Annotated in this window: 50 protein-coding genes and 2 pseudogenes (2 of these 52 only partly in view); 36 read left to right on the forward strand and 16 right to left on the reverse strand. The window is 61.8% G+C overall.

The window, feature by feature from the left end; translation table 11 throughout:
• Window positions 1–446, reverse strand: the 5' portion of a protein-coding gene (locus AC6I1W_RS05545) for an IS630 family transposase (protein ID WP_081314554.1). Its footprint begins 628 nt before the window's first position; only the first 446 of its 1074 coding nucleotides appear in the window; the start codon lies at window positions 444–446; its stop codon lies off the left edge, out of view.
• Between the two features lie 184 nt (window positions 447–630).
• Here AC6I1W_RS05545 and AC6I1W_RS05550 point away from each other — a divergent pair, with 184 nt between their 5' ends.
• Window positions 631–2559, forward strand: a complete 1929-nt coding sequence (locus AC6I1W_RS05550) for an OPT family oligopeptide transporter (protein ID WP_171048545.1) — start codon at window positions 631–633, stop codon at window positions 2557–2559.
• Between the two features lie 63 nt (window positions 2560–2622).
• On the opposite strand, the gene rarD is transcribed toward AC6I1W_RS05550, so the two are convergent.
• The 3 genes from rarD to msrA are packed head-to-tail and all read right to left on the reverse strand — an operon-like array spanning window position 2623 to window position 5100.
• The gene (gene rarD / locus AC6I1W_RS05555) at window positions 2623–3513 is read right to left on the reverse strand and encodes an EamA family transporter RarD (RefSeq protein ID WP_065673902.1); all 891 of its coding nucleotides are present in this window, start codon (window positions 3511–3513) and stop codon (window positions 2623–2625) included.
• A 56-nt stretch (window positions 3514–3569) separates the two neighbouring features.
• Entirely contained in the window at window positions 3570–4433 is an 864-nt protein-coding gene (locus AC6I1W_RS05560; RefSeq protein WP_493536916.1) for an aldo/keto reductase, read from the reverse strand.
• 34 nt (window positions 4434–4467) lie between these two features.
• Entirely contained in the window at window positions 4468–5100 is a 633-nt protein-coding gene (gene msrA / locus AC6I1W_RS05565; RefSeq protein WP_016667128.1) for a peptide-methionine (S)-S-oxide reductase MsrA, read from the reverse strand.
• Window positions 5101–5247: 147 nt separating this feature from the next.
• Here msrA and AC6I1W_RS05570 point away from each other — a divergent pair, with 147 nt between their 5' ends.
• Both AC6I1W_RS05570 and AC6I1W_RS05575 read left to right on the forward strand, forming a co-directional pair.
• The gene (locus tag AC6I1W_RS05570; RefSeq protein WP_016667129.1) at window positions 5248–6867 is read left to right on the forward strand and encodes a sodium-dependent transporter; all 1620 of its coding nucleotides are present in this window, start codon (window positions 5248–5250) and stop codon (window positions 6865–6867) included.
• Window positions 6864–6968 carry a methionine/alanine import family NSS transporter small subunit gene (locus AC6I1W_RS05575; protein WP_081302696.1) on the forward strand — a complete coding sequence of 35 codons (105 nt, stop codon included), beginning with the start codon at window positions 6864–6866 and terminating at the stop codon, window positions 6966–6968. Before AC6I1W_RS05570 ends, AC6I1W_RS05575 begins: the two co-directional genes overlap by 4 nt.
• Before the next feature lie 29 nt (window positions 6969–6997).
• Here the strand turns inward: AC6I1W_RS05575 and AC6I1W_RS05580 are convergent, their stop codons facing one another.
• Window positions 6998–7681, reverse strand: coding sequence for a uracil-DNA glycosylase (locus AC6I1W_RS05580; RefSeq protein ID WP_069101750.1), 684 nt, complete (start codon window positions 7679–7681; stop codon window positions 6998–7000).
• 101 nt (window positions 7682–7782) lie between these two features.
• On the opposite strand from AC6I1W_RS05580, the gene AC6I1W_RS05585 reads away from it, so the two are divergent.
• Together AC6I1W_RS05585 and AC6I1W_RS05590 are read left to right on the forward strand one after the other, a co-directional pair.
• Window positions 7783–9012, forward strand: coding sequence for an AI-2E family transporter (locus AC6I1W_RS05585; RefSeq protein ID WP_497743527.1), 1230 nt, complete (start codon window positions 7783–7785; stop codon window positions 9010–9012).
• A 27-nt stretch (window positions 9013–9039) separates the two neighbouring features.
• Window positions 9040–10026, forward strand: a complete 987-nt coding sequence (locus AC6I1W_RS05590; RefSeq protein WP_065673700.1) for a hypothetical protein — start codon at window positions 9040–9042, stop codon at window positions 10024–10026.
• A 69-nt stretch (window positions 10027–10095) separates the two neighbouring features.
• On the opposite strand, the gene greA is transcribed toward AC6I1W_RS05590, so the two are convergent.
• Both greA and AC6I1W_RS05600 read right to left on the reverse strand, forming a co-directional pair.
• The gene (greA, locus tag AC6I1W_RS05595) at window positions 10096–10602 is read right to left on the reverse strand and encodes a transcription elongation factor GreA (protein WP_004812019.1); all 507 of its coding nucleotides are present in this window, start codon (window positions 10600–10602) and stop codon (window positions 10096–10098) included.
• Window positions 10603–10622: 20 nt separating this feature from the next.
• Complete coding sequence (locus AC6I1W_RS05600) at window positions 10623–11060, reverse strand: DUF4307 domain-containing protein (RefSeq protein WP_065673701.1); 438 nt, start codon at window positions 11058–11060, stop codon at window positions 10623–10625.
• A 26-nt stretch (window positions 11061–11086) separates the two neighbouring features.
• Between AC6I1W_RS05600 and AC6I1W_RS05605 the strand changes: the two genes are divergently transcribed.
• The gene (locus tag AC6I1W_RS05605; RefSeq protein WP_016667140.1) at window positions 11087–11296 is read left to right on the forward strand and encodes a hypothetical protein; all 210 of its coding nucleotides are present in this window, start codon (window positions 11087–11089) and stop codon (window positions 11294–11296) included.
• Window positions 11297–11353: 57 nt separating this feature from the next.
• Window positions 11354–13369, forward strand: a complete 2016-nt coding sequence (locus AC6I1W_RS05610; RefSeq protein WP_065673702.1) for a thioredoxin domain-containing protein — start codon at window positions 11354–11356, stop codon at window positions 13367–13369.
• Between the two features lie 18 nt (window positions 13370–13387).
• Here AC6I1W_RS05610 and uppS read toward each other — a convergent pair whose 3' ends face one another.
• Window positions 13388–14209 carry a polyprenyl diphosphate synthase gene (gene uppS / locus AC6I1W_RS05615; RefSeq protein ID WP_016667142.1) on the reverse strand — a complete coding sequence of 274 codons (822 nt, stop codon included), beginning with the start codon at window positions 14207–14209 and terminating at the stop codon, window positions 13388–13390.
• A 149-nt stretch (window positions 14210–14358) separates the two neighbouring features.
• Between uppS and trhA the strand changes: the two genes are divergently transcribed.
• The 3 genes from trhA (at window position 14359) to AC6I1W_RS05630 (ending at window position 17117) form a co-directional block, all read left to right on the forward strand.
• Window positions 14359–15027 (forward strand): PAQR family membrane homeostasis protein TrhA, encoded by a 669-nt coding sequence (gene trhA / locus AC6I1W_RS05620; protein WP_063279717.1) that lies wholly within the window; start codon window positions 14359–14361, stop codon window positions 15025–15027.
• Window positions 15028–15143: 116 nt separating this feature from the next.
• Window positions 15144–16523, forward strand: a complete 1380-nt coding sequence (gene phoH2 / locus AC6I1W_RS05625; protein ID WP_021108787.1) for an RNA 5'-3' helicase PhoH2 — start codon at window positions 15144–15146, stop codon at window positions 16521–16523.
• Between the two features lie 78 nt (window positions 16524–16601).
• Window positions 16602–17117, forward strand: a complete 516-nt coding sequence (locus AC6I1W_RS05630; RefSeq protein ID WP_065673712.1) for a DUF4245 domain-containing protein — start codon at window positions 16602–16604, stop codon at window positions 17115–17117.
• 6 nt (window positions 17118–17123) lie between these two features.
• Here AC6I1W_RS05630 and AC6I1W_RS05635 read toward each other — a convergent pair whose 3' ends face one another.
• From AC6I1W_RS05635 to AC6I1W_RS05645, 3 genes are all read right to left on the reverse strand, one after another.
• Window positions 17124–17375 (reverse strand): exodeoxyribonuclease VII small subunit, encoded by a 252-nt coding sequence (locus AC6I1W_RS05635; RefSeq protein WP_117188473.1) that lies wholly within the window; start codon window positions 17373–17375, stop codon window positions 17124–17126.
• Window positions 17372–18619, reverse strand: coding sequence for an exodeoxyribonuclease VII large subunit (xseA, locus tag AC6I1W_RS05640; RefSeq protein ID WP_493536917.1), 1248 nt, complete (start codon window positions 18617–18619; stop codon window positions 17372–17374). Before xseA ends, AC6I1W_RS05635 begins: the two co-directional genes overlap by 4 nt.
• Window positions 18620–18855: 236 nt before the next feature.
• On the reverse strand, window positions 18856–21660 hold the full coding sequence (locus AC6I1W_RS05645) for a bifunctional YncE/alkaline phosphatase family protein (protein ID WP_117188471.1): 2805 nt from the start codon (window positions 21658–21660) through the stop codon (window positions 18856–18858).
• Between the two features lie 148 nt (window positions 21661–21808).
• Between AC6I1W_RS05645 and AC6I1W_RS05650 the strand changes: the two genes are divergently transcribed.
• On the forward strand, window positions 21809–22780 hold the full coding sequence (locus AC6I1W_RS05650; RefSeq protein WP_117188470.1) for a 4-hydroxy-3-methylbut-2-enyl diphosphate reductase: 972 nt from the start codon (window positions 21809–21811) through the stop codon (window positions 22778–22780).
• Here the strand turns inward: AC6I1W_RS05650 and AC6I1W_RS05655 are convergent.
• Window positions 22724–24010 carry a DNA recombination protein RmuC gene (locus tag AC6I1W_RS05655; protein ID WP_117188469.1) on the reverse strand — a complete coding sequence of 429 codons (1287 nt, stop codon included), beginning with the start codon at window positions 24008–24010 and terminating at the stop codon, window positions 22724–22726. The genes AC6I1W_RS05650 and AC6I1W_RS05655 overlap by 57 nt on opposite strands.
• Window positions 24011–24088: 78 nt before the next feature.
• Here AC6I1W_RS05655 and AC6I1W_RS05660 point away from each other — a divergent pair, with 78 nt between their 5' ends.
• The 12 genes and pseudogenes from AC6I1W_RS05660 (at window position 24089) to AC6I1W_RS05715 (ending at window position 34235) form a co-directional block, all read left to right on the forward strand.
• Window positions 24089–25369 (forward strand): M18 family aminopeptidase, encoded by a 1281-nt coding sequence (locus AC6I1W_RS05660; RefSeq protein WP_117188467.1) that lies wholly within the window; start codon window positions 24089–24091, stop codon window positions 25367–25369.
• A gap of 54 nt (window positions 25370–25423) precedes the next feature.
• Window positions 25424–26515: a redox-regulated ATPase YchF gene (gene ychF, locus AC6I1W_RS05665; RefSeq protein ID WP_270237441.1), complete on the forward strand. Its 1092-nt coding sequence runs from the start codon at window positions 25424–25426 to the stop codon at window positions 26513–26515.
• Window positions 26515–27594 (forward strand): DNA-methyltransferase, encoded by a 1080-nt coding sequence (locus AC6I1W_RS05670; RefSeq protein ID WP_333490153.1) that lies wholly within the window; start codon window positions 26515–26517, stop codon window positions 27592–27594. Before ychF ends, AC6I1W_RS05670 begins: the two co-directional genes overlap by 1 nt.
• Complete coding sequence (locus AC6I1W_RS05675; RefSeq protein WP_284950901.1) at window positions 27587–28462, forward strand: NotI family restriction endonuclease; 876 nt, start codon at window positions 27587–27589, stop codon at window positions 28460–28462. Before AC6I1W_RS05670 ends, AC6I1W_RS05675 begins: the two co-directional genes overlap by 8 nt.
• A 111-nt stretch (window positions 28463–28573) precedes the next feature.
• On the forward strand, window positions 28574–30118 hold the full coding sequence (locus tag AC6I1W_RS05680) for a recombinase family protein (protein ID WP_270237527.1): 1545 nt from the start codon (window positions 28574–28576) through the stop codon (window positions 30116–30118).
• 317 nt (window positions 30119–30435) lie between these two features.
• Window positions 30436–31663, forward strand: a pseudogene (locus tag AC6I1W_RS05685) (IS110 family RNA-guided transposase).
• A 116-nt stretch (window positions 31664–31779) separates the two neighbouring features.
• On the forward strand, window positions 31780–31914 hold the full coding sequence (locus AC6I1W_RS05690) for a type II toxin-antitoxin system RelE/ParE family toxin (RefSeq protein ID WP_270237511.1): 135 nt from the start codon (window positions 31780–31782) through the stop codon (window positions 31912–31914).
• Window positions 31915–32058: 144 nt separating this feature from the next.
• Window positions 32059–32256, forward strand: a complete 198-nt coding sequence (locus AC6I1W_RS05695) for a HigA family addiction module antitoxin (protein ID WP_431831003.1) — start codon at window positions 32059–32061, stop codon at window positions 32254–32256.
• A gap of 105 nt (window positions 32257–32361) precedes the next feature.
• Window positions 32362–32841, forward strand: coding sequence for a GNAT family N-acetyltransferase (locus tag AC6I1W_RS05700; protein ID WP_023035070.1), 480 nt, complete (start codon window positions 32362–32364; stop codon window positions 32839–32841).
• Window positions 32842–33279: 438 nt separating this feature from the next.
• Entirely contained in the window at window positions 33280–33408 is a 129-nt protein-coding gene (locus AC6I1W_RS05705) for a hypothetical protein (RefSeq protein ID WP_256998436.1), read from the forward strand.
• Window positions 33409–33660: 252 nt separating this feature from the next.
• Window positions 33661–33858 carry a CopG family transcriptional regulator gene (locus AC6I1W_RS05710; protein ID WP_270237516.1) on the forward strand — a complete coding sequence of 66 codons (198 nt, stop codon included), beginning with the start codon at window positions 33661–33663 and terminating at the stop codon, window positions 33856–33858.
• Window positions 33855–34235, forward strand: coding sequence for a type II toxin-antitoxin system death-on-curing family toxin (locus tag AC6I1W_RS05715; protein WP_270237513.1), 381 nt, complete (start codon window positions 33855–33857; stop codon window positions 34233–34235). The genes AC6I1W_RS05710 and AC6I1W_RS05715 overlap by 4 nt, the downstream gene beginning before the upstream one ends.
• Window positions 34236–34848: 613 nt before the next feature.
• Here AC6I1W_RS05715 and AC6I1W_RS05720 read toward each other — a convergent pair.
• Window positions 34849–35055, reverse strand: a complete 207-nt coding sequence (locus tag AC6I1W_RS05720; RefSeq protein ID WP_004811983.1) for a cold-shock protein — start codon at window positions 35053–35055, stop codon at window positions 34849–34851.
• Between the two features lie 229 nt (window positions 35056–35284).
• Between AC6I1W_RS05720 and AC6I1W_RS05725 the strand changes: the two genes are divergently transcribed.
• Together AC6I1W_RS05725 and AC6I1W_RS05730 are read left to right on the forward strand one after the other, a co-directional pair.
• A complete protein-coding gene (locus AC6I1W_RS05725; RefSeq protein WP_256998435.1) occupies window positions 35285–35854 on the forward strand; it encodes a class I SAM-dependent methyltransferase in 570 nt (189 codons plus the stop codon).
• A gap of 516 nt (window positions 35855–36370) precedes the next feature.
• Window positions 36371–36865 (forward strand): HNH endonuclease, encoded by a 495-nt coding sequence (locus AC6I1W_RS05730; protein WP_419762723.1) that lies wholly within the window; start codon window positions 36371–36373, stop codon window positions 36863–36865.
• Window positions 36866–37006: 141 nt separating this feature from the next.
• On the opposite strand, the gene AC6I1W_RS05735 is transcribed toward AC6I1W_RS05730, so the two are convergent.
• The 3 genes and pseudogenes from AC6I1W_RS05735 to AC6I1W_RS05745 form a co-directional block, all read right to left on the reverse strand.
• Window positions 37007–38026 carry a Fic family protein gene (locus AC6I1W_RS05735; protein WP_249361169.1) on the reverse strand — a complete coding sequence of 340 codons (1020 nt, stop codon included), beginning with the start codon at window positions 38024–38026 and terminating at the stop codon, window positions 37007–37009.
• 321 nt (window positions 38027–38347) lie between these two features.
• Complete coding sequence (locus AC6I1W_RS05740) at window positions 38348–38752, reverse strand: DoxX family protein (protein ID WP_004811980.1); 405 nt, start codon at window positions 38750–38752, stop codon at window positions 38348–38350.
• Between the two features lie 44 nt (window positions 38753–38796).
• Window positions 38797–40026, reverse strand: a pseudogene (locus tag AC6I1W_RS05745) (transposase).
• 650 nt (window positions 40027–40676) lie between these two features.
• Here AC6I1W_RS05745 and AC6I1W_RS05750 point away from each other — a divergent pair.
• The 11 genes in view from AC6I1W_RS05750 to AC6I1W_RS05800 are tightly spaced (at most 31 nt apart) and all read left to right on the forward strand, a layout consistent with a single transcriptional unit that may run on beyond the window.
• A complete protein-coding gene (locus tag AC6I1W_RS05750) occupies window positions 40677–41372 on the forward strand; it encodes an MBL fold metallo-hydrolase (RefSeq protein ID WP_270237509.1) in 696 nt (231 codons plus the stop codon).
• Window positions 41373–41377: 5 nt separating this feature from the next.
• Window positions 41378–42316 (forward strand): acyltransferase domain-containing protein, encoded by a 939-nt coding sequence (locus AC6I1W_RS05755; RefSeq protein WP_117188453.1) that lies wholly within the window; start codon window positions 41378–41380, stop codon window positions 42314–42316.
• Window positions 42309–43529, forward strand: coding sequence for a beta-ketoacyl synthase N-terminal-like domain-containing protein (locus tag AC6I1W_RS05760; protein WP_117188451.1), 1221 nt, complete (start codon window positions 42309–42311; stop codon window positions 43527–43529). Before AC6I1W_RS05755 ends, AC6I1W_RS05760 begins: the two co-directional genes overlap by 8 nt.
• A 3-nt stretch (window positions 43530–43532) precedes the next feature.
• Entirely contained in the window at window positions 43533–45740 is a 2208-nt protein-coding gene (gene fabD, locus AC6I1W_RS05765) for an ACP S-malonyltransferase (RefSeq protein ID WP_117188449.1), read from the forward strand.
• 1 nt (window position 45741) lies between these two features.
• Window positions 45742–46512 carry an enoyl-CoA hydratase/isomerase gene (locus AC6I1W_RS05770; protein WP_117188447.1) on the forward strand — a complete coding sequence of 257 codons (771 nt, stop codon included), beginning with the start codon at window positions 45742–45744 and terminating at the stop codon, window positions 46510–46512.
• Window positions 46505–47410 (forward strand): ABC transporter ATP-binding protein, encoded by a 906-nt coding sequence (locus AC6I1W_RS05775; protein WP_171048526.1) that lies wholly within the window; start codon window positions 46505–46507, stop codon window positions 47408–47410. The genes AC6I1W_RS05770 and AC6I1W_RS05775 overlap by 8 nt, the downstream gene beginning before the upstream one ends.
• Window positions 47407–48264 carry an ABC transporter permease gene (locus AC6I1W_RS05780; RefSeq protein ID WP_117188443.1) on the forward strand — a complete coding sequence of 286 codons (858 nt, stop codon included), beginning with the start codon at window positions 47407–47409 and terminating at the stop codon, window positions 48262–48264. Before AC6I1W_RS05775 ends, AC6I1W_RS05780 begins: the two co-directional genes overlap by 4 nt.
• Entirely contained in the window at window positions 48261–51137 is a 2877-nt protein-coding gene (locus AC6I1W_RS05785) for a beta-ketoacyl [acyl carrier protein] synthase domain-containing protein (RefSeq protein ID WP_270237506.1), read from the forward strand. The genes AC6I1W_RS05780 and AC6I1W_RS05785 overlap by 4 nt, the downstream gene beginning before the upstream one ends.
• Entirely contained in the window at window positions 51137–52000 is an 864-nt protein-coding gene (locus AC6I1W_RS05790) for an ABC transporter ATP-binding protein (RefSeq protein ID WP_117188439.1), read from the forward strand. The genes AC6I1W_RS05785 and AC6I1W_RS05790 overlap by 1 nt, the downstream gene beginning before the upstream one ends.
• Complete coding sequence (locus AC6I1W_RS05795; protein WP_117188437.1) at window positions 51997–52644, forward strand: ABC-2 transporter permease; 648 nt, start codon at window positions 51997–51999, stop codon at window positions 52642–52644. The genes AC6I1W_RS05790 and AC6I1W_RS05795 overlap by 4 nt, the downstream gene beginning before the upstream one ends.
• A gap of 31 nt (window positions 52645–52675) precedes the next feature.
• Window positions 52676–57399, forward strand: the 5' portion of a protein-coding gene (locus AC6I1W_RS05800; RefSeq protein WP_486703026.1) for a beta-ketoacyl synthase N-terminal-like domain-containing protein. The gene runs 3376 nt beyond the window's last position; the window shows 4724 of its 8100 coding nt (coding positions 1–4724); the start codon lies at window positions 52676–52678; the stop codon falls past the right edge of the window.

Raw genomic sequence — 57399 nt, forward strand, 5'->3', positions numbered from 1 at the left:
TCAGTGGAGAACTTGAACGTGCCGCTGCGCCACGGCTGGACCCCGTATTCGCGCCATGCACGGGCGATCGTCGCATTCCCCACCCCCAGATGAGCAGCGAGCAGCCGGCTCGACCAGTGCGTCACCCCGTACTTCTTCGGCGGGGGCTTCAATGTCGTGGCCACGATCTGGCGGTGGTCCAGCTGCCGGGGCCTGCCCGAGCGGGGCGCATCGGCCAACCCGGCCATGCCCCGCTCGCCATAACGACGCCGCCAGGCCAGCACCGTGTTCTTCGACACCTGTAGCTGCTCGGCGATCCGGTCGTTCGCAACGCCGTCCGCGGCAGCGAGCACGATCCTGGCCCGCAGCACCGCACCCGCCTCCGCCGTTCGCGACCGCGTCAACGACTCCAGACGCTCACGATCACCCACACGAAGACCCAACGCCGGGGCAGGAGAATTGGCCATGACCGATTCTCCCAAACCACAACCATTTCAAGAACTAACGACACGCCGCACTAGCCGTGTCCTGCATCCTTTGAGGTTCTGACGGTGGCATAGTGGGCGGGTCAACTTACGGAAGAAGTGGAGTATGTCTGACTTATCGAGCGCATCAGTGCCGGCCCAGCCGTCAGGGTCATCAGTACGTGAATTGACGCTCCGGGGCATCATCCTCGGCGGCCTCATGACGTTGGTTTTCACCGCGGCGAACGTATATCTCGGCCTCAAGGTCGGCCTGACCTTCGCCACGTCAATTCCGGCCGCTGTCATCTCGATGGCCGTGTTGCGCCACTTTAAGGGACACTCCGTCGCAGAGAACAACATCGTCCAGACGATTGCCTCTGCTGCTGGAACCCTTTCGGCAATCATCTTCGTGCTACCCGGCCTCATCATGGTCGGTTGGTGGACGGGATTCCCGTACTGGACCACCCTCGCGATCTGCTTGGTGGGCGGCATCCTCGGCGTCATGTATTCCATCCCGCTGCGACGAGCTCTTGTCACCGGATCCGATCTTCCTTACCCGGAGGGCGTCGCTGGTGCTGAGGTCCTCAAGGTTGGTGACTCCGCCGGAACAACCGACGCCAACAAGGTGGGCCTACGCGTCATCATCGTCGGCTCCTTGGTGTCGGCCGGGTATGCGCTGCTGTCCGACCTCAAGCTGGTGAAGTCAGCCCTCACCAAGCTGTTCAAGGTAGGCAACAGCAGTGGCTCGATGGTTGGCGTCAGCATGTCGATGGCCCTCATCGGCGTTGGTCATCTCGTCGGTATCGCCGTCGCCGCAGCCATGCTCGTCGGCATCATCATCTCCTACGGAGCGATACTGCCATGGAGAGTCTCCGGCAAGGTTGGCGGCAACCTCGACGTCATCCAGGAGGTCTTCACCAGTGACGTGCGCTTCGTCGGCGCCGGCGCGATTGGTGTGGCGGCCATCTGGACTCTCATCAAGGTCATCGGCCCCATCACCAAGGGCATCCGCGACTCCGTTCGCTCCTCCAAGACCCGTCACAAGGGCGGCGAGGTTCCGCTGACCGAGCGTGACCTGCCGGTGTCGGTCGTCCTGACCGTCGTACTGCTCTCCATGGTCCCGATCGGTTTCATGCTGTGGGGTTTTGCCCGCGACATGGTGGTCTCGAAGTCCATGACCGGCGTCATCATCGTCAGTCTGGTCTTCATCCTGCTCGTCGGCCTGGCCGTTGCGTCCGTCTGTGGCTACATGGCTGGCCTCATTGGTGCGTCGAACAGCCCGATCTCCGGTGTCGGCATCCTCGTCGTCCTGGTGGCCGCTCTGCTCATCAAGCTCACCTACGGTGCCGTTGGTGGCGACGAGACCGTCAAATTGGTGGCCTACACCCTGTTCACGGCGTCGATCGTCTTCGGTATCGCGACGATCTCGAATGACAACCTCCAGGACCTCAAGACCGGCCAGCTGGTCGGATCCACACCGTGGAAACAGCAGGTCGCCCTCATCATTGGCGTCGTCTTCGGATCGGCGATCATCCCGCCCGTCATGCAGCTCATGCAGACCGCCTTCGGATTCCAGGGTGCCCCGGGCGCCGGACCGAACGCTCTGCAGGCCCCGCAGGCCACTCTCATCTCGTTCTTGGCCACCGGCGTCTTCGGCGGCTCCCTGGACTGGGGCCTGATGGGAATTGGCGCACTGGTCGGCATTGGCGTCATCATCGTCGACGAGATTCTCACCCACACCTCCAAGAAGTTCTCACTTCCCCCGCTGGCTGTCGGCATGGGCATGTACCTGCCGATGACCCTGTCGCTGACCATCCCGATCGGGGCTGGCCTCGGTTGGCTGTTCGACAAATGGGCTGCCCGCACCGATGGCGACGTCGAGGGCAAGAAGCGGACCGGCATCCTGTTGGCCACCGGACTCATCGTCGGTGAATCCATTTTCGGCGTCATCTATGCGGCGCTCATCGCTGCCGCGGGCTCCGAGGACGCCATCGCCATTGCTCCGGAGTCGTGGGACAGTGGTGCTGGAATCGTCGGCATGATCATTTTCGTGGCTGCCATTGCGATTCTGTACCAGTGGACCAAGCGCGAGGCGCGTGAGCGTGTCGAGGCCTGATCCGGAAAGACGTCTGGGGTCACCGGGATTGTCCGGTGGCCCCTGTGCCTTTCCATGACGGCGTCATCGTGTGCGTCGCACCAACCGGATGAGTCCTTCTGCCGAGAACATCACGACGGCCACCCAGACCAGGGAGAACCCGACCCAGCGCTGCCAAGGCATCTGCTCACCGAAGAGGAACAGCCCGACCAAGAACTGCAGGAGCGGTGAGATGTACTGCAGGATTCCTAGCGTCGTCAGGCTGATGCGGGAGGCCGCGAAGGCGAACATCAACAGGGGAACAGCGGTCAGGATGCCGGCGCTCACCAACAGCAGGCTGTAGGAGCCGGTGAAGGTGGATTTCCCCTGGGCAACGCCCCACCCGATGTACACCAGGGCCAGAGGAGTGGTCGCCAGGGTTTCGACAATGAGCCCGACAGCGGGTTTCACCGCCACTCCGAGCACTTTCTTGACCAGGCCGTAGAGTCCGAAACTCATCGCCAGCCCCAGCGAGATGAGGGGTGTGGAGGAATGCCCCACCATGAGGACGACGACGGCGACGATGCCGATTCCGAAAGCCATCCATTGGGCCGGACTGAGTCGTTCCCGCAGGACCAGCACACCCAGCAAGGCCGAGACGAGGGGGTTGATAAAGTACCCCATCGCGGCGTCAAGGGTGTGACCGGCATTGACGGACCAGACGTAGAGGGTCCAGTTGATCAGGACCAGGTGGCCGGCCAGCACGAGACCCCACAGACTGCGGCGGTCGTGGGCTAGGGCGGCGAGCCGATGCCAACCCTTCCCTATCGTCAGCAGGATGGCGCAGAAGGCGAAGGACCACACCACGCGGTGGGCGATGATCTCGAAGGCTCCTGAACGCTCCAGCAACCGGAAGTAAAGGGGGAAGAATCCCCACATGAGGTAGAGGGCGATACCGGTCGTCAGTCCTCGTCTTGCCTCGATGTCGTTATGCACCCGGGGATCATGTCACGGTCACCGGGTGCATGCGCACATCTGCCGCAGGGCGGACGTCAGGGAAGTTGAGCCAGCTCCTCGTCGGTTAGGGAAAGATCGACGGCCTTGAAGGAGTCAAGGATCGTTTCCGAGCGGTGGGATCCCGGGATCGGGATGACGTGATTGCCCTGGGCCAGCTCCCACGCCAGAATGACTTGGGCCCGACTGACTCCACGGGCATCAGCGACGCGCTGGAAGGCGGCGAAGGCGTCCTCCTCGAGGGGACGACGGTAACCGCCAAGCGGGCTCCACGCGACGAATGCCAGGTCGAGCTCACCGCAGAGCTCCACCTCGGGCCGCGAGGACAGGAAGCCGGGGGAGAACTGGTTCTGCACGGCCACCAGACGATCGCCGAGAATGTTCTGGGCCATCCGGATCTGGTCGGGGTTGGCGTTCGAGATGCCAGCGGTTCGGGCTAAACCGTCGTCGAGGATGCCCGCCAGGGTCCTCACCATCTTCTCGTACTCGACCTTCGGGTCGGGACGGTGCAGGTAGAGCAGGTCGATCTGGTCCGTGTGCAGGGCGTCGGCCGAGAGCTTGGCGTCACGGCGTAGCCGCTTCGGGGATCCGTCGACGTCCCAGATGGCCTCACCGGCGTCATTGAAGCAGCGGAAGTGGCCAACCTTGGTGGCCACCGAGATCGTCGAGCGGTCACCATTCCAGGATTCCAGGGCATCAGCGACGAGCTTCTCGCCGTACTGCTCCTCGCCGCCGGACTCGTAGTAGGCCCATGCGGTGTCGATGTGGGTGCACCCGGCGTCCAGGACGTCATGGAGGACCTTGATCGCGGTCTCGCGGTCCGGGCGACCTTCGATCGACAACGGCATCGATCCGTAAGCGATGGCAGAGGTTCGGAAGGGTCCAATCTTGCGGTACTTCATGTGTTCAATCCTCCTCAGGGGGTGGTCATGTCCATCATGCCCGCGCGAGGCACACCCCGGTTGCGTGGACAGGGCAGTAGCCGAAGGGATTGTCCTCGAGGTACTGCTGATGCTCGGCCTCAGCCAGGAAGAACTCCACGCCGTTGGCCATCGAGATCGTCGTCGTGATCTCCCCGTACCCGGCATCGAGCAGGTTGGCCTGGAAGGACCCCCTGAGGGTGGTGGCCGTCATGAACTGCTCGGTGGTGGTGCACCAGATCGCCGAGCGGTACTGGGTACCGACGTCGTTGCCCTGACGCATCCCCTGGGTGGGGTCGTGGTTCTCCATGAAGAGGGTGAGGATCTCCTCGGTGGAGATTCTGGTCGGGTCGTAGGTGACCCGGACGGTTTCGGCGTGCCCAGTGCGTCCGGTACACACCTCCCGGTAGGTGGGGTTGGGAGTGAAACCGCCCATGTAACCAACGGCGGTTTGCAGCACCCCGTCATAGTTCCAGAACAGCTTCTCGGCTCCCCAGAAACACCCCATGGCCAGGTAAATCGTCTCGGAGCCGGGGAAGGAGCGGTCGAGCCGGTCCCCAGTTACGCGGTGGAAGAACGGCATTTCCAATACTGGGGTTCGGCCTCCGGGCAAGGCGTTGTCGGGTGAGACCATCTCGTTCTTGTTCATGCGTCCCTTTCCTCACGACGTCGACACGGGTGTAACGGACATCGGCTCGGATCAATTCCTGTTATCTCAATGTGTGGTCCATGATCTGGTCCCACCTCATCACCATGTGAGACTGGGGGTCAAAGTTCACCGGTGGAAAGGATCAAGATGTCTGACCCCGCGCAGCCTGGCGCGACCGTTGCAGGTGACGGAAACACCATTGGAAAGCCCCAGCGGCGTGAGAGTTTCACCGGTCGGGGAGCCTTCCTCATCGCTGCGATTGGTTCCGCCGTCGGGCTGGGAAATATCTGGAGGTTCCCCTACGTCGCCTACAGCAATGGTGGCGGAGCCTTCATCGTGCCCTACCTGATCGCCCTGCTCACCGCCGGTATCCCGCTGCTCTTCCTCGACTATGCCGTCGGACACAAGTTCCGTGGCTCGCCGCCCATGGCCTTGCGTCGTCTCAACAAGCACACGGAGGCTATCGGATGGTGGCAGACCCTCATCTGTTGGGTGATCGTCATCTACTACGCCGCCATCATCGCCTGGGCCATTCGCTATGTCGGATTCTCGGTGACGAAGGCTTGGGGGGACGACCCCGAGGGATTCCTCACAGGCAGCTTCCTGCACGTGGCCAGCAACGTTGACGTCGAATTCCACTTCGTGCCCGGAGTCTTCTGGCCGTTGCTGATCCTGTGGCTCGTCGTGTTGGCCATCATGGCCACCGGCGTCGAGAAGGGCATCACCCGCGCCTCGTGGGTCTTCATGCCGATGCTCGCGGTGATGTTCATCGCACTGGTCATCGTCGCCCTCACCCTGGACGGCGCATCGACTGGCCTTGACGCCCTGTTCACCCCGGCGTGGAATGCGTTGGGGAACTACCAGGTGTGGATGGCCGCCTACGGCCAGATCTTCTTCTCCCTGTCAGTGGGATTCGGCATCATGGTGACCTATGCCTCCTACCTCAAGCCGAAGTCTGACCTGACAGGTTCCGGCCTGGTCGTCGGGTTCGCCAACTCCTCATTCGAGATCCTGGCCGGCCTCGGCGTCTTCGCCGCCCTGGGCTTCATGGCAACTGCTTCCGGCAAGCCGGTGAGCGAGGTCGCTGGCTCGGGTATCGGCCTGGCCTTCATCGCCTTCCCGCAGATCATCAGCCAGGCGGGTGCTGTCGGACCGATCATGGGCGTGCTCTTCTTCGTCTCCCTGGTCTTCGCAGGAATCACGTCGATGATCAGCCTGCTGGAGGTCGTCATCGCAGCCTTCCGCGAGAAGACCGGCATGCACCGAGTTGCCGCAACCTGGGTCGTCGGTGGAGTGACGGCCGTGGCGTCGATCATCCTCTTCCCGACGACGACTGGCCTCAACCTGCTCGACGTTACCGACCACTTCATCAACAACATCGGCATCGTTGGCGTTGCCCTGCTGGCCTGCCTCGTCATCACCTGGGCACTGCGCAAGCTCCCGGTGCTGCGCGACCACCTCAACGAGTACTCCTCGTTCAAGGTCAACAAGGTGTGGATGGCCCTGGTCGGCGTCGTTGCCCCGCTGGTCCTGCTAGGCCTGTGGATCACCGAGATCGCCACCGTCTCCAGCAAGGGCTACGGCGGAATGCCCGGCAATTTCGTCGGAATCTTCGGATGGGGAATGTCGATCCTCGTCGTCGTGCTGGCAATCGTGCTGTCCCTCATCCCGTGGCCGAACCGCTCGGCCATTCACCACGAGCTCACTCACGAGGAAGAGCTCGCCCGGGCGAATGCCCAGGCATCCCAGGAAGGAGCGCTGTCATGAGTGGATCCGCCATCGTCATGATGATCATCGCCATGGTCACGGTGTGGGGCGGATTGGCCGCATCGGCCTTCTCCCTGTTCCGTCATCCCGAGCAGGACTGACATACAGCCGGCATGAGGGGCCGGCCCGATCAGTGGGAGGACAGGTCCCAGTCGATCGGGTCGGCCCCCTGCTCTACCAGCAAGTCGTTGGTGCGGCTGAAGGGTCGGGACCCGAAGAAGCCGTATCGGGCTGACATGGGTGAGGGGTGCGAGGACTTGACGATCGGAACCCCGCCCAGCATGGGCTCCAGGGATTGCGCGTCGCGGCCCCACAGAATGGCCACCAGCGGGCCGCCACGTGCCACGAGGGCTTCGATGGCGGTCTGGGTGACCTCCTCCCATCCCTTGCCGCGATGTGAGGCGGGTCGACCAGGCTGGACGGTGAGGCACCTGTTGAGGAGCAACACCCCCTGCTCGAACCAGCCGGTGAGATCGCCATGTTCACAAGGGGAAATTCCCAGGTCGGACTGCAATTCGGCGTAGATGTTCTGCAAGGACCGGGGCAACGGACGCACGTCGCGCTCCACCGAGAAACTCAGGCCCACGGGGTGGCCTGGGGTGGGGTAGGGGTCCTGACCGACGATGAGCACTCGAACATCCGCCATGGGACGGGAAAAAGCGCGCAGAATGCGATCCCCGTGAGGCAGGAACCCTCGTCCGGCAGCTGTCTCGGCTCGCAGGAAGTCCCCCATCTCATGGATGCGTGGCTCCACCTCCGCCAACGCCTCTGCCCAGTCGGGGGCGGTCAGTTCGGCAAGAGGACGAGCTACCACGGTGACCTCCAAATGGATACATACGGATGACGTGCTAGACGCTACCCTGTGAACACGCGTTCCGGGGCCTCGGCCCCGCCCCACAATTCCGGAAGGAAGCCATGAAGCTATTCGGCTCGGGCACGAAGACCACAGATTCGACACCGGTTCCCTCGCGTGCCGACGCCGACGGTGAGGCGATCGACACCGCTCCTGACCAGGTGGTCGCATCAACTCCCCAGCCCATCACGGCGACGGTCGCCCCCGCCGAAGACGTTCCCAGCGGTGTCCGTACTGCGGCTGGATGGTGCTGGCGGCTCATCGTCATCGCAGCCTTCATCTACGGGCTCTACCAGGTGCTTCACGCTGCGTCCGAGGTGTCAGTGCCCGTCGCGGTGGCCCTCATGCTGACGGCAGCCATGTGGCCGCTGGCTAACTGGTTGTCGCGCCATCACATCCACCGTGGCATCGCCTCGGGAATCTGCCTGCTGCTGCTCATCATCCTGGTCGGCGGCGTATTCACCCTCGTCGGCGCCCAGATCGCGATGCAGTGGCGGGAACTGGGCAAGGCGGTTGCCAGTTTCAAGCAGGCGCTGGCGTGGCTGGCCAACAGTCCTTTGCACACCGACAAGGCCCAACTCAATGACCTCATGCACAAGGCCGAGGCTGCCATGGCCGGATCCCAGGGACGCATTGCCTCGACCGCAGCTGCCGCTGGAACCCAGATCGGTCGTTTCGCAGCGGGGCTCGTCCTGGCCCTCTTCGCCACTTTCTTCTTCGTGTACGAGGGAGACAAGCTGGCTGAGAAGTCGGCGGTCCTCATCCCACGTGAGCATCGCGCCAAAATCCTTGACGCTGCCAAGCGCGGCTGGGTCGCCCTGGTGGCCTATGTGCGAGCCGCCGTCATCGTCGCCTTCGTGGACGGCCTGGGAGCCGGCATCGGCGCGGCCATCATTGGCTCATCCATGTCGGTCGCGATCGGTGCCCTGACCTTCATCCTCGCATTCGTGCCGATCGTCGGCGCGCTGACGTCCGGCGTCGTCGCGGTTGGTGTGGTGCTGGTGACCCTGGGCTTCTTCAAGGCCGTCATCATGCTGATCGTCTTCGTCGCCGTCATGCAGATCGAAGGACACGTCCTGCAACCCTTCCTGCTAGGTAAGGCAGTCTCGATCCACCCGCTCATCGTGCTGGTCGGTATCGCTGTCGGCGCCATCATCTCCGGTATCGTGGGCGCCCTGTTCGCCATCCCGATCGTCGCTTTCGGCGTCGCCTTCATCAAGGCCCTGAGCCCCGAGACCCCGACAGAGGAGGTTCCTCCAAGTCAGGACGACCTCGCTGCCGAACACGCGTGAGTTGGGTTCACCCGTAAAGTTGATGTTATGAGCGCTGATATCACCGCCATCCTCGAGGACCTTGCTGCCGGGAGGATCGACACCGCCGAGGCCAACCGCCGTATCGCTGATGCACGGGGGCAGGAGCAGCCCGCACCCGGGAGCCAGAGCGGCCCCGCCGAAGGGGCCGGCCCCCGCCGCGGGGCATCCGGGGACGAGACTTCCGGGGGCGACAAGGGCCCTCTGGCCGGCTTCGCCATCCCTCCAGAAGCCAAGGAGGGGCTCCGCTCGGCCTGGCGCGTGGTGTCCGGGGTGGCAGAGAGTGTCGGTGAGACAGTCGCCTCGACGATGTCGCCCGGACCGCGTCGCGCCAGCGGCGAGAGCGAACCGCAGAAGCACGTCGACGTCGCGAGCGATCTGGATCGCGTCCGTCTGAACTGCACTGGACGTCGCATCCGTCTCATCGGGGACCGCTCGGTCTCCGGCCTGCAGATCGAGGGCAAGCACACCCGCAGGCGCGTCGGAGGAGTCGTTGAGGTCGGTATTGACGGTCACCTCGCCCCTGATCTGGGGGTCCTCAAGAGGTTTCGACTCCCGGCCGACATGGACGGGGTCAAGGATCTTGGTCTGGGTCGGGAAGTGACGGTTCGTGTGCATCCCGATCTGCCCGTTGACATCGAGCTGTCGGGTGGCTCGTTGCGTGCCACTGGCGTGGAGCACCTCGGGAGGGTGCGTGTCACCGCTGGCGTCACTGAGATCGAAGGCGTCCACCAGCTGGAGGACGGTCTCTTCCAGGCCGGAAATGGCACCATCACCGGATGCATCGACAGCGGTCGCTCCCAGATCCGCGTCGAGTCGGGCAATCTGCTGGTCAAGCTGGCCAAAGGATCTAACGTCTCGGTTCGTGGCAAGGCCCAGACCGGCATGATCTCCTGGCCCGAAGGCGGAGATGTCGACGAGTACGTCATGGGTGACGGGGCGGCCCGTCTTGGCCTCACCTGCTTGGTCGGGAGGATCGCAGTTCGCGCGATGTGAGCCTGCGACAAAATGTGATGAGGGCGGGGTGCCATGGCACCCCGCCCTCATCACATTTGTGAAAGCGTGTCACTCCTGGAACGGCTCGACGTCAAGGATCGTCACCTTGATCGTCTTGCCATTGGGAGCCTTGTACTCGGTCGATTCTCCCTTGGAATGGCCCAGAACGGCACCACCAAGGGGGGACTGCGGGGAGTAGACGGAGATGTCGACGGAATCGTCGAGCCCCATCACCTGCCGCGATCCCAGCAGGAAGGTGTCAGTGTCGGACTTGTCGTCGAAGTAGCAGACGGTCACCTTGGAACCGGGCACGACCTCGTCCGGAGTGGACGGGGCTTCGCCCACCTCAGCGTTACGCAGCATCTGCTCCAACTGACGGATGCGGGCCTCGGCCTGCCCCTGCTCCTCCCGGGCAGCGTGGTAGCCGCCGTTCTCGGAAAGGTCGCCTTCGGAACGAGCGTCGGCAATCTTGTTGGAAATGATGGTGCGGCCCTCACCCTTGAGGTACGCGAGCTCTTGAGTGAGCTTGTCGAAGGCCTCTTGGGTCAGCCACACAGTGTCTTGGGACTCAGGCATTTGTTCATCCTACCGCGTTGTCACCCGACGGGCCCGCACTTCTCCAGCTCAGCGGTGACAGCACGCGAGAAGGTCTTGACACTGGTGTGGATCGTCTCGTCCTTTGACGAGCTTGCCGGGAACGTCACCGTCGTCTCCCCGACGCGCACGTGGTCAGCACCGGTGGCGACCAGGATGCAGGAACCCTCGACGGAGGGGTCGGGGCGATGCAGGTTGATCGTGACGTTGACGCGGGTGTCGGATATCGCTTGGTATCCGTGCAAGCTCGCCCGGATCGGCTGCTCGGCATGATGGAGTCCTGCCCACACCGTCCATCCGACGAGGACGGCAGCCAGCACCAGGATGAGGATCACCCACGGGGTTCGACACTGTTTGGGGTAGCGTTTCGCGATGCGTTCGCGGTCCGCATCAGTGAGGACGGGATCCTGGCTGCTGGTCGGGGTTGGCACGTGACCCATTGTGCCCTAGGGCGTAGGCTGTCAGCATGACAGTTCTTGCAGCCCAGCTTGTGAGCACCGGCCTCGCCAACTTCCTGTGCTGCCTAGCACTTGCTGTCTTCGGTGTCGTCGCGTGGATCAGCATCCGACGCAACATCCGTGGCATCGACTTCGACGAGGTGCCCTGCGGTCCTGCCCTCAAGGAGAGCCACCAGGAGGATGCCAAGGGGTCCACGACGGATTCGACGGAGCACTGACGTTCCGCCCAGGGGCCACTTGGCTCAGTACGGGGTTGTGCTCGTAGGCTGACCACCATGCCCAACCACCTTGGTGAGTCCACCAGCCCATATCTGCTCCAACACGCCGCGAACCCCGTCGACTGGTTCCCGTGGGGAGAGGAAGCATTCGCCGAAGCACGGCGTCGCGACGTGCCGGTCATGGTCTCGGTGGGCTACTCGAGCTGCCACTGGTGCCACGTCATGGCCTTCGAGTCCTTCTCCGATCCAGAAGTGGCTGAGGTCGTCAACGCCAATGTCGTGGCCGTCAAGGTCGATCGCGAGGAGCGTCCAGAGGTTGACGCCGCGCTGATGCAGGTGACCTTGGCGATGACTGGCCAGGGTGGCTGGCCCAACACCGTCTTCCTGACTCCTGACGGCAAGCCCTTCTTCGCCGGCACCTATTTCCCGTCGGTGCGCCGGGGTGGTCAGCCCGCCTTCGTGGAGCTGGTCGAGGCCCTCGGCGGTGCATGGCGAGAGCGTCGCGATGAGGTGGTGTCCTCGGCCGAGGCCATCGTCGAGCATCTGCGTCCCATCGAGAAGGTCCCTGACACCCCGCGTCCGGTCGCCGGTGAGCTCATTGACGCCGTGGGAGCGGACTACGACATCGTGCATGGCGGCTTCGGAGGACCGACGAAGTTCCCGAACGCCACCCTGCTGGACGCCCTGTTGGTCAAGGGAGACCCGACCAGCCTCGATATGGCGCAGAACACGTGTGAGCACCTGGTGCGCGGCGGCATCTTCGACCAGGTCGGTGGCGGGTTCCACCGGTACTCCACGGATTCCCAGTGGGTGGTGCCCCACTTCGAGAAGATGCTTTACGACAATGCCCTGCTGTTGGGGACGATGGCTCGGTGCTGGCGTCGTACCGCCGATCACGACCCGGATCGTCGAGATCTCTACTCCCATGCCGCCCGTCGCACCGTGTCCTGGCTCAACCGGGAGATGCAGCTGCCGAACGGCCTGTACGCCGCCGGTCTTGATGCCGATTCCGACGACGCAGCCGGCCACACCCGGGAGGGGATCTACTACCTGTGGAACCAGGATCTCATCACGGACGCCCTGGGATCCGAGGAGACCGAGTGGCTGCGTCCACTGGTGCATCTGGAGCCCTTCGACGAGAACGGTCTGGGTACCCTCCAGCTGCGCGGACGGGTCGAGTGGGAGCGCATCAACGCCCACATGGACACCCTGCTGGAGGCTCGTGATCGTCGTAGCGCTCCTGCTCGCGACGAGAAGGCCATCACGGCGTGGAACGCCATGCTCATCGACGGGCTCGTCGAGGCCGGAATGATCCTGCGCGAGTGGTCCTGGGTAAGGCAGGCTCGCGATCTGGCCCAGGCGCTGTGGACGGCCCATTGGAGTGACGGTGACCTGCTGCGCACCTCCTTCCACGATCGTCCGGGAGCCCCGGCGGTCTGCGAGGACTACGCGTGGGTTGGCCTGTCCTTCGCCGGTCTGGCCGGTGCTACGGGGGAGTCGGTGTGGTGTGACCGTGCTGTCGACGTGCTTGACCAGGCGGTGACGCGGTTTGGTGCTCCCGATGGGAGCTTCCTGGACGCTGAAGAGTCGGACCTGCTGACGGTGACGGCCCACACCCTGACCGACGATGCCTGTCCCAGCGCAACGGCCTCCATGGTGATGGCCCTGCGTCGGGTGGGGCTCATGGCTGAGCGTGACGACTTCGTCAGCCGTGCGGACGAGGCTTCCGCCGCCTTGCTGCCGGTGGTGGCGTCTACTCCGCGCTTCGCGGGGTGGGCACTGGCCGACTTCCTCATCGCCGATGAGGCCCGTCGGGGTCTCAAGCCGGCTGGTGTCGTCATCGCTGACACTCAGGAGGAGCCCACGGATCTGGCCGCAGCAGCGTGGCGCATGGCTCCGGCCGGGTCGGCCATCATGCGTCGAGTTGGTGAGGGATCCGGGTTCGGTACATGGTTCGAGGATCGCGCCCCGCGCGACGGTCAGCCGATGTGTTGGGTGTGCCGTGGCACGGTGTGCTTCGAGCCGGTGACCGAATACCTGGAGCTCAAGGACCCGCTCTGGCGGCGAGCTTGAGATCGTGCACCCGGTAGGTCAGCGGCCGTAGCGTCGCTCCCGCTGGGTGAAGGAGCGGAGGGCCCGCAGGAAGTCGACCTTGCGGAAGTCGGGCCACAATGCCTCGCAGAAGTAGAACTCGGAGTGGGCACTCTGCCACATGAGGAAGCCCGACAGTCGCTGCTCGCCCGAGGTGCGGATGATGAGATCTGGATCGGGTTGGCCGCGGGTGTAGAGGTGGTCCTCGATCTGGTCGATCTCGAGGGTCTCCGCTAGATCGGCCAGGCTGGTGCCCTTCTCGGCCTCCTCGGCAAGTAGTGAGCGGACGGCGTCGCGCAGCTCGTGACGACCGCCATAAGCCACCGCGACGTTGATGTGCATGCCGACGTGGTCGGCCGAGTTGCGACCGGCGCGGCAGAGGGACTCGGCCATCTCGGCGGGTAGCAGATCGAGGTCTCCGACGGCCTGGACCCGCCAGCGTGGATTCTCTGCCAGGGAGCCGACGAGGGACTCGATGACCTTGAGGAGGGGTCCAAGTTCGCCGGTTTCCGCGCGTTGCAGGTTGTCGGTCGACAGCACCCACAGTGTGATGATCGGGATACCGACGGCGTCGCACCAGGCGCAGAACTCTCGGAGGCGATCCGCGCCCGCCTCGTAACCGGCCACCAAGGGCTGTCCAGGTGCGTTGAGACGAGCCCAACGACGGTTGCCGTCAGCCAGTACGGCGACGTGCTGGGGCAGACGACTGCGATCGAGCTGGTCGAGCAGTCGCGCTTCGTAGGTGGTGTACAGCAGTCCGGACGGGTGCATGCGGTCGAGGGTCTCACTGACCTTCGACAGACGGTTGTCCAGGCTGCTCATGGGTCCAGATTAGTCAGTGCTCGGTACAAACGGTCCGCAATTCACGCGGTGAGGCCGAGATCGAGTCGTGGGCAGGCCTCGTTGGCAGGGTAGGGTGGCGGCAGAACCTACCGAACCGTAGGTTTTGTCGAGGAGGAGGACCGCAGGCTATGTCGCGTCAAGGCAACAGCGGCGAGAATCGTGGCACGGTGCTCCCCAAACCGAGGTTGCGCGGATGGGTTCACACCGTCATGGCGCCGCTGATCTTGCTGGCCGGGGTTGGCCTCATGGTCGTCACGCCGACGTGGGGGAACCGGTTCGCCGTCGCGATCTGGATGCTCACCGGGTTGGAGCTCTTTGGCAATTCGGCGATCTATCACCGGGTGCCGTGGGGTGAGAAGATCAAGGACGTCCTGCGACGCATCGACCACGCCAACATCGCGGTGTTCATCGCTGGCACGTACACCCCGCTGGCCGTCTCGCTGACGACGGGTGCCTCCAGGGTAATCCTGTTGTCGATCATCTGGGCCTGCGCCCTGCTCGGAGTGGCCTTCCGGTTCGTGTGGAATGGCGTGCCCAGGTGGGCCTCGACGATCCTCTACGTCTTCATGGGATGGACAGCCTTGTGGTGGCTGCCGCAGTTCTGGCGCGTGGGAGGGCCAGCAGTCGTCATCCTGATCCTCGTCGGAGGGGTGTTCTACACCGTCGGAGCAGTCGCTTACGCCCGTCAGAAGCCCAATCCGTCACCCACCTGGTTCGGCTTCCACGAGGTCTTCCACAGCTGCACTGCGGTGGCCGCGATCTGTCATGCGGTTGCCATCGGTCTTGCCGTCATCTGACCGGCTGGTGAACTCTGGATGAATGGCCGAATCGCACACTCCGGTTCCACCTGTCGGGCTCTAGGTTTGATGTCAGAGGGGCCGCTTCCGACGCCTCGACGACGTTTCCTTCCTCGATGCGACCTCTCATGTCACGGGAGGTTTTCGTGTCCGTCCGTCCAGAAGGCTCCGAGCGAGCCCACAGCCCGATTCCGGCGGCACCTGAGGGGAGGCGGACCTACGTCATCGACACATCGGTGCTGTTGTCGGATCCTCGTGCCCTGCTCAACTTCGCCGAGCATCACGTGGTGGTGCCGATCGTCGTCATCACCGAGTTGGAGGGCAAACGCCACCACCCGGAATTGGGACATTTCGCCCGCGCAGCGTTGCGCATCCTCGACAAGTTGCGACTCGACAACGGTGGCCTCGTCGGGCCGGTGCCGGTCAACGATGAGGGAGGCGAACTGCTCGTTGAGCTCAACCACTCCGACCCGAATTGCTTGCCCGACGGCTTCCGTCTCGGTGACAACGACACCCGGATCCTGGCGGTTGCCCAGAACTACCGGCTGGCCGGGCACTCCGTCGTCCTGGTGACGAAGGACCTGCCGTTGCGGGTCAAGGCCTCGGCCATCGGTCTGGAAGCAGAGGAATACCGGCACGAACTCGTCCCGGACAGCGGATGGACCGGCATGGTCAATCTCGAGGTCCCCGACGAGATGATCTCGGCCCTCTACGAGGAGGGACACGTCGTCGACTCGATCTTCGACGAGATCCCGGTGCACGCCGGACTCGTGCTGGACGGCCCGAACGGCAGTGCTCTGGCCCGACGGATGCCGGACGCCTCGGCTCGGCTCATCCCCAATGACCAGGAAGCGTTCGGGATCCGTGGTCGCTCGGCTGAGCAGCGGGTTGCCCTCGACATGCTGCTGGACCCTCAGGTCGGCATCGTCTCCATGGGAGGGCATGCCGGTACCGGAAAGTCGGCGTTGGCGTTGTGCGCAGGGCTTGAGGCGGTGCTGGAGCGACAACTCCACAAGAAGGTCATGGTCTTCCGGCCGTTGTATGCCGTCGGTGGCCAGGATCTGGGCTACCTGCCCGGTGACGAGGGGGAGAAGATGGCCCCGTGGGGTCAGGCGGTTCTGGACACCCTCACCAGCGTGACGAACAATTACGTCATCGAGGAGGTCATGTCGCGTGGCATGTTGGAGATCCTGCCGCTGACGCACATCCGCGGCCGTTCCCTCCATGACGCCTTCGTCATCGTCGACGAGGCCCAGTCCCTGGAACGTAACGTGCTGCTGACGGTGCTCTCGCGAATCGGGCAGAACTCGCGGGTGGTGCTCACCCACGACGTCGCCCAGCGGGACAACCTCCGGGTAGGTCGTTATGACGGTGTGGCAGCCGTCATCGAGAGGCTGCGAGGACACGATCTGTTCGGCCACGTGACCCTCACCAGGTCGGAGCGTTCGCCCGTCGCCGCGCTGGTGACTAGCCTGATGGAGGACATGGTCGGTTGATCAGCTGAGGCGACGCCGCGCGACGCATCTGCAACAATCTGGAGCGTGGCACCCAATCCCAGAGCCGGCATCAAGGACATGTTCCTGTCCTTGGCTGTCATCCTCGTCCCCGTGTTGCTCATCGTGTGGTTCTTCACCAGGACCCCTGACGAGCCGAACATCCAGAAGATTGACTGGAAGCCCGTGGCGACGTCGGCGCGCACCCATGCCGGGTACCCGGTGCTGGCTCCCAAGGAGGTGCCCGAGGACTGGCGGCCCACCAAGGCGAGGTATGCCAACAAAGGGGATCGATGGGTGGGAAACACCATCTCCGCGGGGAACAGGTGGGAACTGGGATTCCTCACCAGCGAGAACATCTACCTGGCCGTGAACCAGTCCGACGAGCCTGCCAAGGCTTACATCGCCTCGGTGACGAGATCAGCCACCGAGGATGGGAAGGTCAAGGCGGGTCAGTACACCTGGACGAAGATGGTCAGCCCGGATGGCCGTACCCGTGCCCTGGTGACGAAGGTCGGTTCCTCGGCGGCTGTCATCGTCGCGGATGCTGACTATCAGGTTCTCACTGACTACGCGGGGATGCTGAAGACGCTCTGACCCCCGTCAGGCCCGGGAGTCCTCGGCCTCAGAGCGTGCCGCTCCGATACGGGCGCGAGCCCCGTCGAGCCAGGTCTGGCAGATGTCGGCGAGCTTCTCGCCACGTTCCCACAGCTTCATGGTCTCGGCCAGGGAGATGCCGCCGGACTCCAGTCGGGTGACGATGCCAATCAGTTCGTCGCGGGCAGCTTCGTATGGGATCTCGGGCTCCTCGGAGGTGGGCTTCTCGGGTGCCGACTCGGACTTCTTCTCGCTCATGAATCCTCCTGGGACGGTGGTTGGTTGGGGGTACGTCGGTCGAGGGAATCGACGGTGACGACGAGGGTGCCGTCGGACAGGTAGACCGACAGATTCGCTCCCGGATCGGTGTCATCGACGGAGGTGATGGAGTCGCCCTCGGAGTCGGCAAGGATGGCGTAGCCGCGATCCAAAGTGGCCTTGGGAGACATGGCGCGCACTCTCTCGAGCATGTGATCGACGTCGCGGCTCTCGGCGTCCAGGGCTCGATTGGTCGCGAGGCGAAGACGCTGCAGGGCCGAGTCGAGTTTCTCGGCGGTGATGTCGAGGGTGGCCGTGGGATTAACCATCACCGGTCGGGACCGCACCTGGGTGAGATGGGCCGTCTCGACGTCGACAAACCTCGTGACGGCTTGGCGAAGTCGGGTTCTGGCCATCTCGATGGCCTGGGACTCCTCCGTGGCGTCCGGGACAATGAGTTTGCCGGCATCTGTCGGTGTGGAGGCTCGTAGGTCGGCGACGAGGTCGAGGATGGGGTTGTCGCGCTCGTGGCCGATGGCCGAGACGACCGGAGTCTTGGTGGCGTAGACCGCTCGTACCAGGGCCTCGTCGCTGAAGGGGAGGAGGTCCTCCAGGGAACCGCCGCCGCGGGCGATGACGATGACGTCGACGGCGGGGTCGGCGTCGAGCTTGGCCAGGGCCGCGATGACCTGCTGGGCTGCCGTGGGGCCTTGGACCAAGGTGTTGCGCACCACGAAACGGGCGGCAGGCCAGCGAAGGGTGGCATGTCGTTGAACATCTCGTTCGGCGTCCGAGCCGGCTCCCGTGATGAGGCCAATACTGCGTGGCAGGACAGGGATGGGCTTGTGAAGGGTGACGTCGAAGAGCCCCTCGGCCTCCAGCAGGCGTTTGCGTCTCTCCAGCTGAGCGAGCAGCTGGCCCTCGCCGGTGGGAGTGATCTCGGAGACCTCGAAGGAGAGTCGGCCGCTGCGTGACCAGACCGTCGGGCGGATGAGGGCGGTGACCGTCATGCCCGACTCGATGGGCCCAGCGGCGTCGAGGACTCGTCGATGACAGGTCGCGGTGGCAGAGATCTCCTCGGTGGGATCGCGCAGGGTGAGGAACTGAGTGGGACCGGAACGACGGGTGACCTCGATGACCTGGGCCTGGACCCAAATGGCCCCGCAGCGTTCCACCCACCCCTTGACGGCGTTGACGACCCACGCCAGGGAGCGAGGGTTGTCAGCGGTGTTCGGCTCTGCCATGGGCGACACGCTATCCGAGGACAGCGACGGTCTGCAGGGAGTGGACCGGGCGCGAGGTGTCCTCTCGACCCCGCGGCGAAGAGGCGACACAGGTATGACGGGAATCGCATACGGCGTCGTGTCTTGAGGGCTTCTGGGGCTGATGACATGGTGATCCACCCGTCACAAAGTCCGAGCCGTCTCCCATGGTGGCAGACGGCCCGGACTACGTGCGTAGATGGGATCAACTCATCTGATCAGGCTCCGGTGCGCGGCAGAGCGTGGCCTCCGCCGTTGTTCCCACCGCTGCTGGCAGAAGGAGCGGCTGTGGTCGGGACAGGGGCACCAGGCTTGGGAGTCGGGGTAGGCGTCGGCTTCGGCGAAGGCTTCGGAGCGCAGGGGTCGATGCCCTTGGCAGGGTCGAACCTCTCGTCGTCACCGTCCGGGGTCCACACCGGGAATCCCCGGGAGTCCTTCGAGTAGCTGCCCACCTCGTCGAGGTCGACGTCTCCGGGCTTGACCTCCTCACCCTCGTCGTCGTCATCGTCGTCATAGATCGGAGGGCCGGACTGGATGACGGAGTGCTTGGGCTCGGGCATCGTGGAGTCAGCACCCTTGACGGCCTTCCAAATGGCCTTGTTGAAGACCTGCTCGTCGATGGTGTCCTCCTTCTCGGTGCTCTGCTCACCGGATTCCTTAGCCAACGGGGCATCAGGTCCGTTGACCTTCGTCATGTCGTAGGAGGGACGAACAGCCGTGTAAGGCTTGAAGTTGGGCTTGTCGGTGAAGGCACCCGACATCGGGGTGGAGAAGGCGTCGAACTGGGTCAGCGGCCCAATGCCGAGGATCCCCTCCATGGTGCGCAGCATCGACACCGTCGAGTAGAAGGTGGAATCGACCCCGCCGGTACGAGTGTACGGGCTGATGACCTCACCGATGGTGCGGTGTGCGTCGACATGGTCGGGGCCGTTCTGGGCGTCATCCTCGGTGAGGAAGATCGCGGTGTCCTTCCAGATGGGGGACTTGGAGACGGCCTCGACGAGCTGACCGACGGCCTGGTCGTTGTCGGCGACATAGGCCTGCGGGGTCGGGGCGCCAACCTTGGTGGCCTGGGTGTGGTCATTGCCCAGCCGGATGAATTGGACCGTCGGAACGGTGCCGTTTTCCACCTGCTTGTCGAAGTCGGACTTCCATTCGTCGACGCGGGACTTCGGACCGCAGTTCTTGGCCATCGGCTTGAAGGAGTTTGCCGAGTCAGGGCAGGCAAGGGACCAGCCGATGTAGTCGTGGTCGGTGTTCGGGTCGAGCACCTCCTTGTCGGCCGCGTGAGCCTTTCCGTTCTTGTCACGCTGGGTGTAGAAGCCGTAGTTGCGGAAGCTGATGTTGTTCTTCGACAGGTGCTCCCAGAAGTAGGCGTCATGCTCCTTGGCGCGAGCCTCCGGGTCATTGTGTTCGCTGGGGTACGGTGCGCCGCGTCCGGAGTAGTTGGACGGCCACATCTCCTCCGACCAAGGGTTCGAGTTGGCCTGGGAGACCCAGTTCCAGCCGTTGGCCGAGACCTCGGCGTCAGCGTAGAAGTTGTCGAAGGTGACGAACTGACGTGCCAGGGCTCGGGTGTTCGGGGCTGATTCCTCGCCGAAGAGGTTGAGGGTGGGATCGCCGTTGCCGCGGCCGTTGGAGCCCAGCTCCTGATCGAAGGTGCGGTTCTCGCGCACGACGTAGATGACGTGCTTGATCTTGCTCGACTTCGTGCCGATCTGGTTGGGGACGACGCTGCTACGAGCCGCATCATTGGCGGTGTTGTTCTTCTCGACAGTGGCCGTTTGCTTGGCCAGGGTGGCGGCGTCAGGTTCAGCGATGGTTGAGAGAAGGCCCTTGATCATGGACCCGGAGTACTGGTCCTCCGAGGTGCCGTTGGGATCGGTTGGGTTCGGGTGGCCGGGGCCGTTGTTCGGGCCGGCGCCCAGCCCCTTGGCCGAGATGATGCTTAGTTTGCCGTCATGGTTGACGATCTGGGTCGGGTACCAGCCGGTCGGGATGTCTCCGGCGACTTTGTGAGTCACGGTGTTGATGACGGCGACCTCATTGTGACCGGAATTGGTGACGTAGAGACGCTTGCCATCCTTGGAGAGGGTCAGGCCGGTGGGATTGGCGCCGACGAGTTTGGAGCCGTTGCGGTTGACGGGAATGGTGGCCGTCTGGTGATGGGAGGCCACGTCGACGACCGAGATGGTGTCGGCATCTCCGTTGGCGACGTAGAGGGTCTTGCCGTCAGGTGTCAGTACTGACTTGTTGGGGTGGAATCCCACATCGATCTTGTGGGTGGCCAAGGGCTGGGACTTCGTGATGTCGACCTCGGCGACGTCCGACCCGCCCTGGGAGGAGACGAAGGCCTTGGTGGAATCCTTGGAGAGGGTGACCCAGACCGGACGGTGGCCGATGTGGGTGGTCTGCACCTTGTTGGTGGCCAGGTCGATGACCGAGACCGCATCGGCAAGCTGGTCTGCCACGACGAGGCGCTTGCTGTCCTTCGTGACGGCCAGGCCGGCTGGGTAGAGGTTGACCTTCTTGCGCTTCGGGCTGATGACCGGCATCTGGATGGCCGTGGTCTCCACGAGCTTGCCGCAGTCGAAGTGGTACGTGCGGATCTTGTGGTTGCCGGCGGCACTGGCGAACAGGTGCTTGCCGTCAGGGCTGAAGGCCAGGCCCATGTACAGGCTCTCGGGAGACTTGTAGGGGATGGTCTGTACGACCTTGCCAGAAGCAGTTTCAACGACCTGCAAGGACTGGGTTCCCTGGCCGTTGTTGCTGATGACGAGGTACTTGCCATCGGGGGAGAGGACCTCGTTGAGGGGGAGGTCACCGAGGGTGGTGAGCTGACCGGCTGGGGTCAGAAGCTGACCGACAGTGGTGCGGCCGGTGGATCCCGAGGTGGGGCCGGCCTTCTCGTCGCTCGGGGCTGCGTTGGCCGGGGCGAAGGTGACGGTTGTTGCGATTGCGGTGAGGAGGACGCACGCCGAGGCGAGGCCACGACGCAGTCTTGTGGATGCGGCATCACTCATGGTTCAGAACTTAGGAATTCGAAGTGGCAGATGACGGCCGTGAATGTGCACCTTCGAAGAACTTTGGGTGAACGTGGCTACGGTGAGTCCTCGATGGGCGAACTCGAGGAGATTCGCCAGATGATGGCGTACCCGTAGACTCGGAGCCATGGCTGTTTCGGGGGCTGACACTGACAAGAGGCTGTTTCTCGCCGCACCGCGCGGTTACTGCGCGGGCGTTGATCGTGCGGTCGTGACCGTCGAGAAGGCGTTGGAGGCCTACGGTGCGCCGGTGTACGTGCGCAAGCAGATCGTGCACAACCGTCACGTCGTGGAGACCCTGGAGGAGCGCGGTGCCATCTTCGTCGACGAGCTCGACGAGGTGCCCGATGACGCCTTGGTGGTCTTCTCGGCCCACGGCGTCTCTCCCCAAGTCAAGAACGAAGCGGCCAATCGTGGTCTGCGGACCATTGATGCCACCTGCCCGCTGGTGACGAAGGTGCATCACGAGGCCAAGAGGTTCGCCAACGACGACACCCAGATCCTGCTCATCGGCCACGCCGGCCACGAGGAGGTCGAGGGGACGACGGGTGAGGCTCCCGAGAACATCACTCTTGTGCAGACCCCCGAGGACGTCGATGGTCTGCAGCTGGACCCTGATCGTCCGGTGGCGTGGCTGTCCCAGACGACCCTGAGCGTTGACGAGACGGTGGAGACCGTCGACCGGATCCGTCAGCTGCACCCACAGCTCATCAATCCGCCGTCCGACGACATCTGCTACGCCACCCAGAACCGTCAGCATGCCGTCAAGCAGATGGCTCCCAAGTGCGACCTCGTCATCGTGGTGGGGTCGAAGAACTCGTCGAACACCGGCCGCCTGGTCGAGGTCGCCCTCGAGTCGGGGGCCAAGGCGTCCTACCGCGTCGACAATGCCGGTGAGATCGAGGAATCCTGGCTCGACGGGGTCGACAGCGTCGGTGTCACCTCGGGTGCGTCGGTGCCGGAGACCCTCGTCCAGGGGGTGCTTGACCTGCTCACCTCGAAGGGTTGGCCGCAGGCCGAGGAGGAGACCCTCATCGAGGAGTCACTGTCCTTCGCCCTGCCTCCGCAGCTGCGCAAGCGTCGCACGGCCGACAACTGAGGTAGGGGAGTCGTCCTCGCCCTGATGCTCCGTCAGTTCCGGCGCTGTGAGGGGGCGTACTGTCTCCTCGATCGGCGCAGGTGAGGAAATGTCCTCGTCGGTGACCCCGAGATCCTCGAACCGCCGGGCCTGGACGAGAACCCTTGTCTCCATGCCACCCAACAAGGTGTTGTATGCGCGCACCGTCGAGTTGAGGGATCGTCCCATCTTGTCGAGATTTCCGGCCAGGGTTCCGAGTCTCTTGTGCAGGTCGCGTCCCAGTGCGGCGACCTCCGCCGCGGACCGTGCGACGGCTTCCTGACGCCATGCCAGGGCGACCGTTCTCAGCATCGGGATGAGAACTGACGGGCTGGCTAGCACGATTCCACGACGGTTGGCGTACTCGTGCAGATCAGGCATTTCCTGCAGGGCGGCCTGGAGGAAGGCATCGGAGGGCAGGAAGCACACCACGAACTCCGGGGAGTCCAGGTCCGTGCGCCAGTACCCCTTGGCTGATAGCTGGTCGATGTGGGTTCGCACGTGGCGGGCGAACCGCGCCATCTGGGCGTCGTACTCCTCGGGATCCTCGCACTCGGCGGCGTCGAGGAAGGCCGCCAATGGAGTCTTGGCGTCGATGTGGATGCACCGATCACCCGAGAGCCTCACCGTCATGTCGGGACGCTGAGGAGTGCCCTGGGCGGTCGTTGTCTGTTGGGTCTGAAAATCGCAGTGTTCCAGCATTCCGGCCACCTCGGCGGTGCGCTGCAACTGCATCTCGCCCCAGGCGCCGCGCACCTGCGGTTTGCGTAGGGCGGTGACGAGGCTGGCGGTCTCCTTGCGCAGGTTCTCCCCGGCGTTGCTCACCCCGGCGACCTGCTCGCGGAGACTCGCCGTCATGGCTGTGCGTTCTTGTTCCACCTCGGCCAGCCGCCGGTCCAGCCGTTCCAAGGCAAGGGAGACGGGGGCGAGCAGGCGTTGGGCGTCACTCATCGTCCGTTGCGCCGCCCGAGTGGAGCGTTCGTCCTGATCGGCCATGGATTGGGCGGACAGCGCCCGGAACTGTGTGGCCAGGGCGGCACGGTCGGCGGTGACCTTCTCGGCAGCCTCCAGACGCTCGGTGGCAACCTGCGCCGTCGTGGTGGCTTCGGCGACCCGCTGGGAGGCCCTCAACTGGGCGATGAGCCAACCGATACCCACTCCGATGGCCAGACCGATGACCAGACCAATGAGCCCGACAACGATGTTCGTCATGGCACGAGGGTCGCAGCCGCCTCCGACATGGTTGACGACGGTCGTGTTCCACCGTGGAGAACAACGGATGATGGTTGAATGGTCGCCATGGTTGACACCGCGACTTCGGATCACATCCGCGACATCATCTCCTTCGTGGAGGCGTCTCCCACGTCGTATCATGCGGCCGCCGAGCTGGCGCGACGGCTTGACGGGGCCGGGTTCCAGAAGCTTGAGGAGACCGAGTCGTGGTCGTCGGTCGAGGGACGTTGCTACGTGGTCCGTGACGGAGCGGTCATTGCCTGGGTCACCCCGGAGAAGGTCACTGACAAGGTTGGCGTCAGGATCGTCGGCTCCCACACCGACTCCCCGTCCTTCAAGCTCAAGCCGAATGCCACCGTCACCAATCAGGGCTGGCAGCAGGTCGGCATGGAGGTCTACGGCGGTGGTCTGCTGAACTCCTGGCTCGACCGCGACCTCGGCCTGTCCGGCCGTCTCGTCACCAAGGACGGCCAGGTGCGTCTCGTGCGCACCGGCCCGATCCTGCGCATCAGCCAGTTGGCCCCGCACCTGGATAGCACCGTCAGCGATGACCTCACGTTGGATCGTCAGCGTCACCTCATGCCGATCCTGTCGGTGGGTCGCCCCGACCTCGATGTCGAGGACCTGCTGTGTGAGGAGGCTGGCATTAAGCGTTCCGACCTCGCCTTCCACGACGTCTTCGCCCACCTGACCCAGTCCCCGGCCGTCATCGGGCCTTACGGGGAGTTTCTGGCCAGCCAGCGCATGGACAACCTGTCCTCGGTGCACTCCTCGGTGGCCGCCTTCGTCGACGTCACGCCCGCTTACGACGTGGCGCTCATGGCGTGTTTCGATCATGAGGAGGTCGGCTCGTCGACTCGATCCGGCGCCTGCGGACCCTTCCTCGAGGACGTCCTGGTGCGGATTGCTGATGGTCTTGGCATGACGGGCGCGGCTTACCGGGCGATGATCGCGAGGTCGTCGTGCGTGTCCTCGGATGCCGGCCACGGCGTGCATCCCAATTACGTCGAGAAGTTCGATCCGGCCAACCATCCGCTGCTCAACGAGGGTCCGCTGCTCAAGATCAATGCCAACCAGCGGTACGCCACTGATGGTGTCGGCGGGGCGCTGTGGAAGCGTGCTTGTGCGACGGCCGGGGTGCCGACCCAGGAGTTCGTGTCGAACAATTCGGTGCCGTGTGGCTCGACGATTGGGCCGCTGACGGCGACGAGGCTCGGCATGCTGACGGTTGACGTCGGCGTTCCGCTGATGTCGATGCACTCCACCCGCGAGCTCGCCGGTGTCAAGGACCTGGAGTACATCACGGCTGCCCTGGCGGCATACTGGCAGGGAGCCTGAGGCCAGCGGTGTCGCCGTCGCCCTTGTCGGAGGCGGCGACTACCATGGCTCGACGTGGCACTTACGATTGGAATCGTCGGTCTTCCCAACGCCGGCAAGTCGACCCTGTTCAACGCGCTGACCAAGAATGACGTCCTGGCGGCGAACTATCCCTTTGCGACCATTGAGCCGAATGTCGGCGTGGTCGGGGTTCCGGACAAGCGTCTGGATGTGCTGACGGAGATGTTCCACTCCGCCAAGACCATTCCGGCGACGGTGTCCTTCGTCGACATCGCTGGAATCGTCAAGGGCGCCAGCAAGGGCGAGGGGATGGGTAACGAGTTCCTCTCCAACATTCGTGAGGCCGACGCCATCTGCCAGGTGACGAGGTGTTTCGACGACGACGACGTCACCCACGTCAATGGTCACGTGGATCCTTCCGACGACATCGAGACCATCACCACCGAGCTGGTGCTTGCCGACCTGCAGACGATGGAGAAGCAGCTGCCCAAGCTGCAGAAAGAAGCCGCGATCAAGAAGGAGTCGCGCCCCAAGGCCGAGGCGTGGGAGCAGGCCAAGAAGGTGCTCGAGGAAGGCAGGACGATCTTCTCGGCTGGGCTTGATCCCGAGCCGCTGCACGATCTGTTCCTGTTGACGACAAAGCCCTTCATCTACGTCTTCAACTGCGATCAGGATCAGCTGGGTGACGCCGATTTCCAGGCCAAGATGGAGGAGCTGGTTGCTCCCGCTGAGGCGATCTTCCTGGACGCCGAGTTCGAGGCCGAGCTGGCCGAGATGGAGCCCGAGGATGCCGCCGAGTTCCTCGCCGACGCCGGTATCGAGGAGCCCGGTCTGGACAAGCTCGCCCGTGTCGGTTTCGACACCCTCGGTCTGCAGACCTTCCTGACTGCTGGGGACAAGGAGTCCCGAGCTTGGACGATCCGCAAGGGCGACACTGCTCCCGAGGCTGCCGGCGTCATCCACACCGACTTTCAGAAGGGGTTCATCAAGGCCCAGGTGGTGTCCTTCGACGACCTCGTCGAGTTCGGTGGAGAGAAGGAGGCCCAGGCCGCTGGAAAGTTGCGCATGGAAGGCAAGGACTACGTCATGCAGGACGGTGACGTGGTCGAGTTCCGAAGCGGGCTTACATCTGGGGGCAAGAAATAATGTCCGTTGAACTAGCTGATGAGTTGTTCCCCCTAGTGGAAGTCTTCGATCGTGATGGCTGGTTCGACACCTGGGATTCGCGGGTTGCCCTGGTTGCAGGAGATGCTTTGGGGGTGTTGAGAGCTTTACCTAGTAACTCGATCGATATGGTTATGACATCGCCACCATATTGGAATCAACGCCAATATGACGGTGGGGGACTTGGGCTTGAAGCGACTCCTCAGGAGTACCTCAGTAATCTGCTGGAAGTGTTCGCCGAAGTTAAACGAGTTCTTTCTCCTACCGGTAGCTTCTGGCTCAACATCGGGGATTCTTATGCCAAGAAGTCACTGGTAGGAATGCCATGGCGATTAGCTATCGCCATGCTTGATGATCAAGGCTGGATTCTCCGAAACGATGTCGTGTGGTCCAAGCTCAAGGGTGGTGGTTCCGTCCGAGACAGGCTGCGTAGCACCCATGAGATGGTGTTCCACTTCACAAAGAAACCCAAATACTACTTCGACTCGAGCGCTATCCGGAACAAGCCTAGAGCTGCGAAAGTTGTGAATGGGTCCGTCGTATCGGCAACTGGTGTGTCGGGTGTGAGGTACCGGAGGCGTATCGAACTCTCGACTGACCTCAGTGATGCTGAAAAACGTCGTGCCCTGGAGGCGCTTGACGGTGTTCTTGCGCAGGTGGCGTCTGGCGAACTCGCTGATTTCCGTATGGTGATTCGTGGTTCGGGTCAGCGGACGACTCACTCGGATCAGACCTCCGTTTCGGGGCGAGCAAAGCAATTGCGGGACGAAGGTTTCTACTTTCTGAAATACCATCCCGATGGGGCTATGCCCTCAGATGTCTGGGAGATCGTCCCTGAGGATACTCAGAAGCGAGATGCTTCCCATTATGCTGCTTACCCACTCGAATTATGTATGACCCCAATTGCCGCGACTTGCCCACCAGGAGGGGTTGTGCTTGATCCTTTCATTGGTACCGGGACGACAGCTCTCGCCGCAGTGCAGCAAGGGCGTCGAGCGATAGGGATCGATCTGTCCTCCAACTACCTTGATCTAGCGCGAGAGAGGATCGCTCGTGGATAAGATTGTCGAGCTTTTCGGTACCGATACGAGGGCTCAGGGGGTTGACTGGCCTTCCATTGTTGAAGCGCAACAGTGCCCATTTTCTCACAAGAAGTGTTTCAAGACGCGCAAATCTGAACCGGAGATTTCTATTGGCACGTGTACTGTTCTCGCCTCTCGCACAACTGGCGCAGGTCGGTCGTTAGAGCCAGTGATGATTTGCCCCAATAGGCTGACTGACCGTCAGAAAATCTTTACCGACTGCACCCATTTGCTGACCAAGCATCAGCCCGGAAACGACTACCATCTTCTTTCTGAAATTCAGATTCCTGGTGGCAATTTAGACTATGTCCTGGTCTCAGCTAAAGGGCAAAAGGCTGTCGACTTCGTCGGTATTGAACTTCAAACGTTAGATACAACCGGTAGTGTGTGGCCTTCGCGAATGAGCACCCTCAACCGGCTTGGCATCCCTTCCCCTGTGCCCGCGTCTAAGAGCTACGGTATGAACTGGAAGATGACTGCTAAGACCATTCTTGTGCAGATGCATCACAAAGCATCTACCTTCGCGAACATTAATAGGCACCTCGTACTCGTGATCCAAGATCCCCTGCTCGACTATATGCGCAGGGAGTTCAACTTTGATCATTTCGTGGATCCAGCTGATCTCACGGATACAGTTCATTTTCATAGTTACGGGATGCAACCTCTGGTCTCAGGGCAGGTCAGAGCGGGGTTAGAACTTAATACTCGGATTTCAACGGATGTTGCTGGCATAGAGCGGTGCCTAGGTCTGAGAAGCGAATCCGCGATAGAAGAGTCCATCCTTTTGGAACGGATTTCAGCAAAGCTCTCTGAGCGCACGTTGTTTTCACCCCTGTCTAGCTCATAGGTACGTCACCCGCCGGGGGAGCTTCCTCGGGTGAGTTGCGATCCGTTGACTTGTGGCGGAAGAAAAAATCAGTTTCGCACGAGGCTTACATCTGAGGGTAGACATGATGTCATGCTCTCAGCCTCCAGTACCCCTGTGCGCGCCGTGATATACCTGCGCATCTCTCTCGATCGCGAGATGGACGGACTCGCTATTGACCGTCAACGCGAGGATTGCGAGAACCTCGCCAAGTATCGCCGTTGGGAGATCGTCGAGACATATGTTGATCAGTCCATAGCCGCGTCCGATCGGACGAAGAAGCGCCCTGCCTATGAGCGTATGGTCCAGGACTACGAGGCGGGTCTCCTCGACGCGATTGTGTGCTACGACCTTGACCGTCTCACCCGTCAGCCTCGCGAGCTGGAGGACTGGATCGACCGGGCGGAACAGCACGGTCTACTCCTTGTGACCGCGAACGGGGACGCTGACCTCAGCACAGACGGTGGTCGCATGTACGCGCGTATCAAAGCGGCAGTGGCACGTGGCGAGGTCGAGCGCAAGGGAGCCCGTCAGTCCCGTGCTCAACGCCAGCGGGCAGAGCAGGGGAGACCTCCTAAAGGTGTGCGACCCCTCGGCTACCGCACCGATGGCAACGTAATCCCCGCAGAGGCGGAAGTCGTCAAGGGAATTTATGCAGCGTTCTTGCGAGGGAACTCCCTCAACTCCATCGCCCGTGCCCTCAGTGGTGCCGAGGGCGCCGATGTGGCAGCAGGTCTCTCGCACTTCCCCTTGCACAGCAGAACGCTCGTGATCGAGAGGAACGAGAGGCGAGTCGCTGAGGGGAAGGCGGCACGACCGGTGCCTCCAGAGGGCGCGTGGGTAGCCTCAACCATCCTGAGTATTCTCCGGAATCCTCGGTATGCAGGCTATTCAGTGTACACCAAGAAGAAAGCTCGCAAGCTCCCGGTAGGGGAGAGCCGTCGTAAAGCTTTGCGCGACAACATCGTCCGGGACGAGAACAATGAGCCAGTACTCGGCCAGTGGGAACCCCTCATCGAGGCTGACCAGTGGTGGACTGTGCAGAATCTCCTTGACGATCCTGCTCGCGTGACGAACCGAACCGGCTCAACGGTGCGTAAGCATCTTGGAGCCGGCCTGTACCTCTGTGAAGTGTGTGAGAAGCCGATTAGGACCCGGGGCATTTACTATTCGTGCAATGGGGGGCATCTCAACCGAAGTCGAGATGCCATCGACGATTACGTGCGTGCTGTCGTTGTCGAACGCCTCAACCGTAAGGACCTCAACCGACGCAAAAAGCAAGTCGATCCAGATGCAAAGGATGCATACTCACAACGCATCGCCGAGCAGCGAGCTCGCATTGCACGCGCTGAGCGCGACTACGACGCTGAGATCATCGAGGGTGCTGACCTCGCTCGTATTCGAGATGCTGCACGAGCTGAGATACAGCGATTGGAGGCTGAGAGACTCGCCTCCGGAACCGGAGTGATCCTTGGACATATCTTAGGCGTGAAAGATCCTGCACAGGCGTTCCTCGATGCCCCAATGGCTCAGCAGCGCACCTTGATCGACACACTCATGACCGTCACGCTCAAGAAGGCGAAACAGGGGCACAAGGGATTTGATCCGACTTCTGTGGTTATCGAGTGGAAGCAGTAGGACGCTAAGAGCGTCCCGGGTGTTTTGTTGGAGGTCGTCCTGCATGTGAGCGTCGTAACCGAGAATCGGCTGCCCAGGGACCCGTTACCTTGCTGGTGGCCCCGTAAGGAGGGGTCACGGTCGTCGGGCCCGGCATGACTTGCTGCCCCTGTCTCATGAATGATCCGGGGGGTGTTGTCACCGGGCTTGGTGGCGCCAGCCGACCGCTGATAGGGACACGGCCTGCTTCAAAGGTCTCTTCGTAACGTGGGTGCCGGCAGCTGATGCATCACCACCCGGGCGACCGTTCATCTCGGGATGGAAGGATGGCGGTTGTCATGAATCAGGACAGCGGCTTCGACATCTGGTGCGGGCTGGACGTTGGCAAGACCGGCCACCACGCCTGCGCATTGGATGCTGCTGGCCGGAAGGTCTTCGACAAGCCCCTGCCCCAGGACCAGAAGCGCCTCGAGGAACTCTTCGACAAGCTCCAGACCCATGGCCGGGTCCTGGTGATCGTTGACCAGCCGAACACAATCGGAGCACTACCCATCGCGGTCGCCCGGTCCATGGGAATCCAGGTCGCCTACCTGCCCGGGCTGGCCATGCGCCGCGCAGCAGACCTCTACCCGGGCAACGCCAAGACCGACGCCCGCGACGCGTTCGTCATCGCCGACACCGCGAGGACCATGCCCCACACCCTGCGCCGGGTCGACGCCGGCGAGGAAACCCTCGCGGAGCTGAAGGTGTTGGTCGGGTTCGACGAGGACCTCGCCGCCGAAGCGACCCGGCTGTCGAACCGCATCCGAGGATTGCTCACCCAGATCCACCCGGCCCTGGAACGCGTTGTCGGACCCCGGTTGACCACCAAGCAAGGCCTCGCGGTGATCGAGCAGCTCGGCGGGCCCCAGGCCATGGCCGCTGCGTCGAAGTCCAAGCTGCTGCGGGTCATCAGCAAGGCCTACCCGCGCGGCGCCCAAGAGTTCGCCGATGCCATCACCACCGCCCTGGCCGAGCAGACCGTCATCGTTGCCGGAACCGCCGCAGCCGAGCAGGTCCTGCCCCCAACTCGCTGCATCGCTGCGCCAGACGCTGGACCAGCGACACGCACTCGCGGCGCAGATCGAACAGGTTGTTGATGCTCACCCTCTTGCCGAGGTCCTGACCTCGATGCCAGGCGTCGGGGTCAGGACCGCAGCACGGATCCTGCTCGACGTCGGCGACGCCTCCCAATTCCCCACCGCCGGACACCTCGCCGCCTACGCCGGACTCGCCCCAGTCACCCGACGATCCGGAACCAGCATCCGCGGCGAGTTTCCCGCCCGCTCTGGCAACAAACACCTCAAACGAGCCCTGTTCCTGTCCGCCTTCGCCGCACTGCGCTCAGACCCCACCTCCAAGGCCTACTACGACCGCAAACGAGCCCAGGGCAAGAAGCACAACGCCGCCCTCATCTGCTTGTCACGCCGACGCTGTGATGTCCTGTTCGCCATGCTCAAGAACCGGGAGCCCTACCGGGCCCCCACCCCAACGCGAGAGCCATCACCCCTGCCCCTCGCCGCTTGACGGGGAACATAGGGACACGTTATATGCGGGGCGCGTGATCAGATCGTTCGGGAGCAAGGACACCGAGCGGTGTGGCATCGTGAGCGTATGCCCGCCATGATCCCCGAATCCTCCGGGTGGCATTGCGCAAGCTTCGTCAGGTGGGATCTGCGGAGATGGTCGAAGACCTCCGCGTCCCACCCGGTAACCGACTCGAGGCGCTCAAGGGCGACCGAGCTGGTCAGCACAGCATCAGGATCAATGACCAGTGACGGATCTGTTTCAGATGGACAGACGCCGGACCAGAGGAGGTGGAGATCGTTGACTACTACTGACGAGATCGAGCCGATCCATCCGGGAGAAGTTCTCATGGAGGACTTCATTGAGGGCTTCGGATCACACAGCACAAGCTCGCTGTGTCGATAGGTGTGCCGCCGCGGCGGATCAACGAGATCGTGCACGGCAAGCGAGGGATCTCAGCGGACACCGCATTGCGACTCGCGAAGTACTTCGGAACCTCGGCGACATTCTGGACCAATGTGCAGAGCCACTACGAGCTCGACCGTGCGGAAGACGCGGCAGCTGAGCAGATCATGCCGCTGCACGTGGCGTGACTGATGTATGTTGCTGGCGTGGGCTCCAGCAGCGCCTCAAACGCAAGCGGTTATTCGTTTTCACATCGGGCTGTGAGACGGTGGCCATGGCAGAGGAAAAGAAGGATGAACGTGCGAATCGATGTGCTTGACGAGCGCATGGCAGATTGTGTCGCCGGGTGGCTTCATAGTCGCGCAGATGTCATGTTGTTCGGAGGGGCGCGTCTGCCTTTCCCGTTGACCGGGAGGGATCTGCTTGCTACGTCTGACGATGGCTGGGTGGTCTTGGCGATGAAGGTCAACGACATGCTGGTGGCGTCTGGTTCCTACAAGCTCTTGGCTAGTGGTCGGGTTCGAATCGGGCGCATTATCGTGGCCCCGGCCTGTCGTGGGCGAGGTCTGGGACGGGCGACGGTCGTTGGACTGATAGAAACGGCAACGAAAGCCGTTGATGCAAGCGTCGTCGAACTCGGCGTATACCAGCACAATACGAATGCCATCAACCTCTACGAGTCGCTGGGCTTTTGCCAAACTCGCGTTGGCGCTACGACCACTATTGATGGAAAACCCTTTACTGGCATCGAGATGGAATACCGCGTGGCATAAGCGGAATGGTGACTGAATCTGGGCGTGGGGTCCGGAATGTGGGCTTGCTGGCACGCTGGGTTCGATCGGTGATCGCGAATATCAGTTGAGGCTCGTCAGCAGGCGGGCTCGCGGGGCAGCTGCATGGTCGTGGGCCTCGATGAGCATCCGTCGCGACCAGGATCTCGGCCACCCCTCTTGTGCCTGGCAAGCGATCCGGTGTCGAACCTGACATGCACATCGACCGGTAACTACTCACCCGGTGCGACATTGGGGGATATGGCTATCGCCGTGAGCATCGACTGAGACGCGATCAGTCGCGCCGCGAAACGGCACAGCGTCGCGGAACTGGCCGTGTTTGGTCCTGTGGTGTAGGGAGGGCTCGACGCTGACAGTGACGTCGATTTCTTGGTCGGCTTCGTTCCTGGCCAGTCGGATCCTTTTGAGGATTTCTGTGGTTTGCGCGACGAGCTGCGCGGGATTGTCGATCGTGACGTTGACCTTGTCGTGAAGCGATCGATCCGCAACCAGTACTTTCGTGACTCGGCGCTAGCTCAGCCGGAGGCCATCTATGTTGCCGACGTCTAAAGCTCACCTGCGGGACGTGCTGAACTGACTTCGTCGTACTGATCCGGAGACTGCTGACGAGGTGCCAGATCTCGGCCGCAGCGTCGGGATTCCCTGCTCGAACGCGACCAATGATCTCGGTCGTCGGTTGGGACTAGTGGTTGCGTGGTCGTGGTGAGCCGACTCTCACCGGATTCGGAATTCGGCGGAGCTTTGGTGCGGCGGTCTTCCAGCCCGATGGTGATACCACTTTGGTATCATCATCTCGTGGCCATGACGTTGCGGTTGACAGAAGAGGACGAGCGGATTCTCACGCGTCTTGCCGAGGATGACGGGATCAGTCGCCAGGAGGCGACGATTCGCGCGATCCATGAGGTGGCGGCGCGGAGGGGGCACACGAAGGATGTGGCTGACGCCTCGGCGAGGGCGCGGGCTCGGTATGCCGATGTCCTTGATCGGCTGGGTCGATGACCGTTTTTCTCACGGTTGAGGACCTTATGGCCTTGGTTGAAGACTTGGGGGTTGGTCCGGTACGTGATGTTGGTTTGCTTGAGTCTGCGGCGGCGCGTCCACGCACCTCGCTGTGGGGCGGTGATGCCTATCCAACACTGGGGTCCAAGGCTGCGGCTCTCCTGGACTCTCTGGTGAACAATCATGCGCTGGTGGACGGCAACAAGCGGTTGGGATGGTTGGCGACGGTGGTGTTCTTGGACCTCAATGGCTGGTGGGTGGAAGCTCCGGACGACGATGCATACAACCTCGTCATCGCCGTGGCGAGTGGTAGGGCTGATCTGGATGAGGCTGCTGCGTCGCTTCGGTCGTGGTGCGTTGATCCCAAGTCACGTTAGTTCTGCCCGGAAGCCGGTGGAATTCCGCTTCATCGTGTAATCGAGTTTCGTTTCACGTTTAGATGGGGTCTGAGCTGGGCTTGGGACCTCTGACCTGCTTGTAGTGAGTATGTCAACGGTGGTGGCTGATCCTGACGCCAACTGAACCTGTCCGCCCTTGCCCTGTGAATATGAGATTGGGACCGGAGGCGTCGGGTGGTCGTGGAAGTCGGCGCTGCGGTCCGTCAGATCGATGGCGAGGTAGGCGCCGCCCGAGCGGAGCATTGTGCGCACGCTGGTCATGAGGTGCTCGAGGTCGGCGACGTGGTGCATCGTCATGCGGGTGATCACCAGGTCGTACGCGGGGCTGGGGCGAACCCAGCGCCGGCCACGATCTCCAGGACTTCGTGGATGGCTGAGGGGGTCACCCGCCCATGATGACCACGGGGGCCTCCTTGCGTCGACCTGGCTTGTCGTCCCGGGCGCGGGCGCGCTCGTCGAGCTCGCTGGTCACAGGGAGTGCATCGGCCTCTGGTCGGGCGCGAGGTCCCGGCGGTTGGTGATCTGCTTGCCGAAGGAAAAGCACGAGGCCGCTGCCCCGAAGGGCAGCGGCCTCGCCTAAGATCACGTGATATTAGCGGTTCAAGGTGATGTTGGACGCCTGTGGGCCCTTGGGGCCCTGCTCCACGTCGTACTCAACCTGGTCGCCCTCGTCCAGCGAGCGGTAGCCCGAGGAGTTGATAGCGGAGAAGTGAGCGAAGACGTCGGCGGAGCCGTCGTCGGGCTGGATGAAGCCGTAGCCCTTGTCGGCGTTGAACCACTTAACGGTGCCGGTTGCCATGTTGCAATCCTTCGATTTGTGGAGCGACCGCTTTTCGGCTGCTTCCGGATGTTGCTCTTCACACTTGCCAGAAGGAACTGCTCGGATCCGTGAGAACCCGTCTTGCGTAATGCAAACCAACCCTACTGTCGAACAATGGCTTCAGTCTACATGCTCTGGGGCCGCCCGCTGACCACGGGGCCAAGAAATTGGCTGTGTATTTGGTTCTCAGGTCTATGAAGATGGCTGTATGGCTCAGGAAGAAGACTTTGACGCCAAACCTCGCGCCTTCTACGCGAACTGCTCCGAGGCTGGCTGGCTGCGGGGTCGCCACACCGCCGGGCTGCTGGAATTGGAGGCGACGCGACGCTACCTGAGCTTCATTCCGCCCGAGGCCCGAGTCTTGGACATCGGCGGCGCCACGAGTGTTTATGCCAGTTGGTTGGCGGCGCGCGGTCTCGATGTCATCTTCGTCGATCCGGTACCCGAGCAGGTGGACATGGTCGCGTCGCCGCTGCAGATGATGGGGCGCATGCGCGAACTCGACCGCACTGGCGAGATTCGAGAGTGCCTCACCGAGTTGTCGGCGCACTTGATGACGGTCTTCTTAGGCAGCCCCGGCGTCGCCGGCTGTAAGTCGATGCGCCTTATCCCGGTCGCCGTGCGCGATGTTCTACTGAGGATCTTGGCCTACTGCGACAGGAGAAGTCATTCCTTGTCGTGGTGGAGTTCTGCTTTTCGTCCCGATTTGGCCCTCGGAAGGTCGCTGGAGCGCGGCCACGGCGCTGCCGTCAACATGCTCAGCAGCGGTGCACAGTAGCCTCGTGGTGGGATGCCAACATTTTCCCGTGACGGTCGTTCGGCGGGTCATGGCATTGACGCTGATGGCCTCGTCGTTGTGTACCGGGAGGCGCTTCTGTCCGCGGGATACAGCGTCGACTCGCTTCCGCCATCTTCTAGTGGGACTGGCCGGTCACGGGCTGCAAGTCGTGAGGCTTTCGAGGTCTTTGCTGCCCTGACAGGAGCTCCTGACGTGCTCGCGGTGCTTGAGCTGTTCGCGAGTCAATCTGGCCTGAGGGAACGGGATGACTTCTCGGTGTCCTGTCTGCCTGGCAATGGGCGAGCTCCCAAAGGGAAGTGTCGGGCCTCGGTAGTTTCAGTGGGCTGGGTCGAGGTGCTGGTGGTTGAGTTGGACCGGTCTCATGGTGGACTCGCGCAGGTGTCCGTGTGGGGCGAGCCAAACGAGGACATCACTTGGGCCGCGGAGTTGGCTGGTGTCTCCATCCAGTCGTCCAGACTGGATGGAGACGGGATAGCTCTGAGGCTGCCTGGGGCGATGGCGCTCAAACTCCTATCGGACGACAAGGTGGCGCAGCTTGTTTCACGTCGGATCTCCGCAATTCGCGACCGACGTCGGCGATCGCGTCGACTGGACTGGCACAACTCTTGGCTGTGGGCGTTTCTCGATGCCTGCGTGGCAAGTCCGCGGTCAGGTTGTTCAGTCGATGACTGGGATGTCTCCCGCAGTGATTCTGTAGTTCTCGCTTACCAGCGTAATAGCCAGAGTGATTTCAGGCGACGCCTTCTTGGATCCGGTCCTGTAAAGTGCGCCATCTGTGGCCTGGACCTGCCGGAACTGTTGGAGGCCGCTCACCTTGTGCCCCATGCGCGAGGGGGCAGGGCAAGTCGGGAGAACGGTCGACTCCTGTGTGCAAACCACCATCGGGCCTACGACGCAGGGCTCTACCGATGGACAGGGGAAGAGTTCGAGTGGGCCAGCGCGGGCGAAGAGCCAAATCTCGGCGGGCTCGGACCTTCAAGTCACGGATGATGCCAATCGGCTGCGGAACGTGGTGGTGGAGTTCCGCCTCAACGTCTGACTGTGCTGGATGTGATGATCGGACGGGGCGGTGTGCCTCCCTCTGGTCCGGGCCTAGGGACTCGGGGTGCCCCACCGTGGTGCGGTGGGGCTTCAGTCGGGCAGGGGCGTCTGGAACAGCGTCTGGAGCAGGCGTGTGTTGATGAACACGACGTTTCGGCCGACCTTCTCCTTGACGACCAGCCCCGTGTCAGAGATCTCGGTGAGCCACCGGGCAGCAGTCTGGCGCTTGGCGAGGCCAGCCTCCACGACGTTGTTGATCCTGAGGTAGGGCTGCGAGAACAAGAGCCGGGTGAGCGAGGCAGCCGGAACCTTCGAATTCAGCGCACGGATCTCGGTCTCCATCGTGCCGCGCATCGTGTCGGTGGTCTCGACCAGGTCCAGGGTCCAGCGTGCTGTCGACTCCACGCCGTCCAGCATGAACAGGATCCACGGTTCCCAGGCATCCTCGCGGGTCACGGCGTCCAGTCGTTCGTAATAGGTGTCCTTGTGGCGCATGACGTGTCCGGACAAGTACAGAATGGGTAGCTGCAGTAGGCCGGTCTCGATGAGGATGAGCAAGTTGAGCACTCGTCCGGTGCGTCCGTTGCCGTCGAAGAAGGGGTGGATTGCCTCGAACTGGTAGTGGGACAGCGCCATCACGACGAGCGGGTCCAGTCCGTGGTTGCTGTGCAGGAAGCGCTCCCAGGCTGACAGGTGGTCGAGGATGACGTCCCTGCCCTCGGGCGGGGTGTACATCCGGTTCCCCGTCGTGGGATTGCCGATGTAGGTGCCGGGCTGGTCGCGGATGATGGCCGTTCGCGCGTGGATGTGGGAGCAGACCTCGATTGCGGTCTTGGTGGTGATGGGGCGAGTGGCGAGGGATTCGTGGCCTGCACGGAGTGCCTCTCGGTAGCGGAGGGCCTCCTTGACCTGAGGAGTGACGTCGGGAAGCGCCCCATTGGCCGCCTTGAACAGTTCATCGTTGGTCGTGACGATGTTCTCGATCTCACTGGACGCCTGTGCCTCCATGAGCGGGATCAGGTTGATCAGCATCGTCGGGTCAGGGAGACGCTTGTAGGCGCCGTCGAGACGTGCCAGCGCGCGACTGGCCGTGATCGTTGCCTTGAGCACCGCCGGCGTCTCTACAACGCCCGATGGTGGGAGCGCAGGCAAATCCTGATACGGGCGATCAGGGTGGTTCCACATGGTCACAGCGTAACCAGATCCAATAAACGTGTCGAAGAAAGTGAAGAATCTCGACACGTTCCATCGATGTGTCGATCAGATGGACACATTTGCGCTCAGGTGGGGCATCACGAGGCTGCTGCATCATGCCAATCGGCCTCGGAACGTGGGGCGAGTTCAGGTTTGTGAGTAGGCGGCTTGCCGAACGATCTCGGGGTCCGGAACATCGATGTTCCGGACCCCGAGATCAATGGCAAGAATGCGAACTCAGCAGTTCTTCGCCACTTCCCGAGCCTGCTTGACCAACAAGGCCTGCAGCGGCAGCCGACCCAAGGAGATCACTTGCCACTTGGGCTCGCGGTCACGCCACTGGCGGGCCATCTCCAGATTTCCGGGGAACACTGCGACGAACAGGGCTGCAGCAGCCCGTCCGCCCAGGCGGCGGGTCCGCGGACATGCCAGCAGGGCCGCCGTCGTCAGTTCGGCAGCGCCGGACCCATACGTCCAGTTGCGCGGCTCACCCGGGATTTCAGGCGGAATGATGCTGTCGAAGGGTTCCGGCTTGAGGAAGTGCAAGGTTCCCGCTCCAGCACACAGCGCCGTCAGGAGGCGAGCGGTGCGATGAGCGTGTGTGGCCTTGTCAGAGGATTTGTGTGCGCACTTGCAGAACATTCTTCAAGGCTACGTCAACGCCTAAGATGCCGCCATCTACCGCGTCAGTATCCGTCAGCTGGCGTCCTTGTACACGAACTGGCCAATGCGGCGCTTCTCAATCGTGGGTGTCGTTGGGGTTTGAATCCGCTTGCTTTGAGTAGTGGGCGGGCGGTGTCGTGGGGGAGGTTGCGCAAGCCGAGGGCGCTGTCTCGGAGGTGCTCGAGGGGGCTGTTAACCGTTTCGGTGGGGCCGTTGCTGGTGCGGGGCGCTCGAAGTAGGCCAGCATGTCGGCAGCTTGCTTGTCCAGGGCGCCTCCCAGGGTGATCAACTCGGTCAGCGGCTTGGGGACGCGTGTGGTCAGGGCGGTGATGAGCGTGGACACCAGCGTGCGGCCATGTTGGTGGTCGGGGTCTTGGTAGGCAGCGATCATGGGTTGGTCGATGCCCCACGTGGCCTCTCTTTCGAGGTGGTCATCATTAGCACGGCAGTGAGCCGGTCGTGGAGTTCGTGTTGGACTTGCCGTCGGCACCCGTCGAGCGCCTCCCCAGCCAGACGAACCACGCCGAGGGGATCGATCACCGCAGTGGCGTCAGGCAGGTCCTCATTCGTGGCGGTCTTGAAGCCGGTGAACCCGTCCATCGCGATGACCTCGATGCGGTCGCGCCAGTGTTGCTCACGGTCGCCCAGCCATGTCTTAAACGCCTGCTTGGAGCGGCCTTCGGCCATGCCTGGCAGCCGGGCGGGGTTGGTGCCATTCCTGAACAGACAGGGTGAGGCCGATGACCATCGGCACGTACTTGTCACCCTTCTTGGTGCCAGGCTAGACATGCTGGCCAACCCCGATAGTCGTGGCCCCATCGAAGCAGCCCCTCGGTCTCGATCAAGACCCGTTCGCCTTCGGCTAGGACGTCGTTGTTGGCGCTGTTCCACGACACGCCCAGTCCCTCAGCGATCCGGGCCACCGTGAGGTGGGCCACGACGAGGTCTTCCAGCGCCTAACCCAGCGCAGGTCGTGGCAGTTTCGCTCGCGGTTCGGCAGCCTTGCCCATGTCCTGGCAGCACACGTGTCGGCACTCGACACAACGATACCGACGCACTCGGACCAGCAAGGTCGTCGGCCGCCAGCCGAACGGTTCGTGCGCAAGCCGTCGACACCACCGGTCATCGTCGATGACCCGGCAAGCCAGGACCGCGCGCTCGGGCTCAAGGTGTTGGCCTACGACTTCCAAGCCGAGTTCATCAAGGCCTGTGAACGTGGCCAGATCAGAACGAACGAAAGTAGCGCTGGACACCTCGAGGTCGTACAGATTGGTGAATGTGAAAATTTCCATCTTCGAAAGGCCTCGGCCCTCACCCACAGACCAAGATCAACCCACCACCACACCATCGACTGTGAAAAGCCCGTAAAAGCGGTGACAGATGAGCATGTGTAGTTCTCCCATGTTGGCAGTTCCTGAGTGTGGTGCTGCCGCGTCAATGTTGGTGGCTGCCCCCGATAGGGTGCTCGGGCAAACGTGGCGACCTCCAGGGGAGCCCCGCAGCCGAGGGGCTCGAGCGGTGATCTTGATGCATCGGCCGAGGTGGGTGGGCTGGGCGTTTGTCTTGTGGTGGCAATCTCGTCGGGATTGATCGTAGGGCTGGCCGGGGTGGAAAGGTCCGGGAACGTTGGGCACCAGCCCCAGTTTGGTCAGAAGCCGCGAAACAATGACTTCGGTGATCTTGAATGCCGCAGCGCCTACGGATGCCTCGTTGACCAGGTTGAAGGCGCAGATCTGTCATGAAGAGCCGATAAGTCCTCAATCACAGTACTACTAATCATCATCCTGCGATTACCTGCAGTTCATTTGGGGCCTCTAACGTGAGGTGTGCACGCCACTGATCGCCCGTTGCGTGGTCGGGTCTCGAGACATGAATGCTGGGGGTGGGTATGTTCGGTCAAGACATGGCGATATGTTCGTCGCGGAAGGTGCCAGTTGCCGTCTATCCACTTCGGGTTAGGTCTGGGGCTGCGATCAATTACTGCTACATTCTGCAGGATGAAGTGACCAAGCGTGCCGTCATCGTGGACCCCGCCTGGGATTCGGCGGCCATCGAATTGGCGCTGGCAAATCTCGGTGCCGAACTCGGTGCGGTGGTCCTGACTCATAGTCATGATGACCATGTTAATGCTGCCCCACAGTTGGCTATGCGGCACAAGTGCCCAGTCTATATGTCAGCTGGTGAAATCGCTGTCTCTCATTTTCGTTGTCCGGGGCTAAGGCCGGTATGGGACGGTCATGAGATCGTCGTCGATTCCGTCTCGCTGACGGTTCTTCTTACTCCAGGTCATACATCAGGTAGCGTGTGTTATTTACAGGAGCATGCACTCTTTAGTGGTGACACCCTCTTTATTGAAGGGTGTGGGATTATTGCCGACCCCTGTGGAGATGTGGATGACATGTATAGAAGCATTCAAAAACTGCACCGCATGGTGCCAGGGGATATCCGTGTGTGGCCGGGGCATCGCTACCGTTCTGAACTTGGCCTGTCTATGGCAGAAGTAGTGGAGAAAAATATCTACTTCTCCCTGCAAGATATTAATCAATTCAGACGCTTTCGCATGCGTGCTGGTCAAGTCGGCCTGTTTAATTTTAAGTAGTCAGCGTGGCACAGGTGACATTCTTAGTTGGTGGTCAAGGCGGCCAGTACTTCGGCATGGGCAGAAAGTTGCTTGAATCTGCCCCTGAATTTGCCTCGACCATGCATCGGGCGGACGACGCGTTGCACGTCTGCACCGGCCGGCGCTTCATGCCGTATCTCTATGACGAGAGACGCCAGCTCGCTGATCCCTGCGATGACCTCACGCTCTCATCGATCGCCCTTGTGGCCGTGCAAGTGGGGCTAGCCGAGGTGCTCGCGAGTTATGACGTGCGCCCGTCCACTCTGGTTGGGAATTCCTTGGGCGAGTTTATCGCGTTAGTGATCGCTGCTCGGCTTCCGCTAGAGGACGCGGTGGCTTACATCGCAGGTTTCACCACGGCAGCGGAGCATCGGATGTCCGCAGGATGGATGGTGGCCTTGATCGATTCTGGTGATTCGGACTTGGGTCAGGTGCTGGATGAGATGGATGCAACGGTTATCGCCCGCAACGGTGACCGTCATGCTGTCGTCGCAGGCGTCAACTCTGCGTGGGCAGAGACGGACCGGATCGCCAGAGAATCCGGGTTGACAGTGTCCCGCCTGCCGGTCAATTTTGCCTTCCACACTGCAGCCGTTGCCCCGCTTGCTCCAGAGGTGCCGACGCTGGATCTCACCCCCTTCCAGGGAACTGACGTGGTGAGGTGTTCCACGGGATTAACAGTGAATGGCGACCTTCTGGATGACGCCTACTGCACCCTGCGCGGGCCAATGCACCTTCTTGAGAGTGTTCGTGGTCTAATCGGTGGCCAGCACCGCGTGATCGTGGACCTAGCACCGGGAGGCGGACAGGCGGCCATTCTTCGCCTAGCCCGTGAAGGAAAGCACGTGTTTTCTGTGATGACGCCGTTTCATCAGGAACGCGAGGCCGCTGAGAGGATAGCTGAGCAGGTTCACCATGGCTGACAAAGTGGTCATCTCGGGTGTGGGGATCCAACTGCCGCGAGCGCTGGGGGCTGCTGATTTCGGCCGCCTCCTACGCGAGGGGCGCATGCGCGAAAACCCTTCCGACGGTAGCTGTGTCATCCGCGCCCCGCAGACTGCGGCTGAGAGGCTTCAGGCCATGTCCGAGATTGAAGGACTGCTGCCTGGCACGGTGCTTCCACGCCGGTGTTCCCGGCAGTTGGGACTGGCTCTCCTCGCCGCATCAGAGGCAGTCCAGAAAGCGGGGGGCCGAGGTGCGGTTGCCCCTGACCGCTGGGCGGTCTACGTTGCGGGAGAAGGACAGACCAGCGACGTCCAGTGGGGACTCCACCAAACCTTCGCCAGGCAACCTGCCGCTGTGCGCCCAAGCGACGTGCAGTCAGTCTGGGCAACGGACGTGGCGGCCAGCCTTGCAGAACTGGTCGGCTCCACAGGGGAAACGATGGTGGTTGGTGGTGCGTCGGCCGCGGGAAGCTGTGGACTTGTCGCAGCTGCCCGAGCCATCCAATCGGGTGCGTGTGATGCGGCACTCGTGGTCAGCAGCAGTGATCATCTTGACCCTGCCACCGTCCAAGCATTCGTCAATGTCGGTGCAGCAGGAGCTCCGGGGGTTACGGGCATCCCGCTGGATGCCGAGCAGCACGGGCTGGTTCTGACAGAAGCTGGCGCGGCCGTGCTCCTGGAATCACAAAACCATGCAGCGGCCCGGGGCGGCGAAAGTATGGCTGTCTTTAGCAGCGGAGTAGTTCGCGGCGGCGGAAGCCGCGGTACACGGCCGAACCTGGAAAGGGAACAGAGCACTTTCCGTCTAGCCCTAGAGCAAGCTGGATTGGCATCTGACGCAATCGACCTCATCAATCTTCACGCCACCGGAACAGCGCTTGGCGACGCCGTTGAATTGGAGGCGGTGTCCGGCGTGTTTGAACACGGTCCTGTCTTGCAGGCAACCAAGGCGCTCGTTGGCCATGCCCTGGGCGCTGCCTCCTTGGTCGAGGCAGTGGCATGTTGCCTGCAGATTGCCGGGGAGTTCATCCATCCCACTCCGGTGCCACACCCGGTAAGGGCTGATCTGGATCTCCGTGGCCAGCAGCGTCCAGTTCACCACGTCATGAGTAACGCCTTTGGGTTCGGAGGCGTCAATAGTTCGCTCATCTTGTCCCGCCCACTGACCGCGCGTCACTTTGAGGAGACGTAGCACATGATCGTTCATCTATTTCCTGGCCAAGGTTCTCAGCACGTCGGCATGGGTGCCGAGTTGTTTAAGCGCTACCCCCAGCTGGTGGAGCAGGCCGACGAGGTCCTTGGTTACTCCATCAAGACACTGTGTTTGGAGGATCCCCGCTCGGAGTTGTCTCAGACACAGTTCACGCAGCCGGCGTTGTTTATCGTGAACGCGCTCTCCTACTTGGCCCGCATTGATGACGGAGAGGCACAGCCTGACTTTGTCGCAGGTCACAGTCTTGGTGAGTACGACGCACTCTTTGCTGCGGGCGTAGTGGACTTTGAACAAGGTCTACGGCTTGTGCAGCGGCGTGGCGCTTTGATGTCCCAGGTGCGTGGCGGGGGAATGGCAGCGGTTGTGGGTCTGGATGAGCAGGGCGTGCTTGACGTCATCAATGAAGAATCGCTCCACCACCTCGATCTCGCGAACATCAACTCGCCGAAGCAGGTGGTGGTGGCTGGTGCCGCCACAGATATCGAGGCCGCCCGCGAAGCTTTCGAGAAGCGTGGTGCTCGCTACGTGACGCTTAATGTCAGCGGGGCTTTCCACTCACGGCATATGCAGCCCTCTAGCGTCGAATTTGCCTCCTTCGTCGACGGCATGGCGTTGAATGCCCCGACGATTCCCGTGATCGCGAACGTGACAGCCCGCCCGTATCAAGCGGATGCAGTGGCCAAGACGCTGGTCCGGCAGATTTCAAGCCCGGTCAGGTGGTGCGAGTCCATCCAGGTATTGATGGGGTACGGAGTCACTGACTTTGTGGAAGTGGGTCCTGGTGCAGTCTTGTCTGGCCTCGCGAGGCAGATCAAGCGCTCGGCAAAACCGATCTATGTGCCCGAGAGCGAGGCTGCTGCCGAGGTGTCGAGCTCGCTCGCCGAACCCGCAGGGGGAGACGACCAGCCCGAGAGGGTCGGCGTCGAAGACCTCGATGTGCTTCCCGTGGTGTGCGGCGCTATGTTCCGTGGCATTAGCGGTCCCCGCTTTGTCGCTGCCGCGGCTGAGTCCGGTCTCGTCGCAGCTCTGGGGACGGAGGGACTTCCCCTCGACGAGGTAGAGCGCCTGGTCCGTGAGACCACGTCGCTGCTGGGCGCCCGGCCTTGGGCGTTGGCGGTCTCGCCTTCTTGGTATGAGCCGGACCGAGAGGCCGCTCTCATTGACATCGCTTTACGCCATGGTGTGACGCGTCTCGAGGCGTCCGGCTATGTCAGTGTTTCCCCGGTACTAGCCCGTTTCCGGCTCAAGGGTGCTTACCGCCGAGATGAGCAGGTGTACGCACCTCACCAGGTGATGTGTAAGACGTCGCGTCCGGAGGTGGCCCGTCAGTTCTGCGCGCCGCTGTCGGCTTCGCTCGTGCAGCGTCTAGTCAGCGAAGCCCGTGTGACTGCGGCCGAGGCCGAGGTAGCGTCCTCGATCGCCGCAGCTAGCTCCTTGTGTGCGGATTCGCAGGGCGGTTGGCTCACCGATCATGCTCCGGCCACAGCCGTTCTTCCCACGTTCCTGCGGTTGCGGGATCAAGCGACGACCGTGCTCTCGCACCCCATTCCGGTGGGCTTGGCAGGGGGTCTCGGCTCACCGGAGGCCTTCGCGGCTGCGCTCGTGATGGGCGCCGAATTCCTCATGACGGGGTCCATCAATCAGTGCACTCCTGAGGCTGCGACGAGCGATCACGTCAAGGATCTGTTGGCCGCTTGCGAGATTCAAGATACGACGACCGCGCCAGCAGCTGCTGCCTTTGAACTCCTGACGCCCATGCAGGTGATGCGGCGAGGAACCTTGGTGAGCGCACGTGCCAAGCGCTTGCGAGACGTCTTTGAGCGCTTCAGCTCCTGGGACGAGGTCGACGAGCTCACCCAGGACCAAATCGAGCGTCGCGTGCTGGGCGAGACGTTCGACTCCGCACGACAGCGTGCAGTGCATGCGCACCTTCTGCCCCCAGACGAAGCCGATCCTCGAGCCGTCTTTGTGGGTGTGATTCGGAGCTACCTCGATCACTGTGCGGAGGCTGCCCTGGCGGGCGATCCTGAGCATCAAGTGGACTACCTCGTTCCAACTGGCCCCGCGATGGGTGCGTTCAACTCTTGGGCAGCCGGGACAGACTTCGCTGATTGGCGTCAGCGCCACGTGGGCATCATCAACCGGAGTTTGTACGAGGCTGCCCAGGAACTCTTAGCGAAGGGGGCCTGACATGTCATCGGCCTCGCTGGAGAGCACCGAACGTGTGACAACCGTTCGATTTCACCGTCCCGACGCTGCCAATGCGTTGGACGGGGAGATGCTGGAGACCGTTGAGCGCGGCCTCGATGAGGCATCTCGACGGTCGGGGGTTCTAATCATGTCGGGGCTGCCGGATGTGTTCTGTACAGGTGCGGATCTCGTAGCAGTCTCGAGCGAGGCCGCCGGCGCCCATCAGCCGGATTATCTGTTCGACCTCTGGACCAGGATGATCTCGGGAGATGTCATCGTTGTCACGCACGTGCGCGGCAAGACGGCGGCTGGCGGTGTGGGCTTTGTCGCCGCGTCCGACTTTGTCGTGTCGGACCAATTGGCGACGTTTGCCCTTCCTGAGATGCTCTTTGGTCTGATGCCCGCCATGGTGCTTCCTTTCCTCGCTCATCGAATCGGCGCGCGACGTGCGCATACATTGGCGATTTCAACGCGCACGATCGACGCGAGCACGGCCTTGTCGTGGGGGCTCGTGGACGAGATGGGTGAGCGCAGCGACGTTCTGCTTGCGCGGCTGCTCAACCGGCTGTGTCGGATTCCACGCGATGGTGTCGCTCCCCTGAAGCGGTTTTCGGCTGACGTCATCTGCTCCACAAAAGCAGCCCGTCCCCATGCGATTGAAGCGAACTTGAGTCGCTTTGCCGATCCGCTGGTGAGGAAGCGTATGGCCGCGTACGCCAACGACAATCTTATGCCCTGGGAATTGAACGATGAGGGGGGCCGGGATGAGTGACAAGAGGGTTGTCGTATCCGTTACCGACTTGGTAATGCGCTATGGGTCCAAGACTGCCGTCAACGGCATTAGTTTTGACGTACACCAGGGCGAGGTGGTCGCCATTCTCGGTCCCAATGGCAGTGGCAAGACCACGACCATGGAGATTCTGGAAGGCTTCCGCATTCCGTCATCGGGTGACGTCAAGGTGTTCGGTATCGAACCCTGGGACGGCGACGAGCGCTGGCGCTCCAAGATGGGCATCGTTCTTCAGTCGTGGCAGGACCACCCACGGTGGACGACGCGACGCATCTTGGAACATTGCTCCCGCTATTACCCGGTGGATGGGTGCGGTCAGATCAATCATGGATTGGTTGCTGAGGTGACGGAATTCCTCAGCCTCAACGCGTTTATCGATCGGCCGTTGGGTCGCCTGTCCGGTGGTGAGCGACGCCGCGTCGACGTCGCGCTTGCGATGTTGGGATCGCCTGAGATCATTTTTATGGACGAACCGACCGCTGGCCTCGATCCCCGCGCCAGGCACGAGTTTCATGAACTTGTTTCATTCCTGGCGCGCGAGCGTGGAATCGCCATTTTGGTGACCACTCATGATCTCGATGAAGTCGAGCAGATCGCGGACCGACTCTTGACCATCTCTCGAGGTCAGGTCGTGGCTCAAGGAACGCTGGAAGAAATCAAGCGGCGCTCTGGGGGAGAGGTAACCGTCACGTGGGTCGAGTCGGGCGAAAAGCACGTGGAGCAAGCCGGTGCTGGCTATCTCGCACTGGCACGGCAACTGTTGGCGGACCCGAAGAATCGTGACATCGATCATCTCGAGATCCGACACGGAAGTCTTGAAGACAGCTATTTGCGGATCATGGCAGCGCAGGCAGCAGAACAAGAGGAGCGGGTTTCATGAATCTGGGTCTGATTCTCCGAGTCGGCGTCGCTCGTGGCCTGAGCTCGCTGCGGTTGGTACTCGTCCGGCCCCAAGACATCATCACCATGATCCTGCCGCCAGCCATCATGTGCGTGGCGTTATGGGTGTATCGCGATAGCCAACTGATGGGCGTCCCCGTTCCCGTCGCGGTGCTTCCAGGACTACTCACCTTGCAGGTCACGATGATCTGTTTCTCCGGTGTCCTTACCTCGCTGTTAGTAGAACGTTACGACGGTACCGTGCAGCGGTTGCGCACGCTCCCCCAGGGACTCGCGATCTATGCCGTTGGGCAGACCATCCATCAGACATTGAGCACGCTTCTGGGATCTGCGCTCCTCTTGCCGGTGTTTTTCTTTTCCTCAGGCTTCCAGGTCAACATTCTTCTTCTCATCGCTGCCTTGATTACGGGCCTGCTATTATGCACCACGTGGGGTCTGCTTTTGGGATCAATTGTGCGCAGCGGATCGTCGTCGATCAGTGCCGCCATGACCCCCTTTGTTGTGATGATTATCTTCTCGGGGCTGGTAGTGCCCATGATTATGACCCCGGCTTGGATGCAAACGGTGGGTTCGTATTCGCCGCTATTCTGGCTTGGGCAGCTCTTCCGTGAGGCGATGCTGCCAGCATCCGGTGGAGTGTTGGAGATCGGCGGAAAGTTTGAGCCCGAAATTGCTGCGCTCAATGTGTCCGTGTGGATGCTCGTCGGACTCGTATTGACGCCCATCTTTTTGAACCGACTCACCCGACGCGCCGTCGGGGGCGGGCGCCACGAGGGACGGCAGAAGGCTGTTCCGGACGGAAACACCCCAGCCCTCGGAGAGGGCATCCGATGACCGGGCTGACGCGCGGCGACGTGATTGCTGTCCTGAATGAGGTGCTCGAGCCTTGGGGGATCTCGCGGGATTCTGATATCTCGCTCGCCGAACTAGGTCTTGGCTCCGTGGATTACATCCAAGTGGCTCGCGGATTGAGCGATCTCCTAGATGTGGACGTTCCCGTGGGTAAGTTGTTCATGAACCCACAACCAGAGCAACTGGAAGAGGTCCTGGCTGCGCTCGTTGGCATCGAGTCGAGTGAGGTGGGCGAAGCGGACGATGACGCTGGCAAGAATGAGTCTGCATCGCCGCTGATTGAGGATGTCGCCATCGTTGGGATGGCCTGCCAGCTTCCCCCCGACATCCGGACACCTGAGCAGTTCTGGGATGCGCTGGTCACCCAGCGTGACTGCATTTCTGTCCTTGAGGAATCTCGTCCATGGCTTGTGGAGCAGCACCTTCGCGATCATGATGACACGTCGGCCCTGCCGCGGTATGCCGGCATTGTCGAGGGGATGGACGAGTTTGATGCTGCATTCTTCAATATCTCTCCACTTGAGGCGCAATCGATGGACCCGCAGCAGCGTCGCCTCCTCGAGGTGACGTGGCACGCGCTTGAAGACGCCGGTGAGCGGCCCTCGTCACTGCGCGCTACGCGTACTGGCGTCTATGTGGGAGCTCAGATCATCGATTATCGAGATATCTCGCGTATTACCGATGGTGCAAGTGACTCCTACGCTGGACATCTGGACTCCGGTAACCATGCGGCAATGCTGGCCAATCGCCTCTCGCGCTGGTATGACCTGCGCGGCCCGAGCCTTGTCGTGAACACGGCCTGCTCGAGTTCAGGAGTCGCGCTGCATCTAGCGACGCAGGCATTGCTGTCTCATGAGGTGGACGTCGCGATCGTCGCCGGTGTCAACTATCTTGGCTCCGCAGCGACCTTGATGTGCAACAACTTGGCCGGTATGCAGTCAAGCCAGGGGCGCTGCGCTACGTTCGATGCCTCAGCGGATGGGTATGTTCGCTCCGAAGGCGTCGTTGTCTTCGTCTTGCGTCGTACGCACGAGGCCGACGGTTATCGGGTCCGCGCCATCGTCCAAGGGACTGCCGTCAATGAGGATGGCTATACGGGCTCCCTGCGTGCCCCTAACCCGCGGGCGCAGGCTGCCCTTGTTGCGGAAGCTCTCGCCGAGGCGCGTATCGGGCCTGAGCAGGTCGGTATGGTCGAATGCCATGGCACAGGTACTCCTCTTGGCGATCCCATGGAGGTTGAGGGGCTGAATCTCGCGTTGGGTGGAGTCCACCCAGATGCAGATCCTGCCCTCCTTACATCAGCGAAGACTGTCGTAGGGCACCTCGAGTCCGCCGCCGCGCTGGTCAGCGTCATGAAGGCCGTCTTGAGCCTCGAGCATTCGCTAGTTCCAGGGCTTGGCCATTTCACGACGGTCAATCCCGACCTTGACCCCGCTCCAGGGGTACTCGCCCTTGCTGTTGAAAACACTCCTTGGCCAACCGGACGGTCCGATGTTGCCTGCATCAGCTCCTTTGGGTTCGGTGGGGCTAACGCTCACATGGTGGTGAGTAAGCCGCATGCCCAGGAGCGGGTGGAGCAGGCATGGAGCGACGCGGTGCCCCTCCTCTTTTCTGCTCAATCTCCCGAGGCGCTCGTTCGCCTCCTCGAATTGGTACGCGAGATGCTCACAGGTGCGGACCGAGCGGGACTCGAACAGATCGCCCGTGGACGTCTAGCGGCTCAGCCGATGGCATACCGATTGACGTTCTCCGCCAGTGATGCCGAAGATGCTTGCGAGATCATCGATGCCGTGCTGGCTGGTGATGACAGCCGTGTGCAGCGTGGCAAGGTCACGCACGACTCGCAGTCTTCACCACAGAGTGGCCAAGGCGACACGCGTGGCGAACAGTCCACGGCCGCCACTCCCACTGACACGACGCTGGGCCGGTGGGTCCGAGGAGAAGCGTCGCCTTGGGACGACAATCGTCCCGGCACTCCCACCACTCCGCTCTATCCCTTTGCTGCTGAGAGACACGGATTGGTGGTTCAAGGCACACGCGCTGCTCATCCGTCTCGTCGACATGCTCTGGTGTTCAGCAATGACAGCGATCTACGCGATCAAGCTTTCCTGTCAGTGTGGGAAGCTGGCAATCCAATAGTGCGCAACTATAAGTTTGCCCAGCGAAACTATGTTCCTGCCGCAGCGTGGATCGAAGTTGCTCGATATTGTGCGGCGGCATCGGTCGCCGGTCTTGCGGGGGCCGTTCTCTTTGAGGATCTACGGTGGGGTGAGCCCCTGGCAATCCGCAAGGGAGAGACACAGTGGACGAGAACCCTGGTGGGATCCCGTGACGATGGCAAGATCGACATCGACGTTATCCTCGTCTCGAGCGGTGAGGTGCTGTTCCAAACGACGGTGTCTGCAGCTTCCTCTGTTCCCGGCTGTGCTTCTTCGGTAATTGAGACGACGGAGACGGGCGCCCAAGCTTGGCAGCGCGACTTGGTGGCCGCAGGCGTTATCCGAGCGGGCGGCTATGAATGTGTCGTTACGGCGGCTAAGACGACGGGTGCGGCGCAAGCCCGGATAGATGCAAACTCGGAGTACCACGGTCGAGGGCGCAATGTGGTCTGTGATGTGTACACGACCACAGATGCCTTGGACATCGGCTGGTGGGCTGATGGAGAGTCCGCTCCCGCCCCATGGCCTCAGAGTGTGGACCGCCTGTGGATCGCTGGCGCCACACCCCAGCAGACCCACATCACGGCCTGCTGTCGCGATCAGCTCGTCGACATTGTCGTTGCAGATGCTGAGGGTCAGGTGGCAACGAGACTGGAAGGCGTGTCCTATCAATCACAAGCAGGGAAGGACGCATAATGGCGGAGCCGTATGTTCTCGAGGTTGAAGACCTGATAAAAACGTATCCCAAATTTCTATTGGATAAGGTAAGTTTCGCTCTTCCCCTAGGGCGAGTGATGGGATTTGTTGGGCAGAACGGTGCTGGTAAGACGACAACACTCAAAGCCTTGATGGGAAATATTCATCCTGATAGCGGTGAAGTTCGCTTCTTTGGCAGTGACTATCACGGTCGTGAGCACGAAGTTCGGAACCGTGTTTCTCTCTCACTCGGTCAGGTGACTTTCTATCCTAAGAAGAAGTTGAGTGTTATCGCCGATGTTTATTCTCGTTTCTTTGATAGCTGGGACGACAAGATTTTCGAGCGCTATGTGGAGCGCTTTGATCTTGTGCTTAGTAAGAAGGTCGACGAGCTCTCGGCTGGAATGCGCGTCAAGTTTGGTCTCGCCCTTGCTCTGTCCCGTAATGCGGAATTAGTGATTCTGGATGAGCCCACCAGTGGGCTGGATCCACTTTCTCGCGATGATCTGCTTCAAGATCTGCGCACACTCGTGGATAGCGAAGGTCTCTCGCTGCTCTTCTCCACTCACCAGATGACCGATCTTGAGCAGATCGCTGACGACATCACGTACCTGGAGCAGGGCAGGGTGCGGGCCACGGAACCTCTCGACTCATTCCTGCACCGGTACCTGATGATCGATGCTCCAACGCTGTCGCTGTCGGGGCAGCTACGCGAGGCACTCGTGGGCGCGACCGAGGTGCGTGATCGCACCCAAGCGATCTTGCCTCGGGAGTTCGCCGACCTAGTTTCTGGTCTGGACGCCTCCCAGCCCAGCCTCAACGACATCATCGTCCATCTTGAGCGCGAGGAGAAGCGCAAGTGAATACCATGCTACGAAAGAATCTTCGTCTGGTGAATTTTCCGATCACATGGCTGTTTATCGGTCTGGTAGCGCTGCTGTATGTGCCGGAGTACCCGTACTTCATGACTTTCCTTTATCAGGTTCTGGCGCTGTACTTCGTGTTCCAAGGCGTCCGCGAGAATCACGACGTGGACTTTTCACTGATGCTTCCGATACGTAAACGCGAGATTGCGATTGGCTACATCCAGCTTGCGTGCCTGGTGGAAATAGTTCAGGTGATTTCGTGTGTTCCTGTCATCTTCACACGCTATCGCATTAACCCGGCTCTGAATCCCGTGGGGATCGAAGCAAACATTGCACTGATGGGGTTAGCCTTCGCCATGTTTGGAATTTACAACCTTATCTTCTTTCCGATGTTTCTGAAGAATGCGTCAAGCTTGGCTATGCCCAGCATCGTTGCTTCTACCGTGGCTGCCTTATTGGCTGTGGTGATCGAGGTAGCTGCTCACTTGGGTGGGCCGATTGGCGCTGTCCTCAATGCTATTGAAATACAGCATCTAGGTGGCCAGCTCGCGATCCTGGGCGGTGGTATTGCGGTATTTGTGCTGGCGAATATCGCCTCGGTCCGGTTGAGCGTCGCGCGCTTTGAACGCGCTGATTTCTAACTCCTTCTGACTGCCATTCTGAGAGGTTGCGATGAATTCCGATGTGAAGGCTGATACTTCGAGCTGGGTAGACCGCTGCCGTGAACACGGTGACGTGCTGTCTTGGTCCTTGAGTGACGGCCGCTCGGAAACGGAGACGGTGCTTGGTTCAGCAGCAGCCGAGCGGGGCGCCCGCATCGCGCATTGGTTGACGCAGCACACTGAGCCCGGAGATCGCATCATTCTGGCCCTGCCTGACGGGCCGAATTTGGTCGTGGGCATGCTGGCGTGCTCGCACGCGAATGTGGTTTCAGTGCCGTTAAAGACGGACGACATTGACCGAGGCGAGCAACTTTCGCCCTTCGTCGTGTATGTGCTCGGTCATGCAGCACCAACGGCGGTGCTGACTGACTCAGCCCATTTGGATATTTTCGCCGCGAACGCGGGCGAGCACGATTATGTGGCGGTCGCCATCGCGGATCTTCTCGACGAGCCGGAACTGGACGCAGCTCTCCCGCGAGATCCGGATCAGACCGCCATGATGCTCTACTCGTCGGGTTCAACGGGGACGCCCAAGGGCGTGCCTCACAGCCACGCAAACCTGGAGGCGCAGATCGAGGCAAGCGTGGTTTTATGGGACACCAGCGCGGAGAGCAGTTTTGTCTCATGGCTGCCCTTGAGCCACAGTTTTGGTCTCTTACTGGGCATGCTCGCCCCCTTGGCGGCGGGTTGCCCGTGCCTGCTCATGCCGCCCAACACCTTTGTCGAAACGCCAGAATTATGGCTGCGGATGCTGGCGAAGCGGCGTGCCACCCACTCCGGGGCCCCGAACTTTGCACTTGATCATGTGGTTCGATACGGTGCACACGGCCTGACTGCTTCTGACTCACTCGCTTCCTTGCGAGTCATCGCCTCCGCAGGAGAAGCCGTACGTCGCGATACGGTCGAGCGCTTCAATGCCGCTTTCGCTCCTTTCGGCCTCGCGGAGTCTGTCATCACCCCTCACTATGGCTCGACGGAAATGGGCCCAGTCTGCTGTGAGGAGCCCAACGAACCCACCACATGGCTGACAGTTGAGCGTGAGGCCTTGCGTGAGGCGCGGGTCGAGGTGCGTGAGGCTGGGGCAGAAGGCACTCGTGCGCTGACTTGTTGTGGTCGTGAACGCGCGGATATTCGCTTCAAGGTTTGCGACCAAGATGGGCTGGATCTCGGGCAAGACCGTGTGGGAGAACTGTGGGTGAGCAGCCCTGGCGGCGCCCAGCAGTACTTCCAGAACCGGGAACTCACCGGGCGGCAATTCGTGTTGAGCGATAACAGTTTGTGGTTCAAGACAGGCGATCAAGCCGTGATTCACGAAGACGCCATGTACATCGTCGGACGATTCAGTGACACCATCATTGTCAATGCAGAAAATTATGATCCAAGCAATCTTGAATTGACACTGCGTGAATACGGCGGCATTGATCAAGAGCTCGACGTTTGTGTCTTCTCGTGCGAGGTCAATGACATGGAGAAGGTCATCGTCGCGATCGAGGCCTCTGCCGATGCTGAGGAAGAGGTCCGATCCGCTTTACGAAAGACCTGCATCTCTCTGATGTCCCAGAAGCATGGCCTCAGCGTGCACGACGTCGTCCTGTGTGCCCCTGGCGAGTTACGTCAGGGCGCGGGTAAGTTGCGCCGCAAGGGCGTTGTAGAGCGCTACCTGGATGGATTGCTGGGGCAGGAGATGTCGCCTGCGATCACGGCTTTACCAACGACTGTGGCCTTGCTCGCTGAGACATGGGCCACCGATAACAGGCCGCGGCAGTCTAGCCTTGGGCGCACCCTCTTGTTCGGACCGGCCGATATAGCCGAGCCGTGGCTGAAGGAATGGTCCGATCGCGATGCCGTCGACATGGCAGATTCCCTCGACGACGTGACGGCGATCCTTTCCAAAGAGAAGATCGACACCGTTATCGATCTACGCACCCTTGCTGGGCCATGGGATGCAGAGGCTATGACTGCTGCATGGCAGTTGCTAGCTGAGCTCGCACGTATGGCCGACGAGCCCCCTCAGGTCTTTCTGCTCGCCAGCATCGACGACGACACGAGTGCTCGTTTTGGTGAGGCCCTCATTGGATTTGAGCGGTCGGCCGGGAGAGTGATTCCGGGATGGCAGGTTCGAGCAATCCTCGTTGATGCCGCAGCAAGAGAAGCCGACGCGTGGCGTCGGCGGGTCCTGGATGCCTTGGATCCAGCTGCAGGGAGCTCGATGGTGCGAGCAGACGACGTAGCTGTGAAACAGCTGGATGTGCCTGCGGAAGCGCTGACGCCGCTGGATGCGGTCACTGGGCGTTGGCTGATCTTGGGCGTGACTGGTGGTCTTGGCCGAACGTTCGCGTCGTGGCTGCATGAGCAAGGAGCTACCGTGATCGGCGTCGGTCGCCGGTCCTCTCATGAGGCTTTGCCGGTTCTCGCCCAGTACGGACTCGACGATGTCGAGTACCACTCTGTCGATCTCAGTGATCCCAGTATGGTGAAGCCACTCATCGAAATTGTGCAGTCCGACGGCCCACTAATGGGCATCGTGTGGTCAGCCGGTTCAGGTGCGCTGCCATCGCTCCTCGATGCCGATCTCGATGAGGTTCGTCACGGATTCCGGTTGCGCATCGACGCTGCGGAACAAGTAGCGCAGTTAGCTATCGACGTCGATCGTCTCGTGTGGTGCTCGTCCACGGCTGCCTTTTTGGGCGACTTTGGCAGTGCGGAATATGCCGTCGGGAACCGTTACCTTGCCGCATTAGCGGAGCATGCTCCTGGCTTGGCCTTTGCCTGGCCGCTCTGGGGAGAGGTTGGCCTCGGCGAGGAGGATCGTGAGCGGGCCAACTTCCTTGTCGCTGCCAGTGGTCAAGATCCGCTGCTACCCGAAGAGGCAATGGAGATTGTGGCTGCGGTGGGTGCTACGGAGGCGACTTCCCTCGTGGTACTTAAGGGTGAAATCGAGCGTTCTGCGGCCGCTATTTCGCGGCTCGCGGGCAGTGCTTCTGACGCCGCCACACAAAGGCGTGCCGATGAGCTCAATGACGGAGCAGAGACGCTAGACAAACAATCCGTAGCTCTGGATGCCATGGTGTCCGATGAGGACTCGTCGGCAATTGAGAATACAGATGTCCCGTCAGTTGTCAACGGGGGAGCGACGGATGATGTTGAGCGGGTTCTTATGGACGCTCTCCAGGACATTCTTCGTATCTCGGCAGCCGATATCGATGTCGACGTCTCGTTGCACGACTTGGGACTTGACTCGTTGATGCTCGTCGAACTCGCTGGCGCGATTTCCGAGCGCCTGTGCGTCGAACTCATGCCGGACGTCTTCTTCAATCATCCGACGATCATCGATCTTGCCCGCTACCTGTCTTCTCGTATTCAGCCGGAGGCGACTCCGGGGGTTTCGCTCGACCTAGCTGTGACGCCAGAATTCGCCGCTGCGCAGGAGACTCGGAGCAGGTTGACCAGGCGCAGCCGTGGCCGTGCTAACGAGTCGGGTCTGACGGTGGTCGTGAGCACGCCTGGCAATGACACGCCAGCGCCTGAGGCTCCAGTTGTGGGAGATTTGCCGGTTTCTTGCGAGAACGATCAGTCCGATCCCGCTCGTTGGCCGCAGAACGCTTGTGGCGGCGCCTCGATCCCTGAACGGCCGTCCGTGGTGTTGGCGGGGATGTCGGGTGTGTTTCCGTCGGGTGTGGGTGTGGATGGTTTGTGGTCGTTGGTGCGTGAGGGTCGGTTGGCTCTGAGGGATGTGCCGGCGGAGCGTGTGCCGTGGTGGGGTTCTGCTGCGGGTGCGGTGGGTGGTTGGTTGGAGTCGGTGGGTTGGTTTGATCCGTTGTTCTTTGAGATTGCTCCTCGTGAGGCTGAGGTGATGGATCCTCGGCAGCGGTTGTTGTTGGAGGAGATGTGGCATGCGTTGGAGGATGCGGGGGTAGGGCCGTCGGTTCTTGAGAAGGAACGGGTCGGCGTCTTCGTCGGCGCAGAACGGGGCGACTTTGCCGATCTCATCGACGGTCAAGGCAATGTGACGTCCACCAACAACGCGATTATGGCCGGACGCCTCTCCTACTTCTTGAATCTGCGCGGTCCTGTCATGTCGATTGATACGGCGTGTTCGTCGGGTTTGGTGGCTTTTCATCAGGCGGTTCGGAGTTTGGAATCGGGCGAGTGTGACATTGCCATCGTCGCTGCCGCCAACATCATGTGCACAGCTAAGGAACTCTCCGAACTCACGGATGCGGGCATGGTCTCGCTGAGTGGTGTGTGTGCGGCTTTTGGTGCTGAGGCTGATGGTTTGGTGCCTGGTGAGGCTGTGGTGGCGGTGGTGTTGGCTCGTGAGGATGTGGTGTCTGCTCACGGGTTGGGTCGTGTGGCTCGGGTGTTGGGCTCGGGTGTGAATTGTGATGGTCGCACGAATGGGATTTCGGCTCCGTCGGGTCAGGCTCAGGTGGAGTTGTTGCGGCAGGTGTGGTCTCGCAGTGGTGTGGATCCGGCGTCGTTGGGTTTGGTTGTAGCGCATGGGACGGGTACGCCGTTGGGTGATCCGATCGAGGTGAACGCGCTGGTGGAGGCGTTTGGGTCGGTGGATGTTGGTTCGTGTGCGTTGGTGTCTGTCAAGCCGAATGTGGGGCATTCGTTGGCGGCGTCGGGTTTGGTGGGTTTGGTGGTGTTGGCGCGTGCGTTGATGGCGGGGGAGATTCCGCCGAGTGTGTGTGCTGAGCCGTTGAGTTCGTATGTGGATTGGGACAGTTC

The organism is Cutibacterium sp. KB22876 (assembly GCF_059728865.1).

Excerpts from the sequence above, each read along its gene's own strand:
- AC6I1W_RS05560 (WP_493536916.1), bottom strand. The coding sequence starts at position 4,433 with ATGAAGTACCGCAAGATTGGACCCTTCCGAACCTCTGCCATCGCTTAC.
- msrA (WP_016667128.1), bottom strand. The coding sequence starts at position 5,100 with ATGAACAAGAACGAGATGGTCTCACCCGACAACGCCTTGCCCGGAGGC.
- AC6I1W_RS05570 (WP_016667129.1), top strand. The coding sequence starts at position 5,248 with ATGTCTGACCCCGCGCAGCCTGGCGCGACCGTTGCAGGTGACGGAAAC.
- AC6I1W_RS05575 (WP_081302696.1), top strand. The coding sequence starts at position 6,864 with ATGAGTGGATCCGCCATCGTCATGATGATCATCGCCATGGTCACGGTG.
- AC6I1W_RS05585 (WP_497743527.1), top strand. The coding sequence starts at position 7,783 with ATGAAGCTATTCGGCTCGGGCACGAAGACCACAGATTCGACACCGGTT.
- AC6I1W_RS05590 (WP_065673700.1), top strand. The coding sequence starts at position 9,040 with ATGAGCGCTGATATCACCGCCATCCTCGAGGACCTTGCTGCCGGGAGG.
- greA (WP_004812019.1), bottom strand. The coding sequence starts at position 10,602 with ATGCCTGAGTCCCAAGACACTGTGTGGCTGACCCAAGAGGCCTTCGAC.
- AC6I1W_RS05600 (WP_065673701.1), bottom strand. The coding sequence starts at position 11,060 with ATGGGTCACGTGCCAACCCCGACCAGCAGCCAGGATCCCGTCCTCACT.
- AC6I1W_RS05605 (WP_016667140.1), top strand. The coding sequence starts at position 11,087 with ATGACAGTTCTTGCAGCCCAGCTTGTGAGCACCGGCCTCGCCAACTTC.
- AC6I1W_RS05610 (WP_065673702.1), top strand. The coding sequence starts at position 11,354 with ATGCCCAACCACCTTGGTGAGTCCACCAGCCCATATCTGCTCCAACAC.
- uppS (WP_016667142.1), bottom strand. The coding sequence starts at position 14,209 with ATGAGCAGCCTGGACAACCGTCTGTCGAAGGTCAGTGAGACCCTCGAC.
- trhA (WP_063279717.1), top strand. The coding sequence starts at position 14,359 with ATGTCGCGTCAAGGCAACAGCGGCGAGAATCGTGGCACGGTGCTCCCC.
- phoH2 (WP_021108787.1), top strand. The coding sequence starts at position 15,144 with ATGCGACCTCTCATGTCACGGGAGGTTTTCGTGTCCGTCCGTCCAGAA.
- AC6I1W_RS05630 (WP_065673712.1), top strand. The coding sequence starts at position 16,602 with ATGTTCCTGTCCTTGGCTGTCATCCTCGTCCCCGTGTTGCTCATCGTG.
- AC6I1W_RS05635 (WP_117188473.1), bottom strand. The coding sequence starts at position 17,375 with ATGAGCGAGAAGAAGTCCGAGTCGGCACCCGAGAAGCCCACCTCCGAG.
- xseA (WP_493536917.1), bottom strand. The coding sequence starts at position 18,619 with ATGGCAGAGCCGAACACCGCTGACAACCCTCGCTCCCTGGCGTGGGTC.
- AC6I1W_RS05645 (WP_117188471.1), bottom strand. The coding sequence starts at position 21,660 with ATGAGTGATGCCGCATCCACAAGACTGCGTCGTGGCCTCGCCTCGGCG.
- AC6I1W_RS05650 (WP_117188470.1), top strand. The coding sequence starts at position 21,809 with ATGGCTGTTTCGGGGGCTGACACTGACAAGAGGCTGTTTCTCGCCGCA.
- AC6I1W_RS05655 (WP_117188469.1), bottom strand. The coding sequence starts at position 24,010 with ATGACGAACATCGTTGTCGGGCTCATTGGTCTGGTCATCGGTCTGGCC.
- AC6I1W_RS05660 (WP_117188467.1), top strand. The coding sequence starts at position 24,089 with ATGGTCGCCATGGTTGACACCGCGACTTCGGATCACATCCGCGACATC.
- AC6I1W_RS05670 (WP_333490153.1), top strand. The coding sequence starts at position 26,515 with ATGTCCGTTGAACTAGCTGATGAGTTGTTCCCCCTAGTGGAAGTCTTC.
- AC6I1W_RS05680 (WP_270237527.1), top strand. The coding sequence starts at position 28,574 with ATGCTCTCAGCCTCCAGTACCCCTGTGCGCGCCGTGATATACCTGCGC.
- AC6I1W_RS05700 (WP_023035070.1), top strand. The coding sequence starts at position 32,362 with ATGAACGTGCGAATCGATGTGCTTGACGAGCGCATGGCAGATTGTGTC.
- AC6I1W_RS05710 (WP_270237516.1), top strand. The coding sequence starts at position 33,661 with ATGACGTTGCGGTTGACAGAAGAGGACGAGCGGATTCTCACGCGTCTT.
- AC6I1W_RS05715 (WP_270237513.1), top strand. The coding sequence starts at position 33,855 with ATGACCGTTTTTCTCACGGTTGAGGACCTTATGGCCTTGGTTGAAGAC.
- AC6I1W_RS05720 (WP_004811983.1), bottom strand. The coding sequence starts at position 35,055 with ATGGCAACCGGCACCGTTAAGTGGTTCAACGCCGACAAGGGCTACGGC.
- AC6I1W_RS05725 (WP_256998435.1), top strand. The coding sequence starts at position 35,285 with ATGGCTCAGGAAGAAGACTTTGACGCCAAACCTCGCGCCTTCTACGCG.
- AC6I1W_RS05730 (WP_419762723.1), top strand. The coding sequence starts at position 36,371 with ATGGCGCTCAAACTCCTATCGGACGACAAGGTGGCGCAGCTTGTTTCA.
- AC6I1W_RS05740 (WP_004811980.1), bottom strand. The coding sequence starts at position 38,752 with ATGTTCTGCAAGTGCGCACACAAATCCTCTGACAAGGCCACACACGCT.
- AC6I1W_RS05750 (WP_270237509.1), top strand. The coding sequence starts at position 40,677 with ATGGCGATATGTTCGTCGCGGAAGGTGCCAGTTGCCGTCTATCCACTT.
- AC6I1W_RS05760 (WP_117188451.1), top strand. The coding sequence starts at position 42,309 with ATGGCTGACAAAGTGGTCATCTCGGGTGTGGGGATCCAACTGCCGCGA.
- fabD (WP_117188449.1), top strand. The coding sequence starts at position 43,533 with ATGATCGTTCATCTATTTCCTGGCCAAGGTTCTCAGCACGTCGGCATG.
- AC6I1W_RS05770 (WP_117188447.1), top strand. The coding sequence starts at position 45,742 with ATGTCATCGGCCTCGCTGGAGAGCACCGAACGTGTGACAACCGTTCGA.
- AC6I1W_RS05775 (WP_171048526.1), top strand. The coding sequence starts at position 46,505 with ATGAGTGACAAGAGGGTTGTCGTATCCGTTACCGACTTGGTAATGCGC.
- AC6I1W_RS05780 (WP_117188443.1), top strand. The coding sequence starts at position 47,407 with ATGAATCTGGGTCTGATTCTCCGAGTCGGCGTCGCTCGTGGCCTGAGC.
- AC6I1W_RS05785 (WP_270237506.1), top strand. The coding sequence starts at position 48,261 with ATGACCGGGCTGACGCGCGGCGACGTGATTGCTGTCCTGAATGAGGTG.
- AC6I1W_RS05790 (WP_117188439.1), top strand. The coding sequence starts at position 51,137 with ATGGCGGAGCCGTATGTTCTCGAGGTTGAAGACCTGATAAAAACGTAT.